Annotated in this window: 55 protein-coding genes (1 of these 55 cut by a window edge); 23 read left to right on the forward strand and 32 right to left on the reverse strand. The window is 63.0% G+C overall.

The annotated features are described in order from the left end of the window. The 7 genes from ACP7BV_RS20070 to ACP7BV_RS20100 form a co-directional block, all read left to right on the forward strand. Nucleotides 1-279 (forward strand): hypothetical protein (locus tag ACP7BV_RS20070; RefSeq protein WP_426106305.1); only part of this gene is annotated, 279 nt, incomplete at its 5' end. 737 nt (nucleotides 280-1,016) lie between these two features. After that, nucleotides 1,017-1,208, forward strand: a complete 192-nt coding sequence (locus ACP7BV_RS20075) for a hypothetical protein (RefSeq protein WP_426106307.1) — start codon at nucleotides 1,017-1,019, stop codon at nucleotides 1,206-1,208. Between the two features lies 1 nt (nucleotide 1,209). After that, nucleotides 1,210-1,422 carry a hypothetical protein gene (locus ACP7BV_RS20080; protein WP_426106308.1) on the forward strand — a complete coding sequence of 71 codons (213 nt, stop codon included), beginning with the start codon at nucleotides 1,210-1,212 and terminating at the stop codon, nucleotides 1,420-1,422. Beyond that, nucleotides 1,419-1,940 (forward strand): hypothetical protein, encoded by a 522-nt coding sequence (locus ACP7BV_RS20085; RefSeq protein WP_426106309.1) that lies wholly within the window; start codon nucleotides 1,419-1,421, stop codon nucleotides 1,938-1,940. Before ACP7BV_RS20080 ends, ACP7BV_RS20085 begins: the two co-directional genes overlap by 4 nt. A 242-nt stretch (nucleotides 1,941-2,182) precedes the next feature. Beyond that, a complete protein-coding gene (locus ACP7BV_RS20090; protein ID WP_426106310.1) occupies nucleotides 2,183-3,250 on the forward strand; it encodes a ParA family protein in 1,068 nt (355 codons plus the stop codon). Next, nucleotides 3,247-4,320 (forward strand): ParB/RepB/Spo0J family partition protein, encoded by a 1,074-nt coding sequence (locus ACP7BV_RS20095; protein ID WP_426106311.1) that lies wholly within the window; start codon nucleotides 3,247-3,249, stop codon nucleotides 4,318-4,320. Before ACP7BV_RS20090 ends, ACP7BV_RS20095 begins: the two co-directional genes overlap by 4 nt. Before the next feature lie 259 nt (nucleotides 4,321-4,579). After that, nucleotides 4,580-5,635, forward strand: a complete 1,056-nt coding sequence (locus tag ACP7BV_RS20100; RefSeq protein WP_426106312.1) for a hypothetical protein — start codon at nucleotides 4,580-4,582, stop codon at nucleotides 5,633-5,635. 23 nt (nucleotides 5,636-5,658) lie between these two features. On the opposite strand, the gene ACP7BV_RS20105 is transcribed toward ACP7BV_RS20100, so the two are convergent. From ACP7BV_RS20105 to ACP7BV_RS20125, 5 genes are all read right to left on the reverse strand, one after another. Beyond that, complete coding sequence (locus ACP7BV_RS20105; RefSeq protein ID WP_426106314.1) at nucleotides 5,659-6,678, reverse strand: tyrosine-type recombinase/integrase; 1,020 nt, start codon at nucleotides 6,676-6,678, stop codon at nucleotides 5,659-5,661. 153 nt (nucleotides 6,679-6,831) lie between these two features. Next, nucleotides 6,832-7,053, reverse strand: coding sequence for a hypothetical protein (locus ACP7BV_RS20110; protein WP_426106315.1), 222 nt, complete (start codon nucleotides 7,051-7,053; stop codon nucleotides 6,832-6,834). Continuing rightward, on the reverse strand, nucleotides 7,053-7,790 hold the full coding sequence (locus ACP7BV_RS20115) for a DUF7673 family protein (protein WP_426106316.1): 738 nt from the start codon (nucleotides 7,788-7,790) through the stop codon (nucleotides 7,053-7,055). Before ACP7BV_RS20115 ends, ACP7BV_RS20110 begins: the two co-directional genes overlap by 1 nt. Nucleotides 7,791-7,813: 23 nt before the next feature. Beyond that, complete coding sequence (locus tag ACP7BV_RS20120; protein ID WP_426106318.1) at nucleotides 7,814-8,164, reverse strand: hypothetical protein; 351 nt, start codon at nucleotides 8,162-8,164, stop codon at nucleotides 7,814-7,816. A gap of 4 nt (nucleotides 8,165-8,168) precedes the next feature. Next, nucleotides 8,169-8,381 carry a hypothetical protein gene (locus tag ACP7BV_RS20125; protein ID WP_426106319.1) on the reverse strand — a complete coding sequence of 71 codons (213 nt, stop codon included), beginning with the start codon at nucleotides 8,379-8,381 and terminating at the stop codon, nucleotides 8,169-8,171. A gap of 205 nt (nucleotides 8,382-8,586) precedes the next feature. Between ACP7BV_RS20125 and ACP7BV_RS20130 the strand changes: the two genes are divergently transcribed. The 15 genes from ACP7BV_RS20130 to ACP7BV_RS20200 all read left to right on the forward strand — a co-directional run bounded on the left by ACP7BV_RS20130 (nucleotide 8,587) and on the right by ACP7BV_RS20200 (nucleotide 15,962). Further along, the gene (locus ACP7BV_RS20130) at nucleotides 8,587-9,069 is read left to right on the forward strand and encodes a hypothetical protein (protein ID WP_426106320.1); all 483 of its coding nucleotides are present in this window, start codon (nucleotides 8,587-8,589) and stop codon (nucleotides 9,067-9,069) included. After that, nucleotides 9,069-9,311 carry a hypothetical protein gene (locus ACP7BV_RS20135; RefSeq protein WP_426106322.1) on the forward strand — a complete coding sequence of 81 codons (243 nt, stop codon included), beginning with the start codon at nucleotides 9,069-9,071 and terminating at the stop codon, nucleotides 9,309-9,311. Before ACP7BV_RS20130 ends, ACP7BV_RS20135 begins: the two co-directional genes overlap by 1 nt. Further along, a complete protein-coding gene (locus ACP7BV_RS20140) occupies nucleotides 9,304-9,507 on the forward strand; it encodes a hypothetical protein (RefSeq protein ID WP_426106324.1) in 204 nt (67 codons plus the stop codon). The genes ACP7BV_RS20135 and ACP7BV_RS20140 overlap by 8 nt, the downstream gene beginning before the upstream one ends. Next, entirely contained in the window at nucleotides 9,504-9,644 is a 141-nt protein-coding gene (locus ACP7BV_RS20145; protein ID WP_426106326.1) for a hypothetical protein, read from the forward strand. Before ACP7BV_RS20140 ends, ACP7BV_RS20145 begins: the two co-directional genes overlap by 4 nt. Next, the gene (locus tag ACP7BV_RS20150) at nucleotides 9,641-10,378 is read left to right on the forward strand and encodes a SprT-like domain-containing protein (RefSeq protein WP_426106327.1); all 738 of its coding nucleotides are present in this window, start codon (nucleotides 9,641-9,643) and stop codon (nucleotides 10,376-10,378) included. The genes ACP7BV_RS20145 and ACP7BV_RS20150 overlap by 4 nt, the downstream gene beginning before the upstream one ends. A gap of 43 nt (nucleotides 10,379-10,421) precedes the next feature. Next, nucleotides 10,422-11,273 (forward strand): hypothetical protein, encoded by an 852-nt coding sequence (locus tag ACP7BV_RS20155; protein ID WP_426106328.1) that lies wholly within the window; start codon nucleotides 10,422-10,424, stop codon nucleotides 11,271-11,273. Continuing rightward, nucleotides 11,270-11,686 carry a hypothetical protein gene (locus ACP7BV_RS20160; RefSeq protein WP_426106329.1) on the forward strand — a complete coding sequence of 139 codons (417 nt, stop codon included), beginning with the start codon at nucleotides 11,270-11,272 and terminating at the stop codon, nucleotides 11,684-11,686. Before ACP7BV_RS20155 ends, ACP7BV_RS20160 begins: the two co-directional genes overlap by 4 nt. Beyond that, complete coding sequence (locus ACP7BV_RS20165; RefSeq protein ID WP_426106330.1) at nucleotides 11,668-12,267, forward strand: hypothetical protein; 600 nt, start codon at nucleotides 11,668-11,670, stop codon at nucleotides 12,265-12,267. The genes ACP7BV_RS20160 and ACP7BV_RS20165 overlap by 19 nt, the downstream gene beginning before the upstream one ends. A gap of 59 nt (nucleotides 12,268-12,326) precedes the next feature. After that, a complete protein-coding gene (locus tag ACP7BV_RS20170) occupies nucleotides 12,327-12,851 on the forward strand; it encodes a hypothetical protein (protein ID WP_426106331.1) in 525 nt (174 codons plus the stop codon). A 125-nt stretch (nucleotides 12,852-12,976) separates the two neighbouring features. Continuing rightward, on the forward strand, nucleotides 12,977-13,522 hold the full coding sequence (locus ACP7BV_RS20175; RefSeq protein WP_426106333.1) for a hypothetical protein: 546 nt from the start codon (nucleotides 12,977-12,979) through the stop codon (nucleotides 13,520-13,522). A 395-nt stretch (nucleotides 13,523-13,917) separates the two neighbouring features. After that, nucleotides 13,918-14,232, forward strand: a complete 315-nt coding sequence (locus ACP7BV_RS20180; RefSeq protein ID WP_426106334.1) for an H-NS family nucleoid-associated regulatory protein — start codon at nucleotides 13,918-13,920, stop codon at nucleotides 14,230-14,232. Nucleotides 14,233-14,249: 17 nt separating this feature from the next. Continuing rightward, on the forward strand, nucleotides 14,250-14,807 hold the full coding sequence (locus tag ACP7BV_RS20185) for a hypothetical protein (protein WP_426106336.1): 558 nt from the start codon (nucleotides 14,250-14,252) through the stop codon (nucleotides 14,805-14,807). Continuing rightward, entirely contained in the window at nucleotides 14,807-15,100 is a 294-nt protein-coding gene (locus ACP7BV_RS20190) for a hypothetical protein (RefSeq protein ID WP_426106337.1), read from the forward strand. Before ACP7BV_RS20185 ends, ACP7BV_RS20190 begins: the two co-directional genes overlap by 1 nt. Continuing rightward, entirely contained in the window at nucleotides 15,093-15,632 is a 540-nt protein-coding gene (locus ACP7BV_RS20195; protein ID WP_426106338.1) for a DUF4262 domain-containing protein, read from the forward strand. Before ACP7BV_RS20190 ends, ACP7BV_RS20195 begins: the two co-directional genes overlap by 8 nt. Before the next feature lie 12 nt (nucleotides 15,633-15,644). Then, on the forward strand, nucleotides 15,645-15,962 hold the full coding sequence (locus ACP7BV_RS20200; RefSeq protein ID WP_426106340.1) for a hypothetical protein: 318 nt from the start codon (nucleotides 15,645-15,647) through the stop codon (nucleotides 15,960-15,962). Nucleotides 15,963-16,029: 67 nt separating this feature from the next. Here the strand turns inward: ACP7BV_RS20200 and ACP7BV_RS20205 are convergent, their stop codons facing one another. The 6 genes from ACP7BV_RS20205 to ACP7BV_RS20230 form a co-directional block, all read right to left on the reverse strand. Further along, entirely contained in the window at nucleotides 16,030-33,543 is a 17,514-nt protein-coding gene (locus ACP7BV_RS20205; protein WP_426106341.1) for a PLxRFG domain-containing protein, read from the reverse strand. A gap of 16 nt (nucleotides 33,544-33,559) precedes the next feature. Further along, nucleotides 33,560-35,368 carry a hypothetical protein gene (locus ACP7BV_RS20210; protein ID WP_426106343.1) on the reverse strand — a complete coding sequence of 603 codons (1,809 nt, stop codon included), beginning with the start codon at nucleotides 35,366-35,368 and terminating at the stop codon, nucleotides 33,560-33,562. A 9-nt stretch (nucleotides 35,369-35,377) separates the two neighbouring features. Continuing rightward, the gene (locus ACP7BV_RS20215; RefSeq protein ID WP_426106344.1) at nucleotides 35,378-36,346 is read right to left on the reverse strand and encodes a hypothetical protein; all 969 of its coding nucleotides are present in this window, start codon (nucleotides 36,344-36,346) and stop codon (nucleotides 35,378-35,380) included. A 7-nt stretch (nucleotides 36,347-36,353) separates the two neighbouring features. Continuing rightward, entirely contained in the window at nucleotides 36,354-36,809 is a 456-nt protein-coding gene (locus tag ACP7BV_RS20220) for a GNAT family N-acetyltransferase (protein ID WP_426106346.1), read from the reverse strand. Continuing rightward, nucleotides 36,806-37,375, reverse strand: coding sequence for an aspartyl/asparaginyl beta-hydroxylase domain-containing protein (locus tag ACP7BV_RS20225; RefSeq protein ID WP_426106347.1), 570 nt, complete (start codon nucleotides 37,373-37,375; stop codon nucleotides 36,806-36,808). Before ACP7BV_RS20225 ends, ACP7BV_RS20220 begins: the two co-directional genes overlap by 4 nt. A gap of 144 nt (nucleotides 37,376-37,519) precedes the next feature. Beyond that, complete coding sequence (locus ACP7BV_RS20230; RefSeq protein WP_426106348.1) at nucleotides 37,520-37,852, reverse strand: hypothetical protein; 333 nt, start codon at nucleotides 37,850-37,852, stop codon at nucleotides 37,520-37,522. Nucleotides 37,853-37,976: 124 nt separating this feature from the next. Between ACP7BV_RS20230 and ACP7BV_RS20235 the strand changes: the two genes are divergently transcribed. Continuing rightward, nucleotides 37,977-38,123, forward strand: a complete 147-nt coding sequence (locus ACP7BV_RS20235) for a hypothetical protein (protein ID WP_426106349.1) — start codon at nucleotides 37,977-37,979, stop codon at nucleotides 38,121-38,123. On the opposite strand, the gene ACP7BV_RS20240 is transcribed toward ACP7BV_RS20235, so the two are convergent. The 21 genes from ACP7BV_RS20240 to ACP7BV_RS20340 form a co-directional block, all read right to left on the reverse strand. Beyond that, nucleotides 38,110-38,793, reverse strand: coding sequence for a hypothetical protein (locus ACP7BV_RS20240; protein WP_426106351.1), 684 nt, complete (start codon nucleotides 38,791-38,793; stop codon nucleotides 38,110-38,112). The genes ACP7BV_RS20235 and ACP7BV_RS20240 overlap by 14 nt on opposite strands. Next, entirely contained in the window at nucleotides 38,793-39,098 is a 306-nt protein-coding gene (locus ACP7BV_RS20245; RefSeq protein ID WP_426106352.1) for a hypothetical protein, read from the reverse strand. The genes ACP7BV_RS20240 and ACP7BV_RS20245 overlap by 1 nt, the downstream gene beginning before the upstream one ends. Further along, on the reverse strand, nucleotides 39,098-40,726 hold the full coding sequence (locus ACP7BV_RS20250; protein WP_426106354.1) for a hypothetical protein: 1,629 nt from the start codon (nucleotides 40,724-40,726) through the stop codon (nucleotides 39,098-39,100). Before ACP7BV_RS20250 ends, ACP7BV_RS20245 begins: the two co-directional genes overlap by 1 nt. Continuing rightward, nucleotides 40,719-42,314 (reverse strand): hypothetical protein, encoded by a 1,596-nt coding sequence (locus ACP7BV_RS20255; RefSeq protein WP_426106356.1) that lies wholly within the window; start codon nucleotides 42,312-42,314, stop codon nucleotides 40,719-40,721. Before ACP7BV_RS20255 ends, ACP7BV_RS20250 begins: the two co-directional genes overlap by 8 nt. Before the next feature lie 47 nt (nucleotides 42,315-42,361). Next, nucleotides 42,362-42,850 (reverse strand): lysis system i-spanin subunit Rz, encoded by a 489-nt coding sequence (locus ACP7BV_RS20260; RefSeq protein WP_426106357.1) that lies wholly within the window; start codon nucleotides 42,848-42,850, stop codon nucleotides 42,362-42,364. Then, nucleotides 42,847-43,380 carry a glycoside hydrolase family 19 protein gene (locus ACP7BV_RS20265; RefSeq protein ID WP_426106359.1) on the reverse strand — a complete coding sequence of 178 codons (534 nt, stop codon included), beginning with the start codon at nucleotides 43,378-43,380 and terminating at the stop codon, nucleotides 42,847-42,849. Before ACP7BV_RS20265 ends, ACP7BV_RS20260 begins: the two co-directional genes overlap by 4 nt. Continuing rightward, nucleotides 43,377-43,514 carry a hypothetical protein gene (locus ACP7BV_RS20270; RefSeq protein ID WP_426106360.1) on the reverse strand — a complete coding sequence of 46 codons (138 nt, stop codon included), beginning with the start codon at nucleotides 43,512-43,514 and terminating at the stop codon, nucleotides 43,377-43,379. The genes ACP7BV_RS20265 and ACP7BV_RS20270 overlap by 4 nt, the downstream gene beginning before the upstream one ends. After that, nucleotides 43,511-43,858 (reverse strand): holin, encoded by a 348-nt coding sequence (locus ACP7BV_RS20275; protein WP_426106361.1) that lies wholly within the window; start codon nucleotides 43,856-43,858, stop codon nucleotides 43,511-43,513. The genes ACP7BV_RS20270 and ACP7BV_RS20275 overlap by 4 nt, the downstream gene beginning before the upstream one ends. A gap of 65 nt (nucleotides 43,859-43,923) precedes the next feature. Continuing rightward, on the reverse strand, nucleotides 43,924-44,322 hold the full coding sequence (locus tag ACP7BV_RS20280; RefSeq protein ID WP_426106362.1) for a hypothetical protein: 399 nt from the start codon (nucleotides 44,320-44,322) through the stop codon (nucleotides 43,924-43,926). 27 nt (nucleotides 44,323-44,349) lie between these two features. Continuing rightward, nucleotides 44,350-47,094 (reverse strand): hypothetical protein, encoded by a 2,745-nt coding sequence (locus ACP7BV_RS20285; protein WP_426106363.1) that lies wholly within the window; start codon nucleotides 47,092-47,094, stop codon nucleotides 44,350-44,352. A gap of 9 nt (nucleotides 47,095-47,103) precedes the next feature. After that, nucleotides 47,104-47,544, reverse strand: a complete 441-nt coding sequence (locus ACP7BV_RS20290) for a hypothetical protein (protein WP_426106365.1) — start codon at nucleotides 47,542-47,544, stop codon at nucleotides 47,104-47,106. A 9-nt stretch (nucleotides 47,545-47,553) separates the two neighbouring features. Then, on the reverse strand, nucleotides 47,554-47,985 hold the full coding sequence (locus tag ACP7BV_RS20295) for a hypothetical protein (protein ID WP_426106366.1): 432 nt from the start codon (nucleotides 47,983-47,985) through the stop codon (nucleotides 47,554-47,556). Further along, nucleotides 47,986-48,369 carry a hypothetical protein gene (locus ACP7BV_RS20300; protein ID WP_426106367.1) on the reverse strand — a complete coding sequence of 128 codons (384 nt, stop codon included), beginning with the start codon at nucleotides 48,367-48,369 and terminating at the stop codon, nucleotides 47,986-47,988. A 7-nt stretch (nucleotides 48,370-48,376) separates the two neighbouring features. Continuing rightward, nucleotides 48,377-49,015: a hypothetical protein gene (locus ACP7BV_RS20305; RefSeq protein ID WP_426106368.1), complete on the reverse strand. Its 639-nt coding sequence runs from the start codon at nucleotides 49,013-49,015 to the stop codon at nucleotides 48,377-48,379. Between the two features lie 3 nt (nucleotides 49,016-49,018). Then, nucleotides 49,019-49,813 carry a DUF6682 family protein gene (locus tag ACP7BV_RS20310; RefSeq protein ID WP_426106369.1) on the reverse strand — a complete coding sequence of 265 codons (795 nt, stop codon included), beginning with the start codon at nucleotides 49,811-49,813 and terminating at the stop codon, nucleotides 49,019-49,021. Nucleotides 49,814-49,864: 51 nt separating this feature from the next. Further along, complete coding sequence (locus ACP7BV_RS20315; protein WP_426106370.1) at nucleotides 49,865-50,221, reverse strand: hypothetical protein; 357 nt, start codon at nucleotides 50,219-50,221, stop codon at nucleotides 49,865-49,867. A gap of 83 nt (nucleotides 50,222-50,304) precedes the next feature. Beyond that, entirely contained in the window at nucleotides 50,305-51,282 is a 978-nt protein-coding gene (locus tag ACP7BV_RS20320) for a N4-gp56 family major capsid protein (RefSeq protein ID WP_426106371.1), read from the reverse strand. A gap of 227 nt (nucleotides 51,283-51,509) precedes the next feature. After that, nucleotides 51,510-52,463: a hypothetical protein gene (locus ACP7BV_RS20325; RefSeq protein WP_426106373.1), complete on the reverse strand. Its 954-nt coding sequence runs from the start codon at nucleotides 52,461-52,463 to the stop codon at nucleotides 51,510-51,512. A gap of 93 nt (nucleotides 52,464-52,556) precedes the next feature. After that, complete coding sequence (locus ACP7BV_RS20330) at nucleotides 52,557-52,802, reverse strand: hypothetical protein (protein ID WP_426106375.1); 246 nt, start codon at nucleotides 52,800-52,802, stop codon at nucleotides 52,557-52,559. Beyond that, nucleotides 52,802-55,153: a portal protein gene (locus tag ACP7BV_RS20335; protein ID WP_426106376.1), complete on the reverse strand. Its 2,352-nt coding sequence runs from the start codon at nucleotides 55,151-55,153 to the stop codon at nucleotides 52,802-52,804. Before ACP7BV_RS20335 ends, ACP7BV_RS20330 begins: the two co-directional genes overlap by 1 nt. Before the next feature lie 59 nt (nucleotides 55,154-55,212). Then, nucleotides 55,213-56,146, reverse strand: partial view of a hypothetical protein gene (locus ACP7BV_RS20340; RefSeq protein WP_426106377.1) — the 3' portion only. 590 nt of this gene lie beyond the right edge of the window; the window shows 934 of its 1,524 coding nt (coding positions 591-1,524); its start codon lies beyond the right edge, outside the window; the stop codon is at nucleotides 55,213-55,215.

Consider the following 56,146-nt stretch of genomic DNA (forward strand, 5'->3'; position numbering starts at 1 on the left):
TCCAAAGGGCAACAGTTCCCCCGGGACGTTATCCTGCGCAGGGTCGCTGAGTTCCTGGGCGTCTCGCCGGAGCATTTGAAATTTGGCGCGCCGTATGTTCCACCGCCGGCGCCAACGGTGGAATGGCTACTGGTCTACATTCGCGTGGATGAGGCCGCTATCCTGACGGAGATCCGTGAATTGAGCGAGAACGGGAAGCGCCAGTTCCGGGCGGCGGCCGCGAATGCGGAAAAGCTCCCTGCGGACAAATTACCCCAAAAGGCGGGCGGAACTCACTAGCCGCAAAGAGGGCGGGCATTTTGCCGCCGGTATCACAATCTTGGCGGGCGTCTCTTCTTCGTCAACTGCAAGGGACAGGGCCATTCTTGCAATGTACGCCTGGTCCGATCGCGACGAGCGGTCGAATGCCCCTATCAGGGTAGTGCGAATCTGCTCAATCGTCATGCCATCCATCCCATCCATCGGTGTCCTGCTGCTGGAAATGCTGCGCATTTACTCTTACTCTCTTGACAAGGTTATTGTTTCAAAGAAACGGGGGCTTACTTTGCCTGAAACTCTGCAATACAGCAAGATTTTCCACCCGTCGTAACAATTTCGTGGTAATTACTCGTGACATTTGGAGAGAATGTTACCTTTTACATGCATCATTTCAACAAATTATTACTACCGGCTTGCGTTTCTTCAATTTCTAATTGTAGTATCTGCGTGGAAATACTCCGGCTACGTTGCTTTCAGGGGGCAACAGGCAAGGCGGTTTCCATGCGGTGGTGGACGTGCATATCGCACGCCGCTTTACCGGTCCAGCGGACATGAAAGCCGCCTTGCCTGTTGCCCCCTCGAAATGCGGCGAGCCTGCCCACCCGGGCGCCACCTGACCGAGGATCCATGCAGACCGTTTTCAACTACTGGGGCACAGCGCCCGCGACCCTCCTGGCATTCCTGCTCGCCGTCGTGCTCCTGTCCGGCGCGGCCGGCTGGTTCGCCGGCCGCGCGCACCGTAGCGCACGGAGGACCTGATGCGCACGATGCTCCCGCCCAATCCGCAACCAGGCGACCTCCCGTCGCTACCCTGCATCCAGCCGATGGCGCCGCAGGTGAAGCGGCTGTATGTTCAAGTGCTGATCATCATCAGCATTGTCATCGTCGGCGTCAATCTGATCCGCCCCCTCCCGGCGCCGCCCGGCTGCTGCACCGGCTTTCAGGTTTAGCGTGCCGGTAGTTCCGGACCACGAAGGCGCCGGCGCGACCGAGCGCCCCGCCCTGCCCCACCTCCCATCCGACAAAAGCGCCTACACGGCGCTGCTGGAGCTGCGCGAGATCGTCGCCAGTGAAGGCTATGCCATGACGGCCCTGACGCTGGGCGGCTATCGAAGCGACCTGCTCGTCACCATCAAAACCTACATCAAGGACTGCAAGCCATGACCGACATCATCAACCGACTGCGCACCTGCGCCGCCCCGTTCGCCGACGAGATCGCCGCGCACATCGAAGAGTTGGAACAGCGGGTGCGCGACCAGCACGCCACGATGGACAAGGCCGCGTCGATCATGCTCGAGGCGATCGTGTCGGAGGACGGCATCGACGCCGAGCTGGCGGACGCCTGCATCGACAGGATCCGGGGAATGTTCGCGGAAGTGGGGAAGACGACGGTGGAGCACTACCAGGGACTGATTTACGCGAAGGTGGCCGAGCTCGCCGGGATCCCGCCCCATGACGAGTTCGATATCATGGCCGAGCTGGATAAGCCTCGCCCGGGACCGCCCTCCCCCGATACGGTACGCCTGGATGCCCTGACCGAAGCGGCCGGCTTCATGCGCGGCACATCGGTGGGAGCCGTCGCTTTCCGCGTGCTCGGCCACGACAGCTGGCATCCGGATCTGCGCGCCGCGATCGATGACAGCGTACGGGCCAAGGCGGCCGACGCCAAGCAGGACGCGTGAGAAGATCGCCCTCCCCCTTGCTGCGCGCCGTCATTGACAGGCTATCGACGTGCTCCGAATGTGGCCAGCCGGGCCGTCATTTCATCGGCGGCCGCTTCTTTGATCTGTGGACGCGCCGGACTTTGCCGAAAATTGGCCAGGCTACCCCGTAGGACGAAAAAAGCACAATGGACGCTTTTTCTTAAATTTCTCTTTTCAAGTGCCCTATGTTAACGTTATAGTCCAGTTCAATTAAAATAACCATGGACAATGATATGGCAATGCGCACATTTCAAGGGGTAAAGGCGAAATTTGCTCTTGAGCTAACGGGGTTTAACGGAACTCCAAAAATGTTTCGCTCCCGCTTCCGGGAAGCAGACGATAACGTACACGCACTTTACAGCGCCCGCCAAATTCGCGACATTCGCATGAAGCTGCTAAGTATCCCACTTGATGCTGTTCGCCCCCTAAAATTGCCTCCAATTATTGTAGATCGAACCGCAAAGGGCGGCGTCGGGAAAACGACCGTTGCAGGGAATCTTGGAACATGCCTCGCCCTGTCGGGCCACAAGGTCCTTGAGATCGATGGGGATGCGCAAGCCACGCTGACCGGGCTATTCGGCATCGACTGGATGAAAGAGGACATCACGCACATTGGCGAGCTCATGCGCCGTTGCGCAGCCAATCAGCCAACCAATATTCGGGACGCGGTGTGGCCGGTGTATGAAGGTGGCATGCTCGATATCATCCCCGCAGATATCACAATGGCGGATGACTCGTGGCTCATGGGAGCCCTCAATCGTGAGCAAGCGTTTGTCCGCTTACTGGAAAAGGAAATCGAATTTTTCAGCCAGTACGACGTGATCATCGTCGATTCCGCACCAGGGTCATCCCTCCTTGCCACAACCTTCATGCTGGCATCTAAACTGCTGCTTGCCGTTGTCACCCCGGAACCGCACTCTATCGCGGCTATGGACGTTCTGGCCTCAAACGTGCAGGAAATCAACTCTGCATTCAGCAAGCGTGAGCAGCAGCTGGACATACACATTGTCGTCAACAAATACAACCAGACCAAGAAGCCGCACAATGAAATGCTGTCGACGCTGCTGGCGCGCTATCCGGAGAAAATCAACGACGTCATCATTCGCGATTTCGTCGGATTCCTGCGCGAGGCGGACCCAAACAAGATCGTCGATAACGGCACCGTACTTGAAAAGGAACCGAGCTCCGTCGGCGCCCGCGACATCATCGACCTGACCAAGTCGCTGATCAGGCGGTATGATATTCGCCTTGCCGACCACCGGGCCGTGGGATTTGAGGCGGCAGCATGAGCGGGGCGCGCAAACCCTTGAAAGTTTCCGGGCTTATCGCGCAAGGTAAGCTCGCTCCCGCAGCCGGCGTAGAGCAGTCCCACGCGTTCGATCCGCAGGTCCAGGCCAGCGAGCAACCGGAACCGGAACACGTCCCAGGGACAAAGCGGCCCACAGCCGGCGCCTTCTCTCTGGAAGCAGCCCGGTACGAGAACATCATCGCTGACCTGCGCAAGCAGCTGCAGGCGGCGAACGACCACGCGCCGGCGCGCAAGATTCCACTTGACCTGATCGACGACAGCCCGTATCAACCCCGGCTGGAGATCGATCCGGAGGAAATCGACGAACTGGCCAAGACCATGGCGGCCGCTCACCAGGCCGACCCGATCAAGGTCCGTAAGGTTGGCAATCGGTACGAGCTGATCAGCGGGCACCGCAGAACAAAGGCGGCCCGAACATTGGGGTGGACCGAAATCGAGGCTGTCGTCGAGCAACGCACGGACGACGAAGCCGAGGTCGAGGCGATGCTGCTGGTTGTCGGCTCCATCGAGCTGGGCGATTACGAGCTGGCCAAGATGTACCATCGGGCGCTGACCAAGGGCATTTGCCGGACACAGGAAACCTGCGCCACATTCTTCGCGACCAAACAGCCGTATGTATCGGGCAGGCTACAGATGCTCAAGCTGCCCAGTGCGATCGTAGCAATGCTTGATGCCAAGCCTCGACTGTTCGGCTACGAGTGCGCCCTTGTCATCAAGGATTTGATCAAGGATCACCCGGGCCACCTTGACGTCATCGTGCGCGGCGTAAGCCGTCTGGGCGATGGCATGAAACAGAATTCACTCAAAGGATGGGTCAAGCAGACCATCAAGCAGGGAGAGCAGCAGGAGCAGCAGGACGAACGCAAGACAATCACGTTCAAAGACACCCCTGTCTTTACAACCAAGCGAGCGAAAAACGATCCACGCTCGGTACTGGTGTCGTGCAAGATCCCGGGCATGGACGTGAGTGTTTTCGAGGAAAAGCTGCGCGCCTGGTTGCAGGAACAGGCCGAACAGGCCGGTGAACTGGTGAAAAACGGAGCTATATAGAATGCAATCCGTTATAAATCAAAGACTTACAAATTATAGGAATCCTATAATTTACTCGGTGAAGTACCCGAAAAAGGAGTGGCAGCTATGACGACGTAGCGCCAATGAAAAAACCCCAGCTTGCCGGCCGGGGTTTTTTGCTTTTGGAACCAGTATTTGCACCTTGGAGGCACGGTGAAGCGTCGAGAACTTCATCCTAATCCTCCTTGGTGTGCCCGTCAAACACTTTCGCTATCCTTGAGATAGCACAGGAGAGATTGTGCACCCGTTAATCATGGATGATGTGGCCAAGCCACCCCCGAACTTAACCTACAACGACGTTCTCAGCGCGTATGCCGCCTATCCGGCCCCCATCCGCCCTTACCTGCTCCGGGCTGAAACCCATCCGGTCCTGCGCCCCCAGTTCACGAAGTCCGGGCTGCGCGTCTTCATCGATCTGCTGGCCCGCGCCCCGATCGCGGACCCTGCCCGCCCGATCAGCGTTCGCGCCGATGTCACGGCCGACCGCTTGGCCCTGAGTTCCAAGACCGTGGGGCGGGTACTGACTCAATTGATCAAGACGGGGTGGCTGGCGCCATTCAAGGGATCCGACGGCCGCAACAATGACGGCAAGTTCGGCATCCGGGATTTCGTAGTGACCGAACAATTGCGCGCGATGGTGGGACTTCCGAGCACGCCTGCGCCGCGGCCGACAGTGGCCATGGCGGTCAATGAAGCCCCTCAAAATGACCAGCCTGAGCCAGAATTGTCTCCCGGCGTAATAGGTGTTAACAAATGCATTGAAAAAGAAGCTTCCTCAAAAGGGGCTTCCAAGAAGGAAGACAAGCCAAAACCGGCATGCATCCCAGCCGGGCTCGAAGAGCTGCACACGCAACTGGGGATCAGCATCGGCGGGATCTGCAAGCTCATGAGCATTGCCAAGGCCTGCAAGCAACGCCTGCAAGACGTGTGGGTCGCTGCCGGCCACCGCCTCATCAGTGTCGGCGCCAGGGAAGGACGGGCCTACGATTATTTCAAGTTCCTGCTGAACACCGGACAGGATTTCTCGTATGCTGCACGATGCAAGGGCGGAACACCGGCCATGACCGCCACAGGCAATGCCCAAGGCGCCGCAGCAGGCGCGCCGGCGATGAACACGCGGCACTACTGGAATCGCAAGTTCCGGGGTCCTAATGGCCTTGTAGTCCGCATTCACGGCGACGGCTCGGGCGAACTGACCGACTCCACCAGGCGCGATGCATACGTGTCGCCGCGCGACATGGAACAGGTCTTCGCCGCGATCGCGAAGGGGCAGCTGTCGGAAATTATCGAATGACCCGGCGCTATTGCGACTGGGGGTCAAGCTGCCGGCAAGGGCGTGATTGTGATCGCGGCGACCGTCTCGGCGTGGCGCGTGGCGTCTTCCTTGTGCAGGTAGCGGCCGGTGGTCGAAATGTCGGCATGGCGCCCATTCTTCTGCACCGTCTTGAGGGGGACCCCACTGTCTACCTGATGGGTCAGCGACGAATGGCGCAGCCAGTGCGTCGACGCCTGCCCAATGCGTTCGGCAAGCTCGACCTCTCCGCGCTCGGTGGCCATGGCGATCGCGCGCTTCATCACAACGATGACGGCGGACGCCACCGCCGAATGGCTTGCACGTCGCACCGGACCGCGCGATGTCAGCACCAGCGGCATCACTTCCCCGGGCAACGGCATCGGCGCCAGCCCGTAGGCCTGCCGGTAGCGGCGGTACTCGGCCAGCAGCGCGGGCGGCGCCGGCACTTTGCCGCGGCGTCGACCTTTGCCCAGTACGTGCAACCACCAGGCGCCCGCGTCATCGCGGCGCAGGCTGCGCATGTCGGCGCCGGCCAGCTCGGACAGGCGTACGGCCGTCAGGTAAAACGCCTGCACGATGAAACGGGCGCGCGCCTGGCGCAGGGCTGCCGCCGGTGTATCCGCCTGCAGGCTATCGGCGGCCGCAAGCAGCAGCGAGATCGCCGCCGGCGGCAAGAACCGGGAAACGGGCTCGTCCGAAACGACGCGCATGCTGCCCAGTAACGTCGCCGGATTGGCGCCCAGGTACTCGGCCGCGCGCGCCCAGCTGAACAGCCCCTTGAGTACGGTCAGCGCCTGGACCTGCGACGCCTCCGACAACGGACCGCAAAACGGCCGCCAGCGCGCATCGGTGCGCGCGTAGCGCTCGGCCCGGGTCCACTGCTCGGCTGGCTGCGGATCGGCCAGGAAGGCGGCGTAGGCCACCAGATCCTCATAGGCGACGGTTTGCAGCGTCACGCCGCGTGTGCGGATCCAGAACAAGAAGCGCTCGGCCTCCTTGCGCGAGTTGCGCACGGTGCGCGGCGACAGGTTGGGGCGCCGCAACCATAGCGCGACCAGTTCATCATCGGTTCTTGCGCGCGTGAGGGACCCAGGGGATAGGGCAGGGAGGCCGGAGGAGAGCGTGGGGGTTTGACGCGCCGTGAGTGCCGGCAGCTGGGGTTTGTCGGCGCTCATGGGGAGGGGAGGGGAGGGGGCCTAGCGAATGTTGCGGTGGAGCGCGTGAATACGCTCCCGGTCAGCCTCGGGTGCAATGACTGCGGTAAGCCGAACCCAAAGCATAATCGCACCGTGTGCATTATCGATGCGAGCCAGCGTGTCATCGACGCCTGCCGTCGTGGGATTGGCTAAAGTTTCCAAATAGTTGGCGAGCTCTTCCGTAAGCTGCTGGTATCCAAATGCGCGTTCAACACTGTTCATTATCTGTCCTCCCAGGCAGCGCGCGGGCCGATCCAGCGTGGCGCCAACTCATTCGGCTCCTTGTCGATCGGTCCGTCCTTCGGGTTGTTGAACCAGGCGGAACGATGGATCTCGAGGATATCGCGCGCAACGCTGGCCGAGCCGTCCTGATCGAAATCAAGCTCGATCCGGATAGCTTTTCCGTCCGAATGTTCGAGTAGGCAATGCAGGATGTAGCGACGATAGCCGGGCACCGTCCCGTGCGTGATGTAGACCACGTTGTAGCGCTCCCCGCGCTCCGGTTCCGGCTGTGGGGCAGGGCGTGTGACGATGCCCCAGTCGGTCAGCATGCGCTGAAAGCGCGCATCGCCGTCTGTGAAATAATTTTCGATGGCGTTCACTGGCCGGTTGTCCAGGCGCAGCACGGCAAGGCAATGCTCGAACAGATCCGCGTCCAGGCCGCGCAGTTCGCCGAGCGGGAAGGGGAAGGCTAGCCCGTTGTACAAGCTGGCTAGAAAGTGAGCGATCGTGCCGCACTGGCCGGAGTCGCGCTCCGTGATTTTCAGCAGATGATCGAGCGAGTCGATGCCGGCGTCGCGGTCCTGGGCTCGGACCTCGGCCGCCTTTTGCGCGCTGGTCGTGCCACCGCGCGATTGGGTGAAGAAGGCCGACACAGTTTCGTTGAACGCCTCGAACTGGCTGGCCGGGACCTCGACCGTGACGGACGTCCTTTTTTCGCGAGGAGGAATCGGTTGCATGGCGCCTCTTTCTTGTTGGATGGTCACGGAGCAGGCGGCGTCCATCCGGCCGCGAGCGCGATGCGCTGCCATTGCGGCTGGACGGAAGCGATTTCCTTCGTGCAGATCGCGGTTGCGGCGTCGACGACCTTGATGAGATCGTCCATAACACCAGTTCTCGTCGCCGCTTTCTTCTGCCTGGCAATTTCGGTCGGAAGGTGCCCAGGCAGCTTGAGGCTTCGATTAAGGACATTACAAATCGCGCCACAGACTTTCGTGATCTGTGGGTCTTCACTGTCGATCCCGAGCTTGCTTAGTTTGTTCGCCTTTAAAGCAGCAGTACCGATGGAATCGAGGATGGTAAGCACTGTGAGATATTCTTTCTTGCCGCCCATGAAGTTAGTCCTCCAGAGCAAGCGCGCCCTGCGGGATCGGCGCAACGTGAACCCAACCATTGCCGCTCATCGTGTCGAACATTGTCCATACCGTCCCGTCGTCGCACAAAGCAATTATTTCGGTCGCCGTTTCATCCAGTCGGCCGAGCTCATCGCGCTTGTCAACGCGCAACGCTGAAATCTGAATAATTTTACGGCGGTAGTTAAATTGACTCATTTGGCGTGCTCGTTTCTGGAAATGGTTGGGTCAAAAAGTTGACCAGCAACCAATTCTACGCCGATTTTGTTGGCTTGCGGGTCAACACGTGATTAGATGAGTAATCACGCGTTCCGTGCTGAGTTACAACAAACTAGAGCGATTTGTATTGCGCATTACAATAAAACGTTACAATTTCAGCCCGACAATGGATTGCACAATACAAATGTTCGAATACATCGCTTTTATCCCCCTGATGCAGCATGCGGCACGCCTTCAAGCCGAACTGGCGCGGTCCCAAATGGAACGGGCGGCCCGTGAACGCGAGCGCGAAGCATTCGACCGCGCCGTCTACGGCTTTGGTGCGATCGACGTCGACGCCAGGTTCGTCGACGACGTCCCGCAGCTGGTGTTCGAACATCCGCCGTGCCGGGACTTTTCCAGCAACCACCCGTTCACGCCGGCCGAGCTGGCCGAGCGCATGGCGTTCCGCACGCCGGTGGACGTGATGACCACTTCGGCGCCGTGCGCCGGCCACGCGCGGCCGCTGCACGACACGATCGACGTGGAAGCGCGCGTCGTCGACGACAAGCCCGGGATCTCGCCGCGATTGCTGACCATGTTCGACACAGCCATCATCGCCCCGCGCGCGGCGGTGCTGGCCACCGTCCACGCCGACGCCGGCCTGCTGGCGGAAGGGGAGGCGTGATGCCGCGCGTCGACAGCAGCGCGACCCCGCGCACCGACGCCCTGATCGCCCGGGTGATCGCGGACTACCCTACCGACCACCTGGCGCCGCGCAGCGTCAAGGCGGCGCTGGCCAAGTACTACGAAGCCGTGCACCAGGAACTGGCGCCCCTGTGCCGCGAACTGGAAGCCGAGAACCTGGCGCTGCGCGACCGGCTATGCCACCCGACACTGAGGAAAGACAGGGGAGCCGCGCATGAATGAGCCAGTCACCATGGGGGTCTTCATCGCCTACGTGCTCGGCACGGCCTTTGGCACGGTGCTGGGCAATGTCATGCTCATGCTGTCGGACGTGCTGGCACGGCGCGGCATGACCAAGTGGCGCCGGCGCTCGCTCATCGGCGTGCTGGGCGCGATCGGGATCCTGATGACGATTCCGGTGGGGATGGCGCTGACATGAACCGCAAGCAGCGCATCGCCAACACCAGCACCCATTGTCGCCTGATGCTGTACCTGTTCCTATGGAACGGCATGACCCCGCACGAGCGCAGCACCTTGCGCCTGGGTCAGTTCATCGTCAAGAAATGGCAACCATGAAACAGACCGCCATTGTCTACGCCGAGCTGCAACTGGTGTACGACACATTCAACGTCGAGCTGTTCAACGACAGCCTTGCGGACTGCCTCTTCACGCTGCAACGCAAGCCGTCCACGATGGGCTACTTTTCGGCCGGCCGCTTCGGCAACCGCAAGGGCGAGCAACTGCACGAGCTCGCCGTTAATCCGGACTGCTTCGCCGTGGTCCCGCTGGTCGAGATCATGTCCACCATCGCGCACGAAATGGTGCACCTGTGGCAGCACCAGCACGGCACACCAGGGCGCGGGCGCTATCACGACAAGGTGTGGGGCGACAAGATGGAAGAGATCGGCCTGATGCCATCGTCCACCGGCATGCCGGGCGGGAAAAAGTCGGGCGACAAGGTGGCCGAATACCCAATCAAGGGCGGCCGCTTCCTCGCGATCTGCGATCGCCTGTTGACCGCCGACTTCCAGATCTCGTGGTACGACAGGTTCACGACCATGGCGCCGTACACCGGCGGCGCGGCTGGCGCCGGGATCCTGGCCGACCTGCCCGCGTCGGGCGCCGTCGTTGCCTCGGCAAGCGGCGTCCAGATGGCGCCGTCGACGCGCACCAACAGCGGCGGCGTCCTTACCGCCAACAAAAGCAACCGCTCGAAATACCGCTGCACCTGCGACATCCAGGTATGGGGAAAGCCCGGCCTGAAAATCAAGTGCTGCGCGTGCGATGAAGTGCTCGAGGAAGAAGCGTAATCATTTACCCAGGCCTGCGGGCCGCAACGAAGGAATCAACGACATGAGTAACGACGAACGGCCATATGGAACCTGCTGTACCTGCCCAACTGGCGACGGGTCACTTTGCTGGCCCTGCCCGGAGCATCCACCCATCAAAACGACCACGCCGCGCCTCGACCCGGTAGTCGAAGCAAACCGCGAGCTCCTGCACAGCCGATCGCAGGTCGGCATTGCCAAATACGGCGTGACGCTCGGCGAAGCGAAGCTGCCGGAGCGCGATCTGCTCGTGCATGCGCTCCAAGAGTCATTGGACCTCTCGAACTATCTTCAAGCGAACTTGCAGCGCCTCGACGCTATGCCTGCCGCACCGGCCTACGAGCACGATCCGATGGACATCGTGCGCTCGCTGCTGTGCATCGTTGACAGGATGGCCGAACTGACCCCGGCCCAGTTCGAGAACTACCCGTCGCCTTGCAGCGAGGCGTCGCCGCTGATGATTGCCGCGCGCGCGGCCTGCGTGGAACGCGGATTTACTGCCGGCGGACTGGCCATTGCGGACTTGGCCGGCGCGCCAGTGAGCGTCCCGACCAGCGGCGCAGCAGGCCGGGACGTTCTGGCCGAGCGTCGGCGCCAGGTCGATGTGAAGGACTGGACGCCGGAACACGACGATCACCACCCCAGTGGTGAGATCGCGGCCTTTGCTGCGGTCTACGCAATGCCGCCAGAGGCCCGCCAGTGGCCAGCCAGCGAAACCGGCTACGGCCCAACCTTCGGCATTGCATTGTGCCCGCAAGACTGGCAGCCAAAGTTCGGCGACCGCCGCCGCGAACTGGTGAAGGCTGGCGCGCTGATCCTCGCGGAGATCGAACGTTTGGACAGAGCTTCTGTGACTGGTGCAGGCGGTCAATCATGAGCGCCATTCGCATCTACCCGGAGAGCCAAGCTGCGATGTGCGCCGAGAGTGCGGGCAAGCCATACCGCCCGTGCAACGGCAGCGAGGGCGATCACTTCGTTAGCCAGTGGTGCGGCACTTGCGAGCGTGACTACGGCATGCTGAAAGGCCTGCCGATTGAGGAGTGCGACGACAACCGGATTTGCGACATCATCGCCCGCACCTTCGGCGTGGACGAAGACCACCCTGACTACCCGACCGAATGGGTATTCGGCAAAGATGGGCAACCGTGCTGCACTGCCCATGTGCCCGAAGCCGAACCGTTGCCCGAAGTCGTCATAAAGGACGAGCACACGCTCGACCTGTTTGAAGCCATTCGAACTCGAGCCGGCAATGAGCCGAAAGGGGAGGCAGCGTGCCAACAGGAACCGTAGTATTCAGCCAATCCGGAACGTTTGAAGCCGCGCACGCCGCCGAGCAATGGTTGCGCGATCGCGGCTTTTCGTACGGGCCATCGCAGGCAGACGGGCCGCAAGCAGTCTGGCACGGCGATTGTGTCATCTCCAAGTGGCGAAACTTGAGCGCAAAGGATAAGCGCAAGTGTCACGCCACATTGAGCGGCGACGGGCGCGATGGGCCGATGCGGATCACTCTTTGTGCCGCGGCGACACCAGAAGCCATTGCCGCTTTTGCGCTGCCTGATGCGCCGGAGGCGCGAACCACGGCTGATCTGATCCTGCCTGTAAAGCGCGAGTATTTCGAGCAGATGTGCGATGGCACTAAGAAAGCAGAGTACCGCCTCTGCACGCCGTACTGGCTCAAGCGGCTGCAAGGGCGCAAGTACGATCGCGTTGTCGTCACCATGGGCTACCCAAAGCGCGACGACACCGAGCGTCGTCTGGTAGTCCCATATCGCGGCTACACGATGGAAGTCATCACGCACGCGTATTTCGGGCCCGATCCAGTATCCGTGTTCGCCATCATCATCGACATAGAACTCAATTCCAAGATTTGAAAAGACCGCTCCTATACTTTGCGCGCAGCACATCCATTAACCATTGTAGAAAGCAAAGCATGAAAAAAACAATCCTCCGCAGCTCGCTCTTCCTTTTGTTCGCCGCTACCCTGGCCGCCTGCAGCAGCCACCAGACGCCGCCGGCCCAAGCCTCCCCGGCTTACGCGGCTGTCAGCACTTCGCCAGCGGTGGCGCCGGTCATCGTCAACGCTGCGGCCCCGGCCCAGTCGGGCGGTACCGACATGCTGGCCGGTGGCGCGATCGGCTACATGCTGGCCAAGTCCACCAGCGGCCCGTCGGGCAGTACTGCGCCGGCGCCCACCACCGTGGTACACAAGACCGTCATCAACAAGACGATCGTGCAGGCGGCGCCGACACCCACCCATACTGTTGCTGCGGCGGCGCCGGCCGTAGCGCCGGTGTCGCTGGCCAAAGCCACACCAAGCTACGCATCACGTAGCGCCTATGCCAGCACCACCGGCAGCAGCGCTTACCGCACGGCCGCGTCGCCAGTGCGCCAGGTCAGCTATTCGCTCACCAGCAGTTTCCCCGCTCCGCGCAGCTACACGGTGGCGCGCCGCTGATGAACCGGCTCGCCGCGCTTCGGCGTGGCGGGCCATAATTGGTCGTCGTGGCATGCGACGGCTTCTTTTCCAAGATTCTTACCGAACGGCCGGACAATCTGCGCTCCCTGATGCCGGAGCCCTGCATGTCGACCACGCTGATCATATCCCCCCCACGAACCCGCGACTCTTTCGTCGCCAAACTGTTCGCATTTCTCACGTCGGCGCCGCCGATCCCGCCCGCCCCGACCTTCCACCCAGTTGCCGCTGCCGGCGCCGGTCCGCACTGCCCGCTGGTGGTGGTCCAGCTGCTGGCGCACCCGAGCGCCGATCACCTGCAGGTGGCGCACTTCGCCGGCGGCTCGGTCGTGGTCCCCCGCGGCTACTTCAACAATGGCGAGCTGGCCGTGTTCATCCCGGAAGGCGCCCACCTGCCCGAATATCTGCTCAAGCGGGCGAACCTGTGGAACCACACGACCGGCTACGGCGCCTTGCGCGGCCGCGAGGGCAACCGCGTCGCATGGAAGAAGGTCCAGGGCGTGCTGTCGTACGGCGTGCTGATCAAGGCGCTCAATGACCCGGATCCGCTGGGCGAGCCGTCGGCCATGCTTTTCGGCCCGCGCGGCGACTGGTCGAGCGCCACCATGTTCACCGAAGGGGAGTGCTGCGCCCGATTCCTGGCGGTGCAGTGACACGTCGACCTATTTTCCAAGTTATTCGCCGGGCGCTGGCACACTGCGCTCTACCTGCCACGCAAGGGCCGATGCGACGCGAGATCCGTGCGCGCGACCAGCGCCGCGAGCGGGACACGCCACCTCCGCGCCAGGTGCATGCCCAGATCATTTCGCTGCAAGCGGCCTGATCGTCATCTATCGCCCTGCGGGTCCTCCGCAGGGTAATTCCCCTGTATTAAATCCTGTCCAATCCCGCATTTAAAGCCAGATTTAAAGGTCGAACCGCCTTCGATTTAAAGCAACTTCAAATCTAATTGTAATCTTTCGGTTAAATTCTTTTGACAGCGTGGATGATTCCCGGGTATCGTTACAACAGTTTGTTGTAACTAGCACGTCAACCCACGGAGAAACCCATGAATACACCTGATATTTCGCACTTGTCTTTACCTGAACTGAAAGAATTGAAAAGCGCCGTTGCCAAGCTGATTGAAACGCGCAATGCCGAAGCCGTGAATCATGCACGCACCGAAATTCTCGCCCTCGCCAAACGCGTCGGCATGGATTTGAAGGACCTGCTCGGCAAAACCCCGCGCACCGACATGGGCAAGGTGGCGATTAAATACCGCGATCCGGAAAACGCGTCGAATGAATGGACCGGCCGTGGCCGCTCTCCGCACTGGGCGGCCGCCATGAAGGACGCCGGAACGCTGGACAGCGCCCGCGTCTAAAAGAGGAAAAAAGTACCATGACAATTACCAAAAAAGATATTCCCCGTTACGTCATCCGCACCGCCGACGGCGATTACGGCGTGGTAGCGCTCGAAGTGGGCGAGCGCTCCGTCACCGTATTGGCCGAGAGTTCTTTCGGATCGTACTGCTATCACTGGAATGCGACGGGCTGCAACCCGATCCGCTTCCTCGGCAACATGAGCCGGGATTACGCGATGGGCAAGTTTCGCGGCCACGACTACATGGTGTTCGACCGCGAAAAGCAGGAGCAGGAGCACCGCAAGGCCGTGATCGCTAAGCGCCGCGAGCGCCAGATGGAGCACGAAGACGCGCGCTGGTGCTACGACGAAATCGGCCACGTCTGCGACGCCCGCAGCCTCGATCAATATTGGGCGAACTTCTATCACAATGATGACCTCATCAAACATCTGTACGGCGGCGATATCGGCGACCAGTCGGCCGAAACGCGCCCGGATTCGCAGTGTGTGGGCTTCTGGGAGTCGATCTGGGTCCCATTGATGGAACACCTTGCCGCCGAGACGGCGACGGCGCCAGCGATCGCGGAGGCCATCTGATGAAGAAGGTATCCAAAGCCGACCAGTTCATCGCCGACATGATCCGCTGCCGTGGCATGGACTGGGTCCGCATCGGCATGCAGATCGAAGTGTCCGGCGACATGGGCACGATCATGGGCATGAACTCGTCCGCCAATCTCGACGTGGTGTTCGTCAACCAGCTCAAGATGGGCAAGCACTCGCACAACTGCCACCCGACGTGGGAAACCCAGTATTTCGACGAAACCGGCAAAGTCATCAAGGATTATCGTTGCGCCGTCATTGCCAAGGAATTGGAAACCGCCCATGGATAAGGCCCATGCCCTGCGCCGGCTGCTGCTGCAATTAAGCGGCATGCTGCCGGCCCGATTAATGTCGCGGGAGACTCGCATGCAGCACATATTTGAGAAAATGAAACGCGATATTGCCGCCGACGGCTTTTTCGTCATGGCGGTCATGGCCAGCGAGAGCCGCAATACGTTCGCCTATACGATCGGCTTAAGCGAATCAACCGGGCATCCGGAATTGCTCATGTTCGGACTGCCGTTGCAGGTAGCTCATTTGGTACTGCATGATCTGGCGCGCCTGATCAAGGCCGGCGCCCGGTATAACGACGGTGACGTGGTCAGTGAAATCCTGTCGGTGCCAATGGCGATGAAATCGGTCAGGCACGAAAAAGCCTCCGATTATACGGTCCAGTTATTCAATTATTATCCGGACGCTGAATCGCCACCGCCCGTCATGCAGGTGGTGTTGCCCGACACGCGCGGGAAATTCCCCTGGGCGGAAGACTTCGACGACAAGTACAAGGGCATGCAGCCCTCACTGTGGAACGTGATCCACTAGAAAGGCACAGAAATGGATTGTCATTACGTGCAGCAGCATTACGGGGTGCCGGCCCAGATTGGCCGGCGCGTGGTCGTGGGTGGCAAGCCGGGCGTCATTGCCGCCGACCGGGGCAATTACATCGGTGTCAACTTCGATGACCACAAGCCCGGGCACATCGAAAACGCCCATCCGACATCGGATGTGGTGTACGGTGAAATGGGGCGGGTCCGGAAGCCATCAAGAGGGCGCGCGCGGTATCAACGCTATCTAGAATACGGCGACGGCTTCGACAACTTCGTGGACTTCTGCTACTGGGATGCCGACCCGGAGCGAAGCTGGAACCACTGACGCGCGCAACTGGAACGAAAAAAAGCCCCGGGATTTGACTCCCGGGGCTTTTTACATGGGCGGACGGTTATTCCCGCGTTTCGGCCAGCTCGGCGCGCACCGACTGCTTCAGCGCGGCCGGGGCGGTCTTCTGGGTCCGGACGATGGCGTCCTGCTTCATCGCTCGTACCCGCCGGATGATCGCCGGCAGGTTGACCCTGATCGGCGTTTCTGGATTCTTCTCGTTCCAGTCGGCCCGCATGTCGCGCGCTTCCTGCACCATGCCGGCGTTGCCTGTGGCCAGCCCTTGCGCCCAGTGCTCGGCGATCTCCACCGAGCGCATCCGGTTCTGGGCGATCATGCCCAGTGCCTGGCCCTTCTGGTCCTGCACGTCGGCCGTGCTGTTGGGCTGGAAGCCGATCATTTTCATCATCGCTTCCGTCGGCGTGGTGTTGTTGACGATGTAGCCGCGGGCGTCCCGGTAAGCGCCGGAGTCGAGCATGTCGACGCCCTTGGCCACGTTGCGCACCGCCACCGGCGACAGGTCCAGCGCGGCGCCGGCTAGATCGCCGCCAAGCGCCTTACCGGCGCCGGTGAACGCGCGCTTGGCCAGGTCGCCGGCCGGGCCGGCCAGCTCGCCCAGGTCGCGGGCGTACGAATCCTTCTTCGTCATCAAGCCGGTACCGGGAATCAGGTTGCCCATGCCGAAGCGGCCGGAGACGTCGACCGGCATGCCCGGCAGGCTCGAAATCCCTTTCAAGGCAAAGTCGGCGCCGCCCCGGCCCAGCACGTCGGTTAGGAAGGCCTGCTTGCTGCGCTTGGTCGAGAAATTGAAGCCCAGGCGTTGCAACAACCCGTCGATGGCATCTTCCAGATCCTGCGCGAACGGCAGGCCGTCGGCGCCGCCCATCAGGAACAGCACAGCGATCATGTACAGCGCCGCGCGGCGTCCGGCCGCACGTTCTTTCGAGCCCTTTTCACCGGCAAACGCCATGCGCGACAGCAGCTCAAGGTAGCTGATCGAGAACTGCTTGAACGTGAGCAGCAGGCCGCCGATCGCGCTGCGCGCCCACTTCGGCTTGTTGCCCGAATTGTAGGTGCCCTGCGTTTGCGACACCGACTGTTCGGCGAAGCGCGCCGGGTTCGGCAACCCTTCCTCGACGGCCGTGCGATAGGCCGCAATGAAGGTGATGCGACGGTTGGACAGCTCGGCCATGGCAAACAGCTTGCCCCAGCCCAGCGATATCTTGGCCATCGCGTTGTTGACATGCGCCCGGGCGTTGCCGGCCTTGGTCCCGTCGCCGGCGCGCAGTGCACCCTTGCCCTGCGCCTGCGCCTGCAGGTAGTGCACCTCTTGCGGAGCAACGATCCCCTCGTCGGCGGCCCACTTGAGCGCAGCATCGAGGCCGGCGTCGCCGGTGGTGTCCTTGAGGGCGTCGCGCACGGCCGCCGTCATGCGCTTGCCGGCCTTGCCGATCCCGCCCCACTGCGACAGGTAAGGCAGCGTCATTGTGAACGGCTGGGTCAGGTTGACCATGGCCGACGCGACCGAGCCGCCCAGGAACTGGGCGAACATCAGGCCGCCCAGCTGGGTGCCGGGCTCCGGGTTGCGGATGTGCTCGCGCAGCTGCATCGCCGCGTCGGTCAGCTCGCCCTGCTGTTTCGGGATCTCAGTCACGGCCTCGTCGATCTCGCCCAGGTGCGCATTGCCAGCCGTCAGGCGGGCGTTGCTATAGATGAATCCGGCCAGCACGCGGCCGGCGTCTTCCGAGAAACCGGCGATGCCCTTGCGGTGGATCATGCGCTTCATGGAGCTGCGATTGTTCTTCGCCAGCTTCAGGTAGGTCTGATACACCTCGGTGCTCTGGGCGTCGGCCTGGCTGTCGAGCCCGACCATGGAGCCGAACAGCTCGATCGTCTCGGGGGAGACGCCGGCGAACAGCTTGTAGGCGTCGGCCGAGATCGTGCCGTGCGACACCGATGCCTGCGGATGCTCGGCGGCCATGTCGCGCGCCATTTTCGACGCTTCGTACTGCGTCTCGAACATGCCGAAATAGACCTGCTCGAATTCGCCCTGGTCGTTCCTCTCCTGCACGTACACCGTGTACTTGCCGAAGCGCGACAGCGGCGCGTAGCCACGGTCCATCAGGTCGGTGCCCTTGTCCGCCAGGTTGAGGATCTGCTTGGCGGTATCAAGGTACATGTCGGCCCGCTCCGGGTGCATCTCGGCCAGCGCCATGAAGTGGTCGCGCAGCAGGTCGGCCGCGGCGTTCAGGTTCGGCGCCGCCACCGCCTGCTCGATCATGCCCTTGGCGTCCTTGCCGCCCAACTTGACCATTTCCGAGATGGTCAGGTTGGTCAGGCTCTTGTCGAGCGCGGCGCGGAACTCGTGGTACAGCGCGATCTGGCCATCGTTCAGGCTGAACATGTCGCGCAGCTCGGCGTCGGTCCAGACCACGCCGGCCTTGAGCTGGGTTTCCTCAAATTTGCCGTTGATGATCCGCTCGTACATGCCTAGCGGATTGGCCAGCCATGCGGCGTTCTGGGCGTCGTCGATGATCCCCTTTTGCAGCAGGATCTGCGCGCGCTGGGCCGTGGTCAGGCCCGCCGCCTGCTCTTCGAGCTCGGCCATCTTGACCGGCTTGCCGTTGGCGTCGCGCGCCCACGACAGGGTGCCCTCGAAGATCGGCGCGCCGATCGCCTTGGTGTCGCCGGCCGTCAGGGCCTTTTTGCGGTTCTTGCCGATGATGTCGGCGATGTTTTCCAGTTTCGGCAGCAGGGTCGGCGCCATGTCGGCCGATACCACCGCGAAGCGGGAGACGTCGCCCAGAAAGCTTTGCACCGCTTCGTAGACCCGGCCGAACGCGGGGGCGCGCTTGGCCAGGTTGTCCATCGTGCCTATCGACTTGTGCCACCAGCTGACCTTGCCCGATGCGTTGAACAGGTCGCCGATTCGGTAGTCGGCCGGCAGGCGCACGTCGGCAATGCTGCCGGCCGCGTTGGCCAGCGCATCACCGAGGCTGGCCCGGCTAAATGCCGGAGCCCCGGCCGGCGTGGTCGTGCTCGAACGCGCACCGGAGCGGCGCTCGGCGGCGCTGCCACCGGCCCATGGATCGGCCGGCGGCAGGTCGCTCTTGAGGCGCTTGAACATCTGTTGAATCAGGGTGCGCGCCTCTTCGTTCTTGATGCTGCGCCAGTAGGCGGCCGTCTCGGTCATGCCAAAGAACTGCGCCAGGCTGGCCAGCCAGCGCTGGACGGCGCGTTCGGCCCGGTCGCGTAGCCCGTTTTTCAGGTACTCGCCTGCGTTCGGCTCGGCCAGCTGCGCCAGCGCTTCGTCGACGCCGCGCGCGATCGCGTAGTCCTGACCGCCATAGGAGGCCGCCAACTGCCCTTGCTCGCCCTTGGCCCAGCGATCCGCCTCCGAGCGGAAGTAACCGTCCCGCTGGTAGAGCGCTTTCATGCGGGTGATATACTGCTCTTTCGGCAAATAGCGTTGGAGTCCGTAATGGAGAAGTTCGTGGAACAGGGTACGCTGGACCTCCCGCAGGTCGGAAAGCGCGTCGCGGAAGAGGTAGATCTTCCCTTCGTAGACAGCCCCGGACACCCGCTCATCAAATGCGACACCCGGGAGCACCCCGAAAGCGCTGTCGTGGACCTCGACCGAGGGCTTGTGCGCAAACTGGCCGATGCGGTCGTTGACTTCTTTGGCTACCGCCTCGTTCGCAAGCCACTCGCCGCGCGGCAAAGCGACTGACGAATCGGCCATGCTGCGCTGCACGGCAACTGCCGCGTCGCGCTGGCCGTTGTTCTCGGCCCAGGTGGCCACCATGATCGCCCGCACCGCCTCCACGTCGCGCACCAGGGCGGACACGTCAAAGCGCGAACCGCGCATGCTGGTAATGGCCGACGTGGCCAGCTCCATGAACTTGTAGGCGACGGTACGGAACAGCGAACGGTCCACCTTGGCCAGGTCGCGCCAGAACACCGGATCCATCCACATCGCGCCGTTGATATCGGCGATCACTTCCGCTTCGGCCGTCTCGGTCGACACGTCCTGCAAGCCGTTTGCCGCATATTCGCGCGCCTGGCGGTCTTCCACCACCCCATTCTTCAGGTAGGCGCGGATCTGCGTGCGCAGTTTGGTGCCCAGCTCCGGATTGCTCTGTTCGAGCGCGTGCAGCGTCTCGTGGCCAGCGATCGCCAGCTCGGCGTTGCGCATGCCTTCGGCCAAATAGGCAATTCCGTTGTAGGCCACGCCCTCGAACTCGGCGTTCTTACTGACGAAATTGACCTTGATGCCCATGGTTTCGCCAATTCGGCGCGCCAGGGCGAACTGGGCGTTCGGAGCGGCCCGCAGCGCGCGCACCGGCTCGATCCCGACCTTGACCAGTTCGCGGTTGAGCTGTTCGGTAGCCTTGCGGGCGGCCAGCAGCTCGGCGCCGGTCAGTTCGACAGGCGCGGCGGTGCCGGCGTCGTCGCCAGCGGGAATGGAAGGGAAATTGCCGTCGTTACGGAAGAATTCCGCGTCACGGCTGTAAAGCAGCCGGGTAAGCTGGGGGCTTACTCGTTGTAGCAGCCGGTCTGAAACGTGATCCAGAACGGCTCGCCCGTCCGCGCGTCCTTCTCCGCGTAGTACGGTACCGACAAGTACCGCTCTCTTAAGATCAGACATGCCAAGCGGAGGCGTAAACGCTCCTCGGCCGGATGGAAAGAGTACGTCGAAAGCTGCGCGAACCGATTTTGCAGCAGCTGCGAAATTCGCGTCTGTGAAAGCAACTGCATCCACTGGGCCGACGTCCCCTGCTGCTTCATCGTGGCCATCAGCGCTTCGTCCGTCAACGCTTCGAGCGTCGCCGGATCCAGCCCCTTGGCCATCAGCTTGTTGTCCCGCAGCGGATCCGTCAGCCCGTACATCGCCGGCAGGTGCGCGAACGGGTGTGGTGCGCTCGAAGCGGCCGCGGCCGAAGTTGTAGGTAACATCATTGATCTCTGGGAAAACTTGCAGGATGTTAGTGTAGGACGAAACCAGCATTTCACGCAAGTTCGACGCATGCTCGCCCGCCTGCCACTTGATCGGGCGCAGGTCCTGCCCGGCCATGGTAGATACCGCTTCCGTTTGTAGCGCGTGGGGCGCCAGGTGCGCGGTAGTGCCGTGGCGCAGCGCTGACGAGATCATCTGTTCTGTGCGGCGATACAACGCCTTATCGGATAGCCCGGATGGATCGCCGATGAAGGTGTAGCCGGTGTTGTGGGCGAACGTGGCCACCGCCTGGTAGATGCGCGCGCCCATGCGGCCCTCTTTCCAGTTCGAGATATCGAGCCACATCTGCTTTTTCTTCGAGTCGCGGAACACGAACGCGCGGCCATCGTTGGCGTCGATCATCCACACGCGGTCGGCGGCTGCGCCCGGGCCGTCGCCGTCCGGCGCGTCAAGGCTGTCGTCCACCGTCGCGCCTGGCGCCATGTCGGCGAGGATCCCGGCCAGGCTTTTGGTGTCGCTGCCTGGCATGCGGAACGCGTCGTCGTCCTGGGCAATCTGCGAGAAAATCCCCACCAGCGGGTCATCCGAATCAATACGGGTACGGCTGAATGCCGGTGCGTCCGGAGCGTCCGGAGCGGGTCCGGCCTCTTCGGCGGTCGATCCGTCCTCATTGATGACGATCGGCACAGCCGGGGCAGCGATGCCCTCCATGCGCAATTCTTCCTCGAGGCGCTTCAGGTCGCCGTATTTCTCGGCCATTTCCTGCTGGTATTCGAACGGTGCCCCCACCTTCTTGCGCAGGCGGACAAGGTCGTTCTGGCCGCTGGTCAGTTCGGCCTTGGCGCGGTTCAGGTCCGCGCTGATGCTGTTGACCTGGTTGACGATGCGCCGGCCCAGCCCGACGGCGTCGACACTTTCGCCCATGGCGGTGGTGGTCGATACCGACAGCGCCAGGTCGCCGACGTTGACGTACAGGGTGAATTCGCCGGTTGGCTTCTTGAACGCCGATTCGGCGTCCACCGTCAGCGTCAGGTCCTCGCCCAGCGTGCCGATCGCCAGTTCGCGCGCCGGCGTGCCCATGACGGAGTCGGCGGCCACCTTGTTGAAGGCGTCCTTGACGGCCTGGCCGAACTCGCCCACCTTGTCGAAGACTGCATTGCCGACTTTGCCGGTGGTGAACGCATAGAAGCGCTCGCCGATCGCCTTGAAGGCGGCGCCGAAGCTGTTGATGCGCTTGGTGGAACTTTCCACCTGCCAGTCGGCACTGCGCAGGGCCGAGCGCACGTTGATCTGTTCGCTGGCGTGCGCCGCCTGCAGGCGCTCGAAGCGCTCCACTTCCTGCTTTAGGCCGGCCAACTGGATTGCGCGCGGGTCGCCCGACGCTACGGCGGCCGCCTGTTCGAACAACGACGCCTCGCCCATGTCTTCCATGCTGCGAAGCGTCTTGTCGCCCGAGAACGCCTGGTCGATGAAGCGCTGCTTACGGCCCACCATCTGCCACATGGTCGACTGATAGGTGCCCTTGGTCGTGTACCACTCGATGGCCACTTCCGCATTCTGGTTGCCCTGGCGAATGATGCGGCCGTGCGGCTGCTCGACGTCGGCCGGGAACCATGGCGGATCCTGATAATGCAGCACCGCAAGGCGCTTTTGCACGTTCACGCCCGTGCCCATCTTCTTGGCCGAGCCAATCAGCACGCGCAGTTTCCCGGAGCGCATGTCCTTGAACACGGCTTCTTTTTTTGCGTCGGTGTTGGCGTCGTCAAACCACGCGATCTGGTCGCGCGGGATCCCGCCGTCGGTCAGGCGCTTGGTGAAGGCGGCGCGGGAGTTGAAGCCACGGTTCTTCTGCGACTGCTCGCCGAAGCCCATGTTGTAGAAAACAACCTGAGTGCTGCCCTTGATCGGCTCGTCCTTGCCGTTCTTGTCCTGATAGACGTTATGCTTGCCGGCATGGTATGCCGTGACCACCTTGTCGCCCATTTCGGTAATGATGCTGCCCTCTTCGCCCAGCGCGCCGCCGAAGAAGCGCGGATCGATCGCGGCGAAGCGGCCATCGGTGATGATGGAGACGATCGGATCCGGGTTGTTCGGCTCATCCTTCGTCGGCTTCCATTTCTTCGACTTCTCGATGCGGGGCCCCAGCACGGTTTTCATGTACAGGTCGAGCGCTGGACCGGCCGGCACGATGTTCAAGTTCGGCTTGCCGCCGATCAGGTCCGGGCGTTTGACCAGCGCGCCCAGGTGCTCGGACGTCAAAACGTCCATGAACTGGCGCACGCGGCTCATCAGCTCGGGCACGTTGTCGAACTTGGCAAAGCGCTCGATCAGCTCGTATTTGCCGGCCGCATTCGGTTCCAGCGCCGGAGCGACTTCACCGAACTGGCGCGCCCACGCGTCGAACGTGGCGATGCCGGCCCGGTTCATTTCTTCTGGCGCGAAGAATCGCATGATGGTGTACAGCTCGCCCATGGTGTTGGTGACGGGCGTGCCGGAGGCGAAGACCATGGCGCGGCCCGGGCGCTGCTGCTCAAGCCAGCGCGTCTTGACGTACATGTCTAGGGCGCGCTTCGATCCGTTCGGGTCGATGCCCTTGATCTGCTGCGCCGTGTGGAAGTCGAGCTTGCGGAAGACGTGCGCCTCGTCGGCGAACACGAAGTCGACGCCGATATCCTCGAATTTCAAGGTCGAATCCTTGCCGCCGGCCGCGATGATGCGATCAAAGCGCTGCGTGACGGCCTCGATCTGCTGTTCGAGCTGGGAGCGGCGCACGCGCGCGCCATTGTCCTTGGCCGTCTCCGACAGCTCGATCTCCAGGTCGGCCAGGATCTCGTCGCGGATCGGGGCCACGGACTCTTCCTTGACACCGATGCGCTGGAACGCGTCGTGCGTGATGATCACGGCGTCCGGGTTGTTCAGCGTGGCGCTGGCGATGAAGGCCTTGCGGCGCTCGGCCGAAAAGTTCTCGTCGTCGGCCACCATGATGTTGGCCAGCGGATACAGCTCCATGAACTCATTGGAAAACTGCTCGAGCATGTGGTTCGGCACGACGTACATCGGCTTGTTGATCAGGCCGAGGCGCTTCTGCTCCATGCCGGCCGCAATCATTTCGATGGTCTTGCCCGAGCCCACGGCGTGGTTCAGGTAGGTGTTGCCGGTCTGGATGATGCGCGCGATGCCGTTCTTTTGGTGCGGGTGCAGGGTGTAGCGCATCGACACGCCAGGCAGCGTCAGGTAGGCGCCGTCGAAGCGGCGCGGGGCGATGTTGTTGTAGCGCTTGTTGTACGATTCGACCAGCTCGGACGCCCGCTCGGAGTCGGTCCAGATCCAGCCCTTGAACTTGTCCTTGATCTTCTTGAGCATTTCATTGGCGGCCGTCGTCGCTTCCTGATCGGTGACGGACTTGCCATCGATCTTCATCGTGACCTTGAGCGAACGGCTGTTCAGGGCCGTTTCCAGCAGCTCGGACGGCGATCGCGCGGCCGTGCCATATTCGGCGCCGGCGCGGCGGGCGCTGCGCAGGTTGCCGCCGTCGACCTGCCAGGTTTCGGTTTTCGGGTCGAACGTGACGGCGCCGGCGTCGATCTCGGCCGCGAAGGCGTTGACGTGCGCTGCCGGGACCCACGACGCGCCCAGCTTTGCGCTGATCTGCGACGGTCCCAGCTTCTCCGGCTGCACCGCTTTCAGCGCCTCGACGTTGCGCGCCAGGCTGTCATCGACCCGGGCGGCCTGTTCGGCCTCTTCGAGCTTGCTGACCACGTCGCCCGACAGATACTCGTCGGCGAGCTGCCAGTCACCGGCCGGGGCCTGGTACACCTGATTGCCCAGCGCTTCGATCGTGTCGTCGCGCGACAGGCCAATGCGGCGTCCCACGTCGTCAAGATTCAGGCGCCCGGTGTCGTCCAGGGACACGGCCAGGGCGTCGCCGATGGTGCGCACGTCGCGCGTGACCGGCTTGCCGATGGTGCGGCCCAGCAGGAAGGGCGACTTGACGATGTCGCCCGCTTCGTTGATGGTTTCGAGCTGGGTCAGGATGGCCGAATCGTAGTCCTCACGGAACCGGCGACGGTTCTTGAAGATGCGCGACTCGGTTTCGACGGTATTGCCTTCTTCGTCGGTCGACTTGCGCACCTGCACGCGGAAATCATTGATCGGGCCGTGTTCGGCGCGGAATGTGTCATAGGCCTTGTTCAGCTTTTTCAACGATGCTTCCCACTTGCCATCGCTTGCCTGCGCCAGGCGCGTTTCGTTGACCAGATCGCGGATGCCGATGTAACCGGCGAACCACGCCTTGTCGGCTTCGGTCATTTTCATGCCGTCCGCCAAAGGCTGGCCAACACCGTTCTCGACACGCATGATGGCGCCGTCCTTGGCCAGGTAGACCACGCCTTCGCGCTTGACGCTCGGGTCAAAATCGACCTTGGCCGTCTCGCGCTGCACGCTCTCGCGCGTCTGGGCCAGTACCGAATAGGCGTTCTCCGGCAGGTGTTCGATCGCCGCGGCGAACTTGGCGTCCAGATCGGCGGCGGTGTCGTCGTAGGAGACGACGGTGTATTGCGCGGCGCCCCGGCCGTTCGCGTTGATGCGGCGGCCCATGTCGTCGGTATTGCCGGAAACGCGGTTCTGGCCCAGCACCATCGCCGGATTGTTGGCGAAGTATTCATTGATGACCACCACGCCGTCCTTGGTGTCGACGCTGGCCACGTTGGCCCAGGCCTGCCCGGCCGGTGCTTCGTGCTCGTGGCGCTTGCGCAGGAAGATCACGTCGGTGACAACGGACGTGCCGGCGTTGTCCTCGAACGCGGTAGACGGCAAGCGGATCGCGCCCAGCAGGTCGGCGCGGGCGGACAGGTACTTGCGGGCCTTGTCGGTCTGCTTGTCCATGGTGCCCTTGCTGGTGACAAACGCCAGCAGGCCGCCCGGGCGCACGCGGTCGATCGACTTGGCGAAGAAGAAGTCATGCAGCATGAAGCCGTGCTTTTCGTAGTCCGGGTCGGCGAAGATCTGGGTTTGCGAGAACGGCGGATTGCCGATGGCCACGTCGAAATAGTCGCGCGGGAATTTGCGCTTGATGAAGTCGTCGTGCAGCATGTTCTGCTCGGGCGAGAGCAGGCGGGCGATCAGCGCGGTCGGGCCGTCAAATTCGACGCCGGTATAGCGCGAGGTGTCGCGCACGGTGTCGGGCATCAGCATCGAGAACGAACCGATCCCCATGCCGGGTTCGAACACCTTGCCGCCCGTGAAGCCCAGGCGCTGCATCGCGCTCCACGTCGATCGGATGATGCCTTCGCTGGTGTAGTGGGCGTACTGGGACGACTGGAGCACGGAACGCTGCCATGCGGCCGGCAGCGCCTCCATGCGCTCGGCCAGGCCGCGCCAGCTCGCCTCATTGATCAGGTTCGGCCAGATCAGGCGGTTAGGATCCTGCTGCTTGGAGTAGGACGGCGGGATCGGAAACAGCTTGTTACGGATGGCGGAAGCGCCAAAGCCGACGTACTTGGACAACTGGGCCTGCTCGGCAGCGGTGGCCGGGCGGTTTTCGCGCTCGATGGTGAGCGCCAGTTCGATTAGGTCGACATTGCGTGCGGCCGTGTCGAGCCACGACCCTTCGCGGGTCAGTCCTCCGACGTCAGGACGGAAGTCGGCAGAAACTCGCTTGTTACCTCTTGCCACAGCGACAGGCGGGCGGTCGGAAACTGCGTCAGCCCCTCGCTCGTTCCCCAGGTCTTCTCGCGCATCATCTGCGATCGGATCTCGTCCTCGCGATTCTCGAACGCTTCCAGCATCGCCTCGTCCAGCGCGCTCGCGCGGCTGTTCAGCGCCTCGAGTGATTGCGCCTGCGGGTCGTTGTCCGTCAGCCACCGGCGAATCGATCGCAGGCGCACTTGCTGTAGGGGTGGAATCATTGGTTTGCTCCTTCGTTTCCGCTTGCGCGGGAGTAGTTTCAGTATCGTTGATAGTTACAGTATTTGCAAGTTGTGCGGGCGCAACAGCGCGCGCGTGCACGGCCTTGGCGGCCAGCTCGGCCAGATCGACCGCCGACAGGTTGACTGGCAACCAGCGATTCTTGTCCTTCGTGCCCGATTGGTCAGCCTGGCTACCGACGCGCATCATCAGGGCAATGCCCGACTTGGTGGTTGGAACCATGCCCCGGATCGACGAATCGCCGACGTGCAGGTAGATCCCGTGCTGCTTCTCCGGGTGGAACATGGTCAGCATGACGTCCCCGGCGCCGGCCGTGCCCGATTCGTTCACGCGCACCGTTTTGACCAGTTTCCCCTTGGCGTCCCTGTATGGCGAGAATCCGTGCGCCTGCAACTCGGCCGATACCTTGCGTAGGTAGTTTTGGGTGTCCTTCAGGAACGCGTCCTTGAGCCCGTCGCGCAGGCCGTAATCGGTCTGCTCGTTCTTGCCGCCAGCGATCTCGACCCAGCCGTCGATGTGGGTCACGCCCCAATCGTCGCGCAGCACCACGTCGGCCTGTTTTTTCGCCTTTGGCGCCACCTTGACGGTTTCGCCGATCGCGGCGTTCTTGAAGCTCGACGGCTGGGTGTGCGGCGCGGTGCCGGCCTGCTCCATGGCGTCCAGCTCGGCCGCCGGCGTCATGCCGGACGTGTCCAGGCCCGGGTAGTGACGCACGCTCTCGTAGAAGCTCCGCAGGTATGGGCGCACGGCCTCGCCCAGGTCAGCCGTCATCGCCTTGGAGAACGCCGAGAACGCGCGCACGCCCGATTCGATGTAGGCGCCGGCGATCGTGATGCCGTCCATGACCAGCTCGGGATCCAGCCCGGAATTAAGAGTGCCGAGCTTGGCTTTCATGCGCGCGCGGGCCTTTTCGACCGCATCGGTGGTGAACAGCTTGTTGTTGGCGAACTGGGGCGCAACTGCGGGCGCCTTGTCGGCGGCCGCGACTGGCGCCGCCGGCGCCTCCACGGTGGTCTTCTTAGCAGCCAGGTCCTTGAGCGTCTGGGTGAGGCGCTTGGCTTCATCCTTGTAAGACGCGTTGCCTTCGTTGAACAGCTTGAAGATGCGCACGCTGTCCCACACCATGTTGGCCAGCGCCTCGCCGGCACGGTCCTTGACGGCGCGGTATCCCTTTTCGAGCTGGTCCAGCGCTTCCTCGGCCACCTTGACGTCGTCCCAGGTGGCGATCGACGGCAGATAGTCGAGCACGGCCCGCGCGATCGCGGCCGGTTCTTGGCTGGTGATGACGAGCGTGGCCGGGGCCGGCGCTGCCGCCTTCGGGGTGCGCTTGCCTTTCTTCGGTGGTGGGGCTGGATCCGGGGCCGGCTCTGTTACCGCTTCCGGCTCCGGAGCCTTGTCGGCTACCAGCGCGCGCAGGGCGTCGTTGGCGGCGTCGTCGTCCAGATCCATGTAGTAGAAGTCTTCGACCGCTTCATTGATCTGCTCTTCGGTCACGCCGGCGGCCAGCGCCTGCTCGATGGCTGCGCGGTCCAGACGGTCATACTTGTTGGCGATCGTCATGGCTGGGTTGTCGTGCGCATTGTTGGCCATGAAGAAGCCGTACGAGAAACCTTCAGGCGTGACGCTGCGCGCGTTCTTAGTGGCCATGCTCTTGCCGCCGTACAGCTTGTGCATTTTGCTGCCCTCGGTCGGCTCGACCGGCGCGATCGGCAGGTCCGCATTGAAGCGGCCCCACAGCAGCGTCTTTTTGGTGTACGAGTCGCCCAGGTGGTTAGGATCGAACGACAGGCGCCATGGTGGCAGGCCGCCCAGACTCTCGATACGCCCGACCGGGTTTTCCAGCGCCCATACCGCCGGCTTGAAGTACTCGATGGTGTTCATCGTCTGGTGCACCAGTTTGACGCTGGCCACCGTGCGCCCGTCCATGTCCTTGGCGGCGAAGTGGCGCGCGCCAGATACGGCGAAGTCGGTGCACGGCGTGGCCGCCAGGATGGCATGCACGTCGAGCCCGTCGAAGTCGCCGAACCAGTCGCCGAAGAAGTCGGACGAGAAGTTGTTGACATCGCCGACCTGCGGATCGTCTTGAATGTCGAAGCGGTACACCTGATAGCCCGCTTCTTCCCACGGCTTGGACCATTCGCCGGACAGGTCGAACAGCGACAGCACAATCTTGCGCCCGTTGGCGCGGCGGATTTCGTCGTCCATGCCCTGTTCTTGGGCGTGCGACTTCCACGTCGCGATTTCGGCTTTCGCCTCTTCCTCAAGACGAGCGACGTGCGGCAGGTAGGCCGCCTCGAAGTCGGCCAGCGACTTGGCCAGTGCAGCCGGAACCGGCTCGCCCGCCTTTTCCAGCGTCTCGCGCTCGGCCAGATCCTTCTGGTAGGCCTTCACTTCCTGTCCGTCCCACAGCTTGCCAGTGGCCTTGACTTTGTCGTTCAGGCGCACCACTTCGCGCTTGCCCGGCGGCTGGAAGATGTTCGATACCAGGTGGTCGCCCACCATCATTTCGGCTTGCGAGCTGTTGAACTCCGCGACAATCTGGCCCAGCTCGCGATCGTCGACGCCCGACTGGACGTGTTCCGGCGCGGTGCCGTTGGCGATCGCGCCTGGCTCGTTCTTGGCCGATTCCCGGATCGACTTGGTCAGCCCGCCTCCGTGCAGCAGCTCGCGCATCGCTTCGGCACGCGGCGTGCCGCCCCACATGAGCGAACGGAGGCGGTTGGCGTCGGCGCTGACATTGCCGTCGTCGTAGCCGGCGCTACGCAGCACGTCAAGGCGCGGCGTGAGCGTCTTGTCGGCCACGGCGCCCAGGATGTGGATGCCCCAGATCTTGTCGCCGTAAGCTTTCACCAGGTCGTGTACCTGCTCGTTCGAGACGGCGCGCGCCTTCGACGGGATGCCGATGATCGGCGAGATGTCCCGTGCAGGATCCAGACCGAGATTGCGCATCATCGTTTCATATGCCTGCTTGAGCGTCAATTCACCGCCCTGCAGGGGGACGATGTTGCGCCCGCCCATGTTGATGCTGTCCGCATAGCGCTTGACCAATTCGAGCGAGCCGGCCTGGTCGCCGACGATGTCGGGCATGACGAAGAAAACGCGTTCGGCGGTGTAGCCGGTTTCGTCGGCGCGTCCGATCGCCAGGTGCAGCAGTTCGTATTTATCGAAAATGGCGTCGAAGTCCAGGCCCTTTTCCTCGAGTTCGGCGAACTGCTCGACCTTGGCAGCCTTCGCGCGGTTGTTGGCCATGAAGACCGAAAACGCGCCCGAGTCGATGAACAGGTAGGCGCCCTTGCTGGCGGCCATGGCGGCGGCGATCTTCGGGATCGACTTGAGCGACAGCGCGTTGATCGAAATGCCGACGTGCTTGTCGGCCGCGAAGGCCGCGGCGAAGTCCGCAGGCGCCGACATGCCGGAAATGAAGCGCAGCGGCGTGTCTACGGTGCCGTAGGTGCCCATCGGGAGCTGTCCCGGGGCGTCTGGCTCGTCGAATGTCGCGGCGTCGACCTTGGCGGCCGGCGCGTCATCCAGACCGCGCGCGGCGATCTCCTTGTCGATCTTCGGCGCCCGGGCGGCGCCGGCGAACACCTCGCGCGCTTGCAGCAGCTGCACGTCGCTCATGTCGTTGACCGTCATCTTGTTCAGGTCCTGCTTGGTGAGCGTCTTCGCCCCGGCCGGGGCGCTGGCCTTCTGCGCCTCGGCCCACATGGTGCCGTACTGGAAAATCAGGTCTTTGCGGTTGTCGACCATCGCTTCGCCGGCCTTGGTGAACGGCGGCGAGTCGAAATGGAAAGTGCGGCCGCCCGTCATTCCGGTCATCGGGACGGTGGCGCGGGGGTTCTGGGTCAGATACCAGTCCATGTAGGCGCGGGTGTCGGTCTTCGCCTTGTCCAGCTGCTCGCCAGGTGCCGGCGCCGCCTCTGCGGCCTGCAGCTGGGCGAATGGGCGTTTGGTTTTGCCGCCAGCCAGCCAGGCCTTGAACTCTTCCAGCGTGGTTTCGGTGATGTTGCGCCCGCCCGTCCAGTTCGCGTCGTAGTTCGACTGGTAGGCTGCGCGGGCCTCGTCAATCGAGTCGAAGCCGAGCATGATCTTGTGTTCGTCGAATTTGCCGCTGTCAGGGTGGATCTGGTCAACCACGAACACCTTGTCGCTGTTCAGGTTCTTGCCCACGAAGACGTCGATATGGTCTTTGTCGGCGCCCACGGTGCCACGGATGTAACCGTAGTGGTGATTCATCGTGGTTTCCCACGGCTTGCCGGCCTTGTCGACGCCCTTGCGGACCGATCCTTCTGGATTCTCGATCGATAGGCCCAGGCCGTGCAGCTTGGCGCGGCCGACCTTGTAATTGCCCGCTTCCTTCTGCGCCTCGGTGGGCTCAGGGCGATCGTTGCGTGCGCTGGTCGCCGCTTCCTGAGCGGCCGCGTCGAACGCTGCCGCTTCCGCACCTGGTGCGGCCTCGGGGATGACCTGGCGCGCGCCGGCCGATGTCATGGGCGTGACAATGCCCTCGCCGGTCATCCGCTCCAACAGGCGGGCGGCGCGGTTGTATCCGACCTTCAAATGCTGCTGCAACTTCGGGATCGAGGCGTCGCCCGTCGAACGGACGAATGCCACTGCGCCCCCATAAAGCGAATCGTCGGCCGATTCCTGCGTTTCGACGTCCGGAACAGTTTGACCGTTTTCAGTGACACTTTTCCCGGATTCCGGGGAATTTTCCCGCAAAACCGGAACATTCCCCGTGTTTTGCGGTTCAGCGCGCGCGATCGCCTTGTCGTAATAGGCGCGCTGGGCGGTGCTCAGGCGGAAAATCTTGGTCGACCCAAGCTTGTGCAGCACGCGGCCGCCCTTCAGGCGCATGCCGGCCGCGATCGCTTCGTCTACAGCCTGTGTATTCGGCGCGCCGGACACGGGTGCGACTTCCTTGCGCTCCGGGACCGCGTCCACCAGTTCGTTTGGCGCGCTCGGTACCGGCGCCGTGGCGTCGTCGATTTCCCTGTGCTCGGCGTCGGTCAACACAGGCGTGCGGTAGCCTTCGCGCTTGAGCGCAGCGCGCAGGGCGGCTTTCTTGCCATCGGCTGGGATCGATTCGTCAGCCAGCACGTCCGCTCGCAGGGCGGCGCGCGCTTCTTCGGCGCGGGTGATGTGCTCGCGCTCTACCCGGGCGTTGGTTTCTTCGATGATGCGCTGTTGCTCTGCCAGCGCGGTTTGCTGGCTCAACTGGGCGTCGGCCGCTTCCATGGCGCTGATCTGGTCCGATTCGGCCTGTTCACGGTTTTGCGCAGCCGCCTGCAGGGCCGGCTCGAACTTCTTGTTGCGCTCGGCCTGCTCTTCGGCCACCAGGGTATCGAATTCGGCCTGCTGGTCGGTTGGAATGGCCACGCGGGTGGCGCGCGCCTGCTTGAGCGCACCAAATTCCGCTGTTTCCTCCGGCGTCAGGCGGCGCCCGGCCACCGGCGGGATCTCGACCTTGTTGCCTTCGGCATCGGTGGTGCGCCCGCCCAGCGAACCGTGCCCGATCGCGACCAGCTCGTTCATGCGTGCATCGATATCGGCCAGTGCCGGCAACTGAACCGGCGCCGCCGGCGCGCCAGGTGATGCCGGTCCAGCTGCTGCCGGTCCAGTTGCTGCGGCTTGGGCCGCGGCCGCTGCTGCTGCGGCATTGGCCGCGCGCGAGAGCGGGCCGGTATTGGCCAGCGGCACAGGAGGAGGCGCCGGCAATGGCTCCGGCGTCGCCGCGCTGTCGCCGTGCAGCATGCCCATGCCGCCACCCATGGCGGCGCCGGTTACCATGCCCATGCCGGCCGCGCGCGAGACGCCCTTGGTGCGGTCCTCTTCCCCCATCGCCACGTTGGTGAAATACTGTTCCTGCGCGGACTGCGGCATTTCTTCCAGCACGCCCTCGCTGAACATTTCCTTGCCGACCTTGGCCGCCTTGCTGCCCGTCAGCGTGCGCGCGCCAGTAGCCAAGTCGGTTGCCGCATCGCCCACCAGCTTGCCAGCGCCGAATCCGATCGCGGCCGTGGTCAGGCCTGCCGACACTGCCGCCGGCGCGTATTCGCTGTAGGTGCGTCCGGCCGCCTGCGCATCGTCGGCCACCTGGCCGGCAGTCTGGGCGCCTTCGGTACCGGCGCCCACCGCCAGCAGCTTTCCGCCCGCCTTCTCGATCGCCGCCTTCGCCGCCAGCGCTCCCGCCTCCGTGCCCATGCCACCGTACGCGGCTGCCGCCCGAGCGCCGATCGTGCGCGCGGCGCCTGCGGCCGCACCCATGCCCGAGATCATGCCAGGCAGCGATTCCACGATGCTGCCTGCCAGCGCGCGCGGGTTGGCCAGCGTGGCGCCGACCGCGCCCAGGAACGTATCTTCCTTCTGCACGGCTGCTTCCGACGCCTTCTGGCTGTCACTGAGGAATTCTCCCAGGAATTCCTTGGTTTGCTGCGGGTCGTAGCCGATGGCGCGTGCGCCCTTGCCCACCAGCCCACCGGTCGCCAGGCTGCCCAGCCCGACGGCGGCCTGCCCGAGTCCGACGACGCCCTGCGCGCCCTTGATGAGCATGTCGCCCCCGGTGCGCATGACGCCGGCACTTTCCACGGGCTTTTCCACGGGTTGCGGCGCGACAAATTGGTCGAACGCGCTCCAGTTTGACTCGCCATCGGCAGGTTGGGTCAGGTATTGCGGCTGTGCTTTTTTGGTGGTCATAGGTGGCGGTGGTAAATTAATTGGCAATCAGGTGGGCGCCCGATCCGTAGTTGTCTTGCAGCTGCTGCATGCGGGTGTTGAATGCGGTGCCGAGCGCCATCAGGGTCTGCGTGTTGCGCACGTCGTTCTTGTCCAGCTTGGCAAGGGACTTGTTCAGCTCCCTGATCGTGACGTCGTTGCGCACGTCGACGCCGTTAGGGGTTTGAATATGGCCTTCCTGCCCCGGGGTCGTTGATGCCTGCGGCGCTGCTGGTGCAGCGGCCGGCGCCGAGGCTGCACGCGCGGCCGCCTTCACCGGCCCCGACACGACGCCGGCCGGGGCCGACGTCGGGCCGAGCCTCGCCAGTTCGCGTTTCAGCGAGGCGATGTCTTCCGGGCGCGTCGCCTTTTTCAGCTCTTCGAGCAGTACGTCGCGGCGACCCGCTTCCCGGGCGGGGGCGCCCGCGCGGCTGTTGGCGTTGATCTGCTCCCATTCGGTGCCTCCCGCTGGCGGCGCAGGCGCCACCTTGATCAGCTGTTGCAGCGCTTCGTTGCGCAACTGGCGCAGCTTGGCTGCGTCGCCGCCCGCCTGCACCTTCAGGTTGGCATCAGCCGCCAGCGCATATGCGCTGGCCGTGGCCGCGTCGCCGCCATTCGAGCGCGAGCGGGCAACGGCAACTTGCTTGGCGAACTGCATGCCGTCGCCGTCGAACGACTTGGCGCCGGAAACCTCGTCCTTGCCGGAGTAGTGCTCTTTCAGGAAGGCGTCGTCCTTCTCGCCCCAGATCGCGGCCGGCACAGTCTTGGCGTCCAGCGCTGCCTCCTGCAGGCGGCGCTGTTCCTTCATGTTGTCCGCCTGGTCGCGGCGGTAGCCTTCCTGTGTGTCGGCGTTCTGCTGCTGGATATGGCGCCCGACCTTGGCATCGGCGCGGCTGTCGTCCAGGGCGACGCCCTTCTGCGCCTGCGTGACGATCGTGTCGATCAGCTGGCTCTGCACCATGTTCTGGGCGGTGTTCACGGTGCGCGTGGTGCCGTCGGCCGCCTTGACCGTCACGATCTTGGTGGGGATGTCGACGCCGCCATGCCGGAAGACGCCATCGACCGACGACTGTACATGCCAGTCCTTCATGTCGCCGGTTTCGTTGAAGCGCTTCATGGCCCCTTCGTTATCGCCCTGCGCGAGCAGGCTGACGGCTTCGTTCAGGCCTTCCTTGGCGGCGCTGGCGCGCAGCTTGTACAGGTTGGCGATGCCGGGGCCGTCGATTTTCCCGTGGCGCATGTCGATCTGGGCGCGCTTGATCAGGTAGTCCATCGAGGCGCCCATGCTGGTCATCTGATTTGCCTGCTGCGGCAGGCCTGCCTGCGGCGCAGCGGCAGCGGGCGCGGACTGGGGCATGCCTGCTGCCACCGGCGCGACCGGCGAGGATGCGTCCGGCGCGCCTGCCAGTGCGCCATCGATCGGCGGCGGCGCCTTCGGTGCGGAGATGGCGGGCGCGGCCGGCGCGGCGGTGGCCAGGCTGCGCACGGCCGTTTGCTGGACGGCCGGATCGGCGGGGGCGTTCGCGCCAGGTGCGGGGGACTGCATGCCGATCGCGGGCGCCGGCGGCTCCTTGCGCTCCTTCGGGAAAAAGCCGCCGTCCAGTGCATCCACTTCCGACTGGTACTCGTCTTCCTTGTCCCATCCCTTGCGCGTGCGGCCGCGCGATTCTTCCGCAAACTCCGCCGCCTGTTCGCGGCGGGCGTCATCCTTGACCCTGCGGCCGTCGTCGGTCTGCTTGCGCTTCATGTCATCGACGAACGTATAGCCCTGTTGCAGGCCTCCTACAAATCCAGCAATTGCCGACATATGTTTTCCTTAATATCCTGAAGATGGCATGACGTTCTGGGCGTTCGGTACGCCGCCCGCCGTTGGTGGCTTCTGCAAATAGCTCATGCCCATGCCGCCGATCTGGCCCCATGCGGCAGCGCTGTCGGCGGCGGCCTTGCTGGCGGCGTTGGACACGTTGCTGTAGTTCTGCGAAGCGTGACCGTACTGGGCGCCGGCCTGGCCATACAGCCCACCAACGGCGGTGGCGCCGCTGATCGCGGTGCCGTTGGTTTGCGCCGTGCCGGCAATGGCCGCCTGCCCGGCCGAAATGCCTAATCCGGCGCTGGTGGCCTGCGCGCTCGGCAGGTTGCGCCCCAGACTAGCCGCATCCATGCGCTTGGCGGCGCCCAGCGTCTTGGTCGCCATCCGGGCCGAGTTTTCCGCGCTTGCCTCGCCCAGCGCGCCGGTAATGGCCGATTCGTTCTGCATGACGGTGGCGCGGCCCGAATTCGGGTTCACGCCCATGCGGGCCTGCGCGCGTGCGTTCGCTTCCGTCGCCTGGGTGATGTTCTGCTTGACCGATGCCGACGCGGCGCCGGCGGCGCGTTCCTGCTCTTCCGGCGTGTCGAATTTCTCGGCGTCGGAAACGATCGACTGTTCCAGCGGCCGGAACGTGCCCTTGTTGTACTCGTCGTAGTCCTTGGCCAGCGCCATGTTCTGGTCCATCGAATCGAGCTGCTTGTTCGTGACCTTTTCGGTCAGCGCGTCGGCCTTGGCAAAGCGGATCTTGTTGTCGGCGTCCTGCGTCTTCGCAAAGTCGAGCTGATCCTTGGCGATCCGCTCCTGCGATTCGGCGCTCGCCGCAGCTGAATTCGCAGCTGCCTTGCTCGCCTTCCCGGAGGCCGAGCTCGACGCGATGCCACCCACGATGGCGCCACCGAAAACGGCGGCGGCAACGCTGCAATAGCGGCCGCCGCCCGCGAGCAGCGCGTCCTGTTTCTTCTCAGTTCGAGACATCCTCATTTCAACCCCCTAGCCACTTTGAATAATATGTTTCGACCTTTTCGGCGCCGATGCGCCGGAAGAGCGCGCTTGCGTCGGCCGATACCTTGGAACCCATGAACCAGCGGTCCACGCCACGGCGCCGCAGCTCGGCCTCGACGAAACGGAACATGCGCACGCCGGCCGTGCCCTTGCGCTTGTCCTTGCGCACATAGAAGATGTCCATCGTGCAGGTCAGGCAGGTGCTGTAGTGCAGGCCGGGGCCGATGAAGCCGATGAAGTAGCCCACCAGATCGCCGTCGTCGCGCAGCGTGACGAACAGCAGGGCGTCGGCGCGCTCGTTCTTGATGTAGACGTCGTAGCGGGGAGAGAGCGGGACCTGATCCTGATTCAGGGCCAGCTCCGTGTAATGCGCAGGCAACAGGACCTGAAGTTCTTCCAGCTGCTGCTCGAACGATTCGATGGCGCAGACGATCATCGCGCCGTCCGGATATCGACAACCAGGTGGATGCGGTCGGTGGTGCCGGCGTTGATGACTTCGTGTTCCTGGGCGTTGTCGAACCACCAGATATCGCCGGCCGGCATGTTCACCGTCTCGGTTCCCGCCCGGAAGTGCGAGTCCGGATTGGACTGCAGGACGATGTGGAAGCGGCTGTAGTAGTCGGTGTGCGACTTGGTGTCGACGTGCGGGAAAATGCGGCCGCCAGGCGCGATCTTGTTGATCATGCATCGCCCAAGCCGCTCGCCGGCAACGCGCGACATCAGCCACATGATCAGCGGACGAGCCTCGGACAAAGTCTTGTATGCAGGATAATCGACGTTTTCTTGCTGGTCATACGTACTGAGGTGGTTTTCCAACTCGGCTTGCGTGTCGTGCACGGACTTGACCGGGAAGCGCAGCATGATCGATTCGATCTCGCCGAAAGGCCCTTGCGGGAAGTCACGCAGGTAGGTGTCTTCGCGCCACAGGCGGGGCTTGGTATTGATCGCCAGCAGCAGCGGGGTGATGTCCATATCGGACGCAATGCGTTGGAAATTTCTCATGGGTTCGGGGCTCCGGTTCATCAAGGCGCGCGAACTATATCCCCGGGTTTCCAGAAACTTGGAATTTAGCCAGGGCAAGGTTCAGGCGTAAAAAAACCGCGCATAAAGGCGGCTGGTAGAGGGTGAAACGATGGTTCGCGGGTACTACGCGACCGGCGGACCGTGCTTGCCGGCGCGCGCGCAATGCCCCGAGTCGACTTGCTCGAGCAGGCGGCACAGGACACAACCCCAGCGACGGTTTTGCGCCCGCGCGCGATCAGCCCGGGTGCTGATCAGCTCGTTGTACCGCCCGTTGGTCAGGGCATTGCCGAGCAGGTCATAGCTCTTGATGATTTCCAGCGCCCGATCAAGGTTATTCGTGAGCAGTGCCCAGCCGGCCCGCAGTGGTGCGAGCAGCGCGGCGATCTGACACACCAGCAACAAAGCAAGCAAGATCAGGCGTTTTTGCAGGTTTACGACAGTTTGATGATTGAGCATAATGCAAGATTACTTTCTAAGTGGATACCCATATAATTGCCTTTCCGCTGAGTGAGAAAGGTTCGACATGCGCAAAATTCTATTGGTTTTACTGGTGATTGGCTCCCTGCCTGGATGTGCCCCAATGACCCCCGAGCAATGGGCGGTTGCCGACCGCAACAACGCCGAGCGCCAGAAAGACCGAGACAAGGTGTGCGACTTCCCCGGCACGTGCTTCAAGCCCACGCGCGGACCGTCCGTGGCGCCCACCCCGAGCATTACAGGCGGCTGACGTCAATCACCAGCGCCTGGCCACCTCCGCCGTTCGTGTAGGTGGAGCCGTTGCTGGGGCCGCCGAACAGCAGGTATTTCAAGCTCAGCTTGACCTGCGTGGGCGTGATTTTGAAAGCGTCGATCAGCGTCGCCCCGGTTGTCACGTTATTTGGCGTCCGGCCCCGGCGCCCCTGCCCTAGACCGCAAGCGTAGTCGCCCGACGCCAGCGTCATTGAGGCATCGGCCAACCCCGTCGGCACCGTCAGCAACCCCGCAATGCGCATCGGCGGGTAATTCGAGTCGAAGGTGCATTGCGCTGCGGCATTGAATACCTGAAGGCCACTGCCATGCAGCACCGGTGGCGGCGGACGGTCGAACAGGAACCACGAGAACGACTCGGCCAGTGGTTGCCCCGCCTCCGTCAACCCGCCATGAATCGTGAATTCATGACTGGCGCCCGTCGCCGCAACCCGACTGACGCAGGCCACCGTGTTCTTCGGGGCGATGAACAACATCGGGTAGGTGCCGTCCATGGTCAGCGTGACGGGCGTGAGTCCGTACAGATTGACCGAACTGTTCGCCGATGCCGGCATGTTGATCGTGCCCTTCGCCACGCACGCGAAGTTGAAATAGGTGTCGTCGATCTGGGTGCTCCCGTGCTCCCCGATGACCTGAAATCCTGCTGGCATTATTTGAGTCCGTAAATGATGAAGCCGTCAGGCGAATTGCCGGCCGTGGAACCATCGACGAAGGTCCAGCTGAGCGTGGACCCGTTGATGGTGATCGTGACCGTCTTGTACGTGTTCAGACCGGTACTGACGGACGTCAGGAAAAAAATGCCGAACGGTGTACCGGCCAGCAACCCGGCGTCGACGATCGACCCCGGGCCATTGGCGCCGACTATCGCAATACGGCCCAGCACGCGGCCGATGTAGTCAAGTGCCTCGAACGTCAAGACGCCGCTTGCGTTGAAGCACTGAAAGCCGGCCGGCATTACCAGACCCCCCCGCGCACGCGCAATGTGCCGTTGGCGTCGTAGGCCCGGAAGCCGTTGTTGTCCATTTCCGAGTGCTCCGGGTTATTCGAGCTCTTCATGAGCCCGATCGTCGCGCTCAGGGCGGACAAGCTGGTGATGCTGGCCGTGTCGATCTTGGCCAGTGTGATGGCGGCATTGGCGATCTGGGCGCTTCCGATCGACCCGTTGACAATCTGCGCGTTGGAAATCATCGCGTTGGCGATCGAGGCCGTGTTGATGCGCGCCGAATTGATAAAGCCGGAGTTGATGACGGCCGCGTCAAGATTGGCGATCTTGGCGTCGATGGAGCCGGCCAGAATGCGCGCGGCGTCCATGTAGCCGGTTGTGATCTTGCCGGCGTCGAGGTTGGCAATTTTCGCGTTGTCCACGGCCGCGTTACCGATCTTGACGTTGGTGATGGTGCCGTCAATGATGTGGGCGGTTCCGATGGCGGCGTTGGCAATGACGCCGTCGCCGGCCACGATGGCGCCGGCCGCGATCTTGCCGGCAATGATGGCGTTGGCCGCCAGCTCGTTCGCCGTGACGGCCTGCGCCGCGATCTTGCCAGCGATGACGGATCCGGCCGCCAGCTCGGTCGCAGTGACGTTGCCAGCGGCAATTTTGGCGGTCGTGATGGCGCCGGCCGCGATCTCCACCGTGGTAATGGCGCCGGCGGCTATCTGGGCGGCGGTGATGGTGTCCGCGGCGATCTGGGCGGCCGTGATGGCGCCGGCGACGATTTTGGCCGTTGAAATGGACCCGTCGCTGATCTGGGTGCCGACGATCTGGCCCGTGACCTTCGCCGCGGCGATCGCGGCCACCTGGGCGTCGGTAAGCTGGCCGGTGATCTTGCTCGCCGCCAAGGCGGCAATCTGGGCGTTGGCGAGCTGCCCGGTGATGTCGGCCGCGCCCACGGCCGACGTCCATACGTTCGCCGCGTTGCGGTAGATCTTCTGGTCGGTGGTCAGGTAGACCAGCACGCCGGGCGGATATTTCGCGTGCGGCAGCACGGGCAGCGCCGTTTCGGTGCGAACCGGGAACACGCCAGCGGCACTGTCGAACTGATCATAGCCGAGCTTGTTGAGCAGCAGTTGCATCATGTAGGCCGGATCGGTGCCGGTGGCGCCCATCGTGCCCGCCTGCAGGTTGAACGGGCCGGGAATGTTCGCGCGCGACACGTAGCGAATCCAGTAGTAGCGAACGGCCGCGCCACCCACGTTGTCGACGTAGACGCGCCCGGCGCCACGCCCGATAAGCTGCGCCAGGCTGAAATCATTGGTCTGCGCGCGCCACACTTCCGTGTGTGACAGGTTGCCGTAGGTGGTCGCTTCCCACGAGAGCATGATGTTGGCCAGGGCGCCATCGATCGACAGCCCGGTGGGCATCGGCGGGACGGTTGAATCGGTCCCATCCTTGAACCAGGCGCCGCCCAGGTCGCCGAAATCGGGCAGCGCGATCGATTGCAGGTCGCCCATGCGGGCAATTTTGTTATTGCCCGCCGTGAAGGCGGTCAGGATCTCGCGCATCGGGCGCAGCAGCGAACCGATCTCGTTCGGCACGCGCGACGAAATGGCGGGAATGCTCGGGTATTTATCTGGTTTATCCAATTTTCAGCTCCGCAGGGCGATCGGCGATGGCGAGCATGCGCACCACGCCGGTGCCGGTAAGTTCAAGCTCGATTTCGCGCGGCCGGTAGCCCGCAGGCAGCCGGAACACGTTGTCGTCGAGGACGGGTTGGGTATGTTTCAGCACGCCGTCGGCGTACATATTGAAAGTGACGGGGTAGGTGTCGGCCTCGACGCGCGCGCAGCCCGGGCCCGTGCGGGCCGAGAACTGGAACTTCTTCGAGCGCCAGGTGTACGTTTTGTCCACGCCGGCATTGAACTTGGCGATGTTGCCGCCGATCGCCAGGTAGAGCGCGTCGCTGACCGTATCCGCGTAGCCGGCCGTGACGGCCTCGTCGAACATGGTCAGGCTGGCATCCTCGATCGAATTGAGGATGAAGCCGCCGCCGGCGTACAGGGCAATGTACTTACCGTCGTGGAAATAGCCGTCGATGGTCGCCGGGTTGAGCGCCTGCCATTCTTCGCGGGTATATAGAGCGTCGGTGACATTGCGCGAGCCGCCGGCGCCCACGTACATCAGCCCGTCCGGAGAGGCATACATGACGCCGCCGCCGATCGACACGATCGAGCGCTTGGAAACGCACGACTGGTCGAGCTCGATGCGCTCCATGCTCATGCTGTCCGGATGCACCCCGGTGACAAGGTAGGGAGATCCCTGCGTGCACACCAGCAGGCTTGATCCGAATACGCCGAGCCCGATGATTGGGTAATCGGTAGTGAGGCGGTACTTTTCCGGCCAGGCGTACGGCAGGAACGGCTCGCAGAAATACAGGTCATAGCCGTCAAAGCCGGCCATGATCCCGTTCGGCAGCGCGGTCAGGCCCTTGAGGGCGGCAGGCGGCATGGCGTACGACAGCGTCGTGACTTCCTCGCCCAACTGGATCGCGGTCTTGATGTCGTTGTAAGTGACGTTGGCGTCGGGGATCTCGGCCACCAGCTGGTAGATGGCAGTGCCGGTGGCGGTCTGCACGCTGCGGTAGATCCGTTTGGCGACGATGTTGTGATTGCCGCCCGGCGCCGTGACCAGCAGGCCCAGTTGCACGGTGCCGGCCTCCGACACGGAGATCTTGGTGGGAGGCGACGCCGAGCCTTCCTCGCCCCACGCGGTCACGTAGGTGTAGATGTAGACGCGGGTTTCCACAGGCGCGACGATACTGCTCGGCACGCACGTGGGCGCCTGGACCGGCGCGGGCACGCCGAGGGTGTAGGAGTTGACGGGGTAGCTGGCGCCGCCCTGTGTGGCCATTTGCAGGTTCGTGACCTTGGGCAGGCCGTTTCCGGTGAAGTAGGTGCGCTCGGACGTGTCGGCCGCGATCATGCCGCGCACGACGTCGACGTCGGTCGACCACGCCATCCAGTATTGATGCTCGGGCAGCGCCATGCCGATCCGGTGGATCGTCTTGATGGTCGCGCCGATCGCGGCCGGGGTGACCACTTGCAGCGTCGCCTTGAGCGGGCGCAGGTCGCCGTGCCAGAGCTTGCAGTTGCGCGCCACCTGGGCGAGGGTATCAGGCAGCAGCGCAGGATTGCGGCGCGGCATCATGCCGCCGAAGTTGGAAATAGAAATCATGGCGCCCAGAATGAGAAAAGCCCGCTGGTGGGCGGGCTCGGATTGGCTTACGGGTTCAGCGTGCGCCTTACGGCGTCGTACTTGTCAATACAGGCGTTGAGGTCCCGCACCGCGTTGTCGCCGTCGGCGGCGATGTCGATAAGGTCGATAGCAGCCTGCGGCACAAGTTCGGCTCGCGTTTCGACATACCGAGTTCCGGGATCTTGACCGGCGGGGGCTGCACGAATCGCACGGGTGGCGATTGACAGGCTGACAGTGCCGCGCTGCACATCAGCGCGCAAAGCGTCGATGGTAGTTTTCGCATCTTCCTTTTCCTTTATTCGTTCTGCATCAATGGTTGAATGGGTGCCGGCCAGGAGCATTTCGGCCGTCTTCGCACGCCCAGTGGCCTCGCGCAGCGCCGCCTTGGCCAGCCCGTCGGCCAGGTCCATGCGGGCGGTGCTGACGCGCTGCTCGTGCCATTCGCCGCCGAAGAACGACACCGCGGCCACCAGTACCAGGGCAAGCCACAGGCGCGGGTCGAGCAGCCCGATCACGGCAGCACCCGCATGGCGACCTCGAACACGGCCAGGCGCTCGGCCAGCCCGTTATAGCCGCCGTTGACCCGCTTTGTTACCGCGCGCTGATCGCCGGCGTCGGCCAGCTGGTTCAGGCCTTTCGTCTTCCAGAACCAGCCGGCGGACCGGCAAGCGCCGACGGGCGTTTCCAGCCAGGCGGCGATCTGGTTGAGAGGCAGGCCGAAATATTTGGCGCAGGCGGCGTGGTTGCCCAGCCCCGTCACCTGAATCAGGCCGTGGCCCTTCCAGCGCTGGCCGTCGCCGTCGGCTTCGGGTGTATTGCCGAGCCGGACCGCCAGCGAGCCCGTGTCGTAGGCCTCGCCGGACGCTAGCTCGCGCACATACTGCAGCTGTCCAGATTCCTTGGCCACCTGCGACAGGAACGACGCGACGCGCGACTTCGTGTTGATCTCGAATTCCGTCATCGCGGCATTGAGGTGGTCGATGAACAGTCCGGCCCGCGAACGGGCGTAGGGCATGATCTTGACCAGTTGTGCGAGGGTCATCATAGGAAGTTCACCAGGGCGAGCAAACCGATAAGAGAGAGGGCCACGGTGCCGGCCGTCCGAGTCTGGATCCTGCGATCAAGCACGCCCCACACGCAGACGGCCAGCACGGCCGCAGAAACTATCTTGACGATCATTGGCCACCTCCCAGATAACGACGTTTCAACGCGCCGATGATGTCGGCGTTGTTGATCTCGGTGAAAAGCTCGCGGCAGGTGGCCAGCGCGAACAGACCGATGAGAAATTCGATACCCGTTTGGACGCGGGGACCGGTCATGTGGAAGAAATCGACGACGGCCGGCCCGATGAACACGGCGCAGGCGAAGCCGACCATGAACGAGATCAGCTTCTGCGACATGGTTAGGTTGTCGCCCAGAAACTTGAGCGAGACTGCCGCGCCGGCCGCCCCGGGCAAACAGGCAATCGCGGCTTTGCCGACGGCGGTGAAGACCGCGGCGAGGGTTAGTACTGGTTCGGCCATATGGCTCCCTAAAAAAACAAACCCGCCGAAGCGGGAGATTGACAATCGGGGTGATGCGTCACCGGTCAGGGCGGCGGCGTCAATTGCGCAGCAGCGGCGGCTTCCGCAGCTGCGATTGCGGTAGTAGCGGCGATAGCGTCAGCTTCCGCTTGCGCGTTGGCGAGGTCGCGCTTGGCCGCTTCGGCCATCACATAGCTGTAGACCAGCGCATACACCTGGCCCCCGTATGCCTTCTGCCCGGTCGGCACGTTGGTGGCGGGGTCGATGATGTCGAACTGGGTAGCCGGGTCGAATGGGAAATTCAGGTTGCCGATATCGCGAACGACCTCTCCGTTTTCGAGCGCGATCACTTCCTGCTCGACGCACAGCACGGTTGGCGCGATGTTGCGCGGATTGTCGATGACGATGCGAGAAAAGCGATTCCACTGCTCGCCGGCAATGATGGTCTGTTTGTAGTCAGGCATGGTGAGTCCTCGGTTAGCGGTGATCGGTTAGGCGACCTTGACGCGGATGTTCGCGCGGCCGTCCGGAAGAATGTTTTGCACGATGCCGACGGCCGCCAGATACTGGCCGAGGCTCAATGCCGCGTTTGCGACGGCGATACCGCCAATGCCGGCGCCGCACTGCACCGGAACGATGAATTGCCCGGGTTTGGCGCCCAGCACGTTGACTGGAACCTGACCAGCATAGGCAATGCGGTCTACCTTGGCGCGCGCGGCTTCCAGTTCGTCACCTTTGAGGCCGATGCCCCAGGTATCGCCACCGACGTACGAAGGATTCGTGGTCTTGACCATGAACGACACCGCGTCGAGCCAGCGGTCGGTGACTTTGCCGTCAGCATCGATACCGACTACGGCGCCCTTTGCGATATCGCCAACGCCATCGGCCTTGACCATGTACTCGGCATAGTCGGCGCCGCTGGCGTTGATGGTGCCAGCAGCATTGAACGAACGACCTGTGCTATTCATTTTGCCAAGGACCATACCGGAAGATGCACCGTTCCAGCTGAACGAATCGCATGCGTAGAACGCGGCCATGTCCCCACCGACTCCAGCACCGAGAATAAGGATACCGGAGCCAGTTGTCACAGATTTCTTGATGGAGTGACATGTGCCACTCGTTGACCCAACCAGCAGATTTCCGGCGTTGTCCATACGCATGCGCTCGGCACCACCAGTACCCAGGATCACACCACCGTAGCCAGACACAATCGCAGCTGCACCTTGTGCAGCTGTAGACGTAAGGACTTGCCACGTAATGCCATAGTGCGGGATAGTCGTAATGTTTTCGAGAGTGTAGTTACCGCCATACGAAGACAAAAACAGACTCGAAGCCGAGTACACCGAGCCACCTACAGTCATGCTCACATTGGTGCTGATGGGGCCGTTGCCATAAATCATTGGAGTAGCATCATAAGCGCCACCCAACAATGCAGACTTGTTACCCATGGCAATCGTAGAGTTGCCTGTTGTACGGCAAACGAGTGCGGAACCACCACTAGCTCCGCTGCCGTTTCCGTCCGCAATGATGTTAATAGGGATAGCTGTACTCACAGCTTTCAGATCACTGTTAACCTTTACTGAACCATTCACTTGCAGCTTATCCACGCCGTTATCCGCGCCGCTACCAAGAATGACATTACCACCACCGTCATTGAGGTACAGCGAGGCCCACGCAGTAAGATCAGAATTGTGGGCGCCAATGATTGCCTTGTTGGCGTAAGCACCGATAACAACACGGTTTGCAGCGGCACCAGACCCACCGAAATCCCCGGTGACCCAACCAGCAGCAGCTGTAGCCGCCCCGCCGTTGAGATTATCAACAGATAAGCGAGCCCCCGCGTAAACTGCGGTCTTGTTGATCAGCACATTACCAGCAGCAGCAATCTGCATGCGTTCCGTGCTACCTGTGCTAAATCCCAGAGAATCCCCGACTTTACGAGTGATCGACATGCCACCGTTCAATGTAAAGCCAAAATCATTACCAGCATTGATGCTGATATTGCCGTAGGCCACCGCAGAGCCGGCCACTTGTAATTTGTTGACGCCGTTATCGCTCGCGGTTCCCACGAGCAGATTGCCCGTGTTGGTCAGGCGCATACGCTCCGTAAAGGTCACTGCGGCCCCGGCCGTGCCCGCAACAGCATTCAACCAGTACATGCCGCCCAGCGCGCTATCGAAGTGCATGCGGGTTGCGAAATTGCCTGTCACAGCGTAGACAGGGGCAACGCCCAACCAGCCGGCGCCCAGGTACCCCGAGTTGATATCTTGTGCAAGACTGAACACACGGCCCAGTTGGAGATCCGAACCCAACGTGTAACCACTCGTCCCCAAACCAAGATAGCCGGTGTTCGAGAGAGTCATCGCAGTGTTAAAGGTGATCGCGGTGCCGCCGGTGCCGGCCGTGTTGTTCACTGCCCAGTAATGAGCGCCGTCTTGCTGCATATACTGGGATGCTTTGGCCGCACCAGAATATTTGTACGCAGCGCCATCATGATAGGCATTAGCCATCAGGTGCATGCCGTTCGCAATACTGCGGAACCAAAGGCTACCACCCGTGCCTTGCAGGGCTTGAGTACCGGACTGCCAAGGGTCAGGAGTGACACCCACACCGATCGGCTTGTTTGAGACAAAGCATGCTGAATTGAATGTGGCGACAGTCGCCCCAGAGACAGCCACGTTAATCTCAGGTGCACTTGCACCGTAGCCGCCAGTGATGCCGGCGTACTTGGTGCCTGCCGCATAGAAGGCGACTTCAGCTTTCGTATTCGCGCCCGTGCCGGCGTTCTTGAGGCTCAACACTTCGCTCGTTGTGCCTGCGGCTGTTTTTGTGGCGCTGATGGTGTCCTGGGCGCTCACGGTGCCAGCGACTTGCAGCTTGTCGACTCCGTTGTCGGTGGATGTGCCTACCACGACCCGGGCAGGCAGGATCGCGGCGGCCGCTGAGAACGAAGCAATCGACGCACCGCTAGCAGGCGCCCCATTTTGCGCGGCGCTGATCTTGAGATCCAGGGTGCCGTAGCTGGTGAGCTGGCCGAACCCGAAGTTGCGCGCCGACGTGGACGACGACGTTGTATTAAGCAGCAGGACGCCTGTTACCGCGTCCGTAATGGTCACGACGCCGGTTAGCGTAGGCCCTGCCAGTGGTGCTTTCAGGTCGCGCAGGTCCGTGAAGTTGGTGTCGAGCTCCGTATTGGTGAGCGGCGCGCCCTTCCCTGCTCGAGTAGTGATCGTCATGGTGTCCTATCAGTTCTGGGTGACGGTCCAGACGATCTGCATCGTGTCCAGCGCGCCCTTGTTGACCACGGCGAACGTCGCACGGTTGAGCATGGTGCCGCCCGCGCCAGCGTTGAAGATGCCCGCTTCGGTCAGCGCGCCCGTACCGACGCCGGCGGCGAACGTGGCCGAGTAGGTGGCAACGTTGTTGTTCGACGTCTGGGAGGCCAGCGCGGCGCGGCCCAGCTCAGCCCCGAGCGCGGCATTCCCCAGTGCAGGCGCGACGGCCCCCGATCCGACGGCCATGTGGCTCATGGCCGTCGGCGTGCCGACGAAGCGGGCCGCCATCCAGTTCAGGCCCGTCGTCACCAGAAGGTTGTTGATGGACCGCGATTCCTTCACATTGCCGTGTTCATCGAACAAGGTGATTTCGAGCGCGCCGCGCGCCTGTGGCCGGTCTTTGAAAAGCATGTGTTCCCCTTAGAAGGTAATGGAGGTGCCGACGTAATCGGCTTCAAAATAGGTCAGGTCCGCGTAGTCGGTCATGCGTATGGAGGCTGAGGCCGTCGAGGTCGCGCTGTCGGCGAAGGTCCGGTAGAACTGGGCGACGCGGCTCATCACATCGGATCCGGCCGCCGTGTCCTGCAAAGCCTTGCCCACGATCAGCTGCAGTGCCGCGTCTGCGGCCGCACCGGCGTCGGCCAGCGCCTTGCCCACCGCGATCGTGGCCAGGTCGGTCGCATTGACGGCGTCGAAGTATTCGAAATTCATTGGGCGCGCGTTCGTATAGGCGCTGACCGCCATCAGGACGGCGGCGACGCCCACCGTCGGCTGCACGTAGGTGCTGGTGGCCTGCGCATCCATGACCGACACTTCCAGCGCCGGGTGGATGAAGGTGAGCGTCAGCGCCATTTAGTACTGGCTCCGCACCTTGAACTTCAGCGCCTCGAAAATGGTCTGCTTGCCGCCGTCCTCGAAGGTGATTTCAATCTCGCCTTCATACTCGCCCTCGGTGTCGAGCGCGGTGGCAGACCAGTTCATGTAGGCGCGCCCGCCGACACCAAGACCGTTGTAGGGCGCGGTGTAGTCGACAGTGCCGTCGCCGTTGAGCTTCCCGGCCAGCTTGCCGCAGGCCATCGTCGCTTTGACTTCGGTGGATCCCACCTGGCGGAACTTGAGGACCACGACCGTGGCCGCGTTGGACAGGTCGATGGGCAACTTGGTGTTGTCGTCGGTAATGGAAAACACCAGTTGCGGGCGCGTGTCGCCGGCAACCAGTTTGATTTTTTCACTCATGGGATCCTCAAGCGAAGCGGCGTGGGGCCACGCGCGCGTTGCCTTGAACACGATCGTGGAACATTTCAACCTTGGCGGTCGCCACTGCGGCGTTAAATTCGCCCAGATGGTAGGCCGCAAGGGGCGCGTTGCTCCAGGCCTGGCCCGGCACCACCAACAGTTTCCATAGCGCGCCCGAGACGATCGCCTGAAAATTGCGGTCGGCGAACGAGTCGGGGAACGTCGAGGCGGTGCGCTTTGGCGCCAGGGCGGCGCGCACGGTCAGGGCGGCCGCCGTCGGATTGTTCGGTGTCGGGTAGACCCGCATTTCCTCCCAGTTGAGCTGGTTGAAGAAGCGCGGGGTGCCGCGCGCGGTCTGCCAATCGGGAATATTGGCCGCGATCTCGGTCATGTTCTTACCGATGAGCTCGCCCTTGGCCGCCCAGACGTTCTTGATCATCACCGCGCGGGTGTCCTTGGGCAAGTCCAGCTCATAAGAGTGGGTCCCGTTGCTCATGTAGAGCAGGTCCAGCGTCTCAGTCCACCCGTGCGACGCTTCGCAGAACTTGATGGCGGCTTCGACGATGGCGCTGCGGGCGGAAAAGTCCGGGCACCCGATCACGGATGGCAGGACATGGGGTAGGAAAACGTCAATGGATGTCGTCATGGCTTATCGGGTCGCTGCGGGGATCTGGGACTGGGCCGCGAAAGGCAGTGCGGTCAGGTTCGGGTTGTTGCCCGTAATGGCCTGCGCCTGGGCGTTGATTGAACTGAGAAACATCGAGGTGTAGGCAATCACGTTCGGCTGGGATACCGCGAAATCGGCATCCTTCATGTAGGCGCGCGCCAGGACGTAATTCACCAGGTCGTCGATGAATTTGTCGTCGACCGACAGGACGGCCACGCTGGCGCCGTTCCACTTGTACAGCTCGGCGCCGGGGATGCCGGTGTTGGGAATGTCGAGCGGATCGGCGATATAGGAGATCTCGACCCACGTGGGCGTCGCGCCGACTGCAGGCGTGACGTAAAACACTTTCGGGGCGCGCGGGTCGTAGACGAACTGGTCGACCTTGCCGGATCCGGCGCGGGTGTGCCAGTCGGGATCCTGGGCGTCCAGCATCTCGCGCTGCACGGTGCGCACCGCGCGGCCAGCCGTGAGGCCATCGGCGCCCATGTTGCGCACCACGTCGTTCAGGAAGTTGCCGCGCACGGCGGCCGCTGCCGATCCGTCGCCCGGCTTGACGTCACCGGCCGCGATCTGCTCGATCGACTGCTTGGTGCCGGGTTTCAGCTTGACGGCGTCAACCCGGGCGCACGACGACGCCAGGTACTTGGCGATCGCGCGCTGGCCATCGTTGAACCACATGACCAGCTCGCGCTCGGCCCACCGTACGTACTGGGGCGCCATGTCCTGAAGCTGCGTGGAGACGCGAAACATCGCGTCCTTGACAAGAATTGAAGGCATTGCGCGCTCCGGTAAGTGGGTGGACCAGCTGCGGGCCGGCGGGGGCGTTTATTACGCGGCGCCGTGGTTCTGGTGGTTGAAGCGGCGCAGCGAGCGCTCGCGCGTCTCGCCGTTTGGCAGCGACTCGAAAATCTTCTGCACGCTGTTGTCCAGCACGTGCAGGATTTCGACCGGTACGGCGCACACCTGGCCGCGCGGGATCTGGTAGGCCACGCCGTTGACGCTGACGAACACGGCTTCGCGGCCCATTTCGCCTTCCTGCTCGTGGATGATGATGTTCACCTTGTCGCCGCTCAGGGCGTCGTCGTGGGAATTGCCCTTGACGACGTGCGCGACGACGGAGGCTGCCTGATCGACGTCCGGCGCGTCATCCAGGGTGGAAATCTGGCTGTTGTCTTTTTTGCTCATGGTGCGGGTACTCCTGAAATTGGGTTGGGAAACGAAGAAGGCCCACCACTGGGGCGGGCCTTCAACTGGGTGCTGCTACCGCATTACGCGGTTGCCGCTACCTCGACGCGGACCATCCAGGCGTCATTGAGGATCACAGCGGTTTGCATGGACTTCCATGCCGCGTGGCCGCGCTGGCCCATCGGATCGCTGTCCGACGGTTTCGGGTTGACCACCATCGGGGTGACGGCGTGCATGCCCTTGAGCGGGACGATGCCGTACGAGTTCGCAGCGATGTACAGCACCGGGTACACGTCGGCATTGACACCGCTGTTCGACAGCATCAAGCCCTTGGCGCCGCCGCCATCGAGGAACGCATCGAAGATGGTCGACGTCAGGTAGCGCACGTCTTCAACCTTGCCCAGCTCGTTCTCGAACGGCGTCATCGAACCGTACTTCTCGGCCGGCACGAAACCGATCATGTTGCGGATGTCGCTTTCCAGATCCGGGTGGCACAGGCCGATGAAGCCCGGCGCCACCGTCTCGGTGCCCCATGCCGGGGTCGACTTGACCACGTTGGTGATGGGACGGCCGTTCTGGCGTTTCAGCGAACGGGTCGCCTTGCGCTGCACCGCGATGGTTAGCGTGGTGTTGACGGCAGTGCGCAGCGCGCCGTTGGCGTAGATCACGTTGGTGCCAGCCTTGAGCACGCCGTAGCGCATCTTTTCGATCATCTGGGCGGCCTGCTCACCCAGCAACGTGACCGACTCGTTCAGGACTGGGTCCTCGTGCGTGTCGATGATCACGTCAGTGATCTGGATCCGGCTGCCGTACTGTTGCAGGTTGGCCGTCACGTCGGTAACGGTCAGGGCCTGCGACGCCGGGGTAACGCCCTCGGACAGAGCGGTCGGGGTCGCATCCAGCGCGTTGTAGCGGCGGAATTTGACGGTTTTGCTCGAGTTGCCTGGCAGGGGCTTATTCTGGCCAAACTTTTCGAGGATCAGGTACGGCAAGCCGCGCTTGAGCAGTTCTTTAGCAGCGTGCGCTGCGGTACGCGGGGAGATATCGCCGAAAACGGACATGGAAAATTCCTTAAAAAAATGGGTGCAAAATCGAATTGAAAAGTTGGGTACACAGTCGATTCAGCGCGGGATCGGGGGCCTCGGCCTGTCCGTTCACACCATGAAATTCGGAAACCAGTCGTATGCAGCCGTGGCTGCGCTATGGTTGTGTTCCTGTGGTCCCCGCCGATGACGCTGGCGGGGAGGCGATCTGCGATCAGCTGCGCAGATGCAGGTACGGCTTTAAATTAGTTGTCGTTCCACGCCTTCTCGTAGTCGTCCGACGAGGTCGGCGAATCGGGCAGCTTGATGCCGCCCGTCGAGCGCACACCCTCGGCCTGGTCCATGGCGAAATCCATGTCCTCATCACCACTGGCCTTGGTGGCCTTGTAGCGCTTGAGCAGGGCAATGATTTCCTTGGCGGTGCCGGCACTGGCGACGCGCTCGGCTTCGGCCTTGTCGGCTTCGTCCATGCCCGCTACCCAGGCCTTGAACTCGCCGGAACCGGCGACGTCGTTGAAATCCGGATGCGCGTCCGCGATCTTCTCGAAGTGGGCGCGCTGCTTTTCGTTGTTGATGTCGGCGATGATCGCGTCGATATCCTTGCGGTACGGCGCACCATGCTCGCCGGCTACGGTTGCGGCCGACTTGGAAGCGATCTTGGTAATGACCTTCACCAGCAGATCGACGAATTCGGCGCCGAAGTCTTCGGTAAGCGCCTTCAGGTCGGCGTCGTCGCCTTCGCCGCCCTCGCCGGCGCTGTCACCTTCGCCCGCAGCGTCGACTGCGGCCGGGGCATCGGCGTCCGGGTCGGCGTCGGCGTCGCCAGGTGCGGCGCCGGCGGCCTTTTTGGTGTCCAGTTCGGCTTGCTGGGCCTTCAAGCGGCCCTCCCAGGACTTGAGACGCTGGGTTTCTTTTTCCACGTCCAGCGCCGGAGCAGCTTCCGCAGCTGGTGCGCCGGCTTCGTCGGCTGGGGCTCCTTCAGCGGCCGGGTCAGCGGCTGCGCTGTCCGCGTCGGCCTTGTCCATGTCGATGCTTACCGTGGCAGCTGCGCCGGTCGGCTCGCCGGCGGCAGGAACTTCTTTCGGGTCCAGGCCGAACGCCTCTTCTTCGGTTTGTTCAGGGCGTTTTTGCTCTTCGGCATAGCCCGCCTCGAATTCGGCTGCGTCTTTCTTGGTGCTCTCGTCGGTAATAGTCGCCATGGGGGATCTCCTGTGGTTGGCTTATAAAAAAAGCCACCCGGTGAGGAGTGGCTTTGGCTGTCCTGATCGCTCAGGGGTCAAAGAATCGTTGGGCTACCCGATCGGGGAGCTGTTCGCGCCGGTGGTCACCAGTGCCTTGCGCAGCGCCCGGACCTGCGCCAGCGCGCCTTGCACCTTCTCCACGGCGTCAGGCTTGGCGGCGGCCAGCGTTTCAAGGTGCTGGGCGTCGACGCTGTCGAGCAGGGCGATGAACGCCATATAGAGCGTCGAACCGCGATGGAACTGCACTTCGGTCAGCGCCTCAGTGGTCGCCGCGTTGAGCTGGGCGCGGGTCTGCATCAGTCAATCCCCGCCGTCTCGATGCCGGCCTGCATGCCCTGCTCCGGTCCGGCCATCGCCGGCATGGCGGCGCTCGGCTGCTCAGGCATCGGCGCTGCGCCTGGTACAGGCGTTGGCAGGGCGTTGTCGGGCGTTGCCGCTTCCACGGCCCCTTCGGGCGCCTGCGGCATCCCGGCCGGCGCATCCGCATCCTTCCACCCCGACGATTTCAGGATCTCGTCGGCGCCGGGGGCAATGGTGGCGTTGGTTGCGGCCACGCCGCTTGCCTGTGTCGCTGCATAGACCGCAGCAACGTTCTTGGCAACCGCTTCGGCCGTCTTGACCCGCGCCTCGGCCAGCACCTTTTGCACTTCGGCCGTCAGCTTATCCAGGGTGGCCATGCGCATCTTAATGTCCAGCTCTTGCTGCTGCTGGGCGAGCTGCTGCTGCTGCTTGGCCATGTCGTTGTTCTGCTCGGCCGCGACCTCTTCCTCGGTCTTGACCACATCAACCAGGTCGTGCGCCTCGGCGCGCTGGCGCAGCAGTTTCTCGCGCTTGATGAACGGCGCGTCCATCGGGTTCGCGGTCTGGGCCGAGAACGCGTCCAGCTGCTGGGCACGGATCTCTTTCGCAACCAGGGAGGCGGATCCGCGCGCCTTGATGTTGTAGTCGCCCTTGATGGCGTTGTCCTTGTTGAACTGCATGTTCCAGCAGTACAAGGCGCTGATAAACGGGCTCGTGATGCCCTCGTCGTAGCCGGTGATCAGGTCCTTCATCACCACCGACGTGTTACCCATCAGCATGGACAGGCCCGACGCGGTGCCGGCCGCCCCTTGGGTCGGGTTCTCACCGCCCATGAAACGCGGCACGGCCGTGACTTCGTCGGCGTTTGACTCAAACATTTCGACGATCGGATACAGTTCTTCGAGCTTGCCCGGGATATCCAGTACCCGAATGGCCTGTGCCGATGGCTCCTTGCCGTTGCGCGCCCAGATCTTGAATGGGTGCATGCGGTCGGCCTTTTCCGACGGCGCCATCAGGTCCATGTTGACCTCCAGCTGCGGCCCTGCGGTCAGCGCGGCGTTGTCGAGGATCATCCGCACGCCGGCATTGATCATTGTCTGATCGTCGCGCATGATGGTGGCCAGGCCTTCGCCGAAAATAGACGTCTCGTCCTTGTCGAAGTAATACAGGTGGTAGGGCCAGGTGACGCCGTTGATCGGTTGCAGGGACGCGCGCACCACTTCGCCGTTCGGCAGCAGCCACACATTGGCAAAGAACGTCTCGTGCATGCGCTCTTGCGGCACTGTGACGCCGCAGGCGGCCAACTGGACTGCATCGACCCAGCCCCACCGTTCAAGGATCTCGTACTGGCCGTCGGTAACCGGCATGACGCTGCGCTCGCCCACCTGGCGCAGCTCTTCCTCGTAGTACTTGCGCTGCTGCGAGCCATCCGGGTTGGTCACCACGTATTCGCGGATCTTGGCCGAATCAAAGCTCTTGCGCTCGGCCAGGGCCAGCGTGGCCGCCTTGGACAGGACGTGGCGCTCGTAGACGTAGCGGCAGTTTTCCAGCTCGGTTGCACTCATGTCCGGGAAAAAGCGCCATAGGGGCACGGAATCGACGAACGGCACGACATACGACTCGGTAATCGATACCCACTTGCCCCCACGGAGCACGAAGCGCGTGCGCACCTTGCGCTCGATTAGCGGCGCCTTGAGAATCCCGGTACCGTACAGGTGCCCGGAATGGATCACGGCACGCGCGGCCTTCTTGTAGCGCGACTCGGTCAGCTGGTCGTCGATCACTTTCGACATGGCTTTCGCGGCCGTGTCGACCATGTGCTTGACCGCCTGCTTGATCTCGTCCGGCTCCGGCGCGCGCTGCAGGAGCTTCCCCAGCTCGGCCGTGATCTTTTCTTCCAGCTCCGGCGCCACGGTCGGCACCGGTGTCGGCTCGATCGACCAGTTGCGGTCCGCGTTGGCCGGAAACAGCAGGTCGAAGACGCGCGAATTAACCGTCTTGACCTTGACGCGCGTCTTGCGCACGAACGCCATGGAGCGGTTCACATCCATGTTCGCCAGCACGTCCGGGTCGTACTTGCCCCGGTACTGGCGCAGGTCCTGCAACCAGCGCGTTTCCGTGGTGCGGCGATCCTGCTCGGCCTGGCTGAACTCGGCCAGCCACACGGAGCCAAGACTGGCCAGCGTGCGGAACGCCGGCGCGCCAGGTTCCTCGGACATCAGCGCTTCGGTAGCGGCCTGCTCGTATTCGCGCTGCTCGGCCTCGCGATCGGAGACGGACTGCGCCTTGAGCATGGCCTGCGCCATCGCGCCTAGCTGGCCGTCTTCCGCTGCGGTGGTGTCTGTCATGTGGTTGCTCATAAAAAAAGCCACCGCAAGGGGTGGCTAGTTGTTGATGGGGCGACGCGTCAATATCCCGCGCTGGTCGCCGCTTTGTAGTTCGAGTGGTCGCCGCGAGCGTCGAACACGGCGCTCCTGGGCGCAATGTGCTCGGCGAAGGTGAGCGCGATCGCGTCGGCCAGGTCGGGGGACCTGACTTGGCGCTTGGCCATTTCTTCCTTCGATTCGATCAGCTTGCGGCCGTTCGAGCTCGTCTTGTACTTGGGCGCGGACATGTCGGCCGTCATCGCCGCGTTGTTCGGCAGCCGGCACGGGTAGTCCTCGACCCATTTTTTCATCCGGTACCACATCTCCGCACGCTTGTTGGCGTACGTCTCGTGGTCCTCGGCCCGGGAGGCGCTGTTGACGCCGATGACCGGGATGTTCAGTTCCTTGAGGCGGTCCACAATCCCGCTGCCAATGCCGATCTTGTCGATCAGCATGCCGTCGGGCTGGAATTCGCGCCAGTAGGCGGCCAGCTTGCCGGCCACTTCCATCGGCCCCATCTTTTCGTGCGTCTCAAGGCGGTACACGACGCGGCCGCGGCGAAACGCGATCGCGGTCCTGTCCGGCCCGTATTCGGCCGGATCGCAGCCGATGATCAGCGGCCCGCTCATGTCGCGGTAGCTGTTGTTGATCGCCGCCATGATGTTGGTCGGGTTGATCAGCGGGTCGGTGGTGGCCGACTTGAACGCCAGGGCGGCCGTGGCCGGGTATTCCTGATCGAACAGCCACGCCATGTCCTGCCCGTAGACGATGATCTTGTTGGCGCGCCAGGCCATTTGCTCCATGTCGAGCCCGTAGACCTCCATGTACTTGCGATCATCGGCCGTCAGCGCAAGGTTGTCGGGCACGGCGGCGCGGTATTCGTCCTGCCAGAACCAGGGCACGAAGATGGCGATGTACTCGCCCTTGCCCGCTTCGGCGTCCTGCCACATCTGGTGATAGGAGCCGCCGATGCCG

Source organism: Massilia sp. TSP1-1-2 (assembly GCF_049896185.1).
GTDB lineage: Bacteria > Pseudomonadota > Gammaproteobacteria > Burkholderiales > Burkholderiaceae_D > Telluria_A.

Bases quoted from the DNA above. Each gene is read 5' to 3' on its own strand.
- ACP7BV_RS20195 (WP_426106338.1), top strand. From the start codon at position 15,093: ATGGATAAGGCCCATGCCCTGCGCCGGCTGCTGCTGCAATTAAGCGGC.
- ACP7BV_RS20315 (WP_426106370.1), bottom strand. From the start codon at position 50,221: ATGAGCAAAAAAGACAACAGCCAGATTTCCACCCTGGATGACGCGCCG.
- ACP7BV_RS20200 (WP_426106340.1), top strand. From the start codon at position 15,645: ATGGATTGTCATTACGTGCAGCAGCATTACGGGGTGCCGGCCCAGATT.
- ACP7BV_RS20225 (WP_426106347.1), bottom strand. From the start codon at position 37,375: ATGAGAAATTTCCAACGCATTGCGTCCGATATGGACATCACCCCGCTG.
- ACP7BV_RS20220 (WP_426106346.1), bottom strand. From the start codon at position 36,809: ATGATCGTCTGCGCCATCGAATCGTTCGAGCAGCAGCTGGAAGAACTT.
- ACP7BV_RS20175 (WP_426106333.1), top strand. From the start codon at position 12,977: ATGTCGACCACGCTGATCATATCCCCCCCACGAACCCGCGACTCTTTC.
- ACP7BV_RS20190 (WP_426106337.1), top strand. From the start codon at position 14,807: ATGAAGAAGGTATCCAAAGCCGACCAGTTCATCGCCGACATGATCCGC.
- ACP7BV_RS20335 (WP_426106376.1), bottom strand. From the start codon at position 55,153: ATGACAGACACCACCGCAGCGGAAGACGGCCAGCTAGGCGCGATGGCG.
- ACP7BV_RS20290 (WP_426106365.1), bottom strand. From the start codon at position 47,544: ATGCTTTTCAAAGACCGGCCACAGGCGCGCGGCGCGCTCGAAATCACC.
- ACP7BV_RS20235 (WP_426106349.1), top strand. From the start codon at position 37,977: ATGACCCCCGAGCAATGGGCGGTTGCCGACCGCAACAACGCCGAGCGC.
- ACP7BV_RS20295 (WP_426106366.1), bottom strand. From the start codon at position 47,985: ATGGCGCTGACGCTCACCTTCATCCACCCGGCGCTGGAAGTGTCGGTC.
- ACP7BV_RS20155 (WP_426106328.1), top strand. From the start codon at position 10,422: ATGAGTAACGACGAACGGCCATATGGAACCTGCTGTACCTGCCCAACT.
- ACP7BV_RS20325 (WP_426106373.1), bottom strand. From the start codon at position 52,463: ATGGCGACTATTACCGACGAGAGCACCAAGAAAGACGCAGCCGAATTC.
- ACP7BV_RS20095 (WP_426106311.1), top strand. From the start codon at position 3,247: ATGAGCGGGGCGCGCAAACCCTTGAAAGTTTCCGGGCTTATCGCGCAA.
- ACP7BV_RS20240 (WP_426106351.1), bottom strand. From the start codon at position 38,793: ATGCCAGCAGGATTTCAGGTCATCGGGGAGCACGGGAGCACCCAGATC.
- ACP7BV_RS20275 (WP_426106361.1), bottom strand. From the start codon at position 43,858: ATGGCCGAACCAGTACTAACCCTCGCCGCGGTCTTCACCGCCGTCGGC.
- ACP7BV_RS20230 (WP_426106348.1), bottom strand. From the start codon at position 37,852: ATGCTCAATCATCAAACTGTCGTAAACCTGCAAAAACGCCTGATCTTG.
- ACP7BV_RS20245 (WP_426106352.1), bottom strand. From the start codon at position 39,098: ATGCCGGCCGGCTTTCAGTGCTTCAACGCAAGCGGCGTCTTGACGTTC.
- ACP7BV_RS20145 (WP_426106326.1), top strand. From the start codon at position 9,504: ATGAACCGCAAGCAGCGCATCGCCAACACCAGCACCCATTGTCGCCTG.
- ACP7BV_RS20110 (WP_426106315.1), bottom strand. From the start codon at position 7,053: ATGAACAGTGTTGAACGCGCATTTGGATACCAGCAGCTTACGGAAGAG.
- ACP7BV_RS20305 (WP_426106368.1), bottom strand. From the start codon at position 49,015: ATGACGACATCCATTGACGTTTTCCTACCCCATGTCCTGCCATCCGTG.
- ACP7BV_RS20085 (WP_426106309.1), top strand. From the start codon at position 1,419: ATGACCGACATCATCAACCGACTGCGCACCTGCGCCGCCCCGTTCGCC.
- ACP7BV_RS20310 (WP_426106369.1), bottom strand. From the start codon at position 49,813: ATGCCTTCAATTCTTGTCAAGGACGCGATGTTTCGCGTCTCCACGCAG.
- ACP7BV_RS20330 (WP_426106375.1), bottom strand. From the start codon at position 52,802: ATGCAGACCCGCGCCCAGCTCAACGCGGCGACCACTGAGGCGCTGACC.
- ACP7BV_RS20075 (WP_426106307.1), top strand. From the start codon at position 1,017: ATGCGCACGATGCTCCCGCCCAATCCGCAACCAGGCGACCTCCCGTCG.
- ACP7BV_RS20150 (WP_426106327.1), top strand. From the start codon at position 9,641: ATGAAACAGACCGCCATTGTCTACGCCGAGCTGCAACTGGTGTACGAC.
- ACP7BV_RS20160 (WP_426106329.1), top strand. From the start codon at position 11,270: ATGAGCGCCATTCGCATCTACCCGGAGAGCCAAGCTGCGATGTGCGCC.
- ACP7BV_RS20180 (WP_426106334.1), top strand. From the start codon at position 13,918: ATGAATACACCTGATATTTCGCACTTGTCTTTACCTGAACTGAAAGAA.
- ACP7BV_RS20255 (WP_426106356.1), bottom strand. From the start codon at position 42,314: ATGATTTCTATTTCCAACTTCGGCGGCATGATGCCGCGCCGCAATCCT.
- ACP7BV_RS20115 (WP_426106316.1), bottom strand. From the start codon at position 7,790: ATGCAACCGATTCCTCCTCGCGAAAAAAGGACGTCCGTCACGGTCGAG.
- ACP7BV_RS20205 (WP_426106341.1), bottom strand. From the start codon at position 33,543: ATGACCACCAAAAAAGCACAGCCGCAATACCTGACCCAACCTGCCGAT.
- ACP7BV_RS20265 (WP_426106359.1), bottom strand. From the start codon at position 43,380: ATGATGACCCTCGCACAACTGGTCAAGATCATGCCCTACGCCCGTTCG.
- ACP7BV_RS20090 (WP_426106310.1), top strand. From the start codon at position 2,183: ATGGACAATGATATGGCAATGCGCACATTTCAAGGGGTAAAGGCGAAA.
- ACP7BV_RS20125 (WP_426106319.1), bottom strand. From the start codon at position 8,381: ATGAGTCAATTTAACTACCGCCGTAAAATTATTCAGATTTCAGCGTTG.
- ACP7BV_RS20270 (WP_426106360.1), bottom strand. From the start codon at position 43,514: ATGATCGTCAAGATAGTTTCTGCGGCCGTGCTGGCCGTCTGCGTGTGG.
- ACP7BV_RS20285 (WP_426106363.1), bottom strand. From the start codon at position 47,094: ATGACGATCACTACTCGAGCAGGGAAGGGCGCGCCGCTCACCAATACG.
- ACP7BV_RS20300 (WP_426106367.1), bottom strand. From the start codon at position 48,369: ATGAGTGAAAAAATCAAACTGGTTGCCGGCGACACGCGCCCGCAACTG.
- ACP7BV_RS20120 (WP_426106318.1), bottom strand. From the start codon at position 8,164: ATGGGCGGCAAGAAAGAATATCTCACAGTGCTTACCATCCTCGATTCC.
- ACP7BV_RS20210 (WP_426106343.1), bottom strand. From the start codon at position 35,368: ATGTCGGCAATTGCTGGATTTGTAGGAGGCCTGCAACAGGGCTATACG.
- ACP7BV_RS20280 (WP_426106362.1), bottom strand. From the start codon at position 44,322: ATGCCTGACTACAAACAGACCATCATTGCCGGCGAGCAGTGGAATCGC.
- ACP7BV_RS20170 (WP_426106331.1), top strand. From the start codon at position 12,327: ATGAAAAAAACAATCCTCCGCAGCTCGCTCTTCCTTTTGTTCGCCGCT.
- ACP7BV_RS20130 (WP_426106320.1), top strand. From the start codon at position 8,587: ATGTTCGAATACATCGCTTTTATCCCCCTGATGCAGCATGCGGCACGC.
- ACP7BV_RS20185 (WP_426106336.1), top strand. From the start codon at position 14,250: ATGACAATTACCAAAAAAGATATTCCCCGTTACGTCATCCGCACCGCC.
- ACP7BV_RS20135 (WP_426106322.1), top strand. From the start codon at position 9,069: ATGCCGCGCGTCGACAGCAGCGCGACCCCGCGCACCGACGCCCTGATC.
- ACP7BV_RS20140 (WP_426106324.1), top strand. From the start codon at position 9,304: ATGAATGAGCCAGTCACCATGGGGGTCTTCATCGCCTACGTGCTCGGC.
- ACP7BV_RS20320 (WP_426106371.1), bottom strand. From the start codon at position 51,282: ATGTCCGTTTTCGGCGATATCTCCCCGCGTACCGCAGCGCACGCTGCT.
- ACP7BV_RS20215 (WP_426106344.1), bottom strand. From the start codon at position 36,346: ATGTCTCGAACTGAGAAGAAACAGGACGCGCTGCTCGCGGGCGGCGGC.